Origin of the sequence: Variovorax frigidus (genome assembly GCF_051216515.1) — a bacterium.
In the GTDB taxonomy this organism is placed as follows: Bacteria; Pseudomonadota; Gammaproteobacteria; order Burkholderiales; family Burkholderiaceae_C; genus Variovorax.
In genome coordinates, this window is the sequence record NZ_JBPJZF010000002.1 from 339602 (window position 1) to 395511 (window position 55910).

The 55910-nt window shown below is 67.6% G+C and carries 54 protein-coding genes (2 of these 54 running past the window's edge); 25 read left to right on the top strand and 29 right to left on the bottom strand.

The genetic code is table 11. The annotated features are described in order from the left end of the window. From ACSFBC_RS06860 to ACSFBC_RS06880, 5 genes are all read left to right on the top strand, one after another. Positions 1 to 591 carry the 3' portion of a branched-chain amino acid ABC transporter permease gene (locus ACSFBC_RS06860; RefSeq protein ID WP_435509560.1) on the top strand. The gene continues 288 nt to the left of window position 1, outside the view, so 591 of the gene's 879 nt are visible here — the last part of the coding sequence; its start codon lies beyond the left edge, outside the window; its stop codon occupies positions 589 to 591. A 315-nt stretch (positions 592 to 906) separates the two neighbouring features. Then, the gene (locus ACSFBC_RS06865; RefSeq protein ID WP_435509561.1) at positions 907 to 1944 is read left to right on the top strand and encodes a branched-chain amino acid ABC transporter permease; all 1038 of its coding nucleotides are present in this window, start codon (positions 907 to 909) and stop codon (positions 1942 to 1944) included. Between the two features lie 172 nt (positions 1945 to 2116). Beyond that, positions 2117 to 3304, top strand: coding sequence for an ABC transporter substrate-binding protein (locus tag ACSFBC_RS06870; RefSeq protein WP_435509562.1), 1188 nt, complete (start codon positions 2117 to 2119; stop codon positions 3302 to 3304). A 121-nt stretch (positions 3305 to 3425) separates the two neighbouring features. Beyond that, positions 3426 to 4226: an ABC transporter ATP-binding protein gene (locus tag ACSFBC_RS06875; protein WP_435509563.1), complete on the top strand. Its 801-nt coding sequence runs from the start codon at positions 3426 to 3428 to the stop codon at positions 4224 to 4226. Positions 4227 to 4258: 32 nt separating this feature from the next. Further along, positions 4259 to 6040 (top strand): AMP-dependent synthetase/ligase, encoded by a 1782-nt coding sequence (locus tag ACSFBC_RS06880; protein ID WP_435510043.1) that lies wholly within the window; start codon positions 4259 to 4261, stop codon positions 6038 to 6040. Between the two features lie 40 nt (positions 6041 to 6080). On the opposite strand, the gene ACSFBC_RS06885 is transcribed toward ACSFBC_RS06880, so the two are convergent. The 3 genes from ACSFBC_RS06885 to clpB all read right to left on the bottom strand — a co-directional run bounded on the left by ACSFBC_RS06885 (position 6081) and on the right by clpB (position 9714). After that, the gene (locus ACSFBC_RS06885; protein WP_435509564.1) at positions 6081 to 6686 is read right to left on the bottom strand and encodes a class I SAM-dependent methyltransferase; all 606 of its coding nucleotides are present in this window, start codon (positions 6684 to 6686) and stop codon (positions 6081 to 6083) included. A 68-nt stretch (positions 6687 to 6754) separates the two neighbouring features. Next, the gene (locus tag ACSFBC_RS06890) at positions 6755 to 7084 is read right to left on the bottom strand and encodes a hypothetical protein (RefSeq protein WP_435509565.1); all 330 of its coding nucleotides are present in this window, start codon (positions 7082 to 7084) and stop codon (positions 6755 to 6757) included. Between the two features lie 8 nt (positions 7085 to 7092). Beyond that, on the bottom strand, positions 7093 to 9714 hold the full coding sequence (clpB, locus tag ACSFBC_RS06895) for an ATP-dependent chaperone ClpB (protein ID WP_435509566.1): 2622 nt from the start codon (positions 9712 to 9714) through the stop codon (positions 7093 to 7095). Positions 9715 to 9829: 115 nt separating this feature from the next. Between clpB and ACSFBC_RS06900 the strand changes: the two genes are divergently transcribed. Beyond that, positions 9830 to 10828, top strand: a complete 999-nt coding sequence (locus ACSFBC_RS06900) for a Bug family tripartite tricarboxylate transporter substrate binding protein (RefSeq protein ID WP_435509567.1) — start codon at positions 9830 to 9832, stop codon at positions 10826 to 10828. 194 nt (positions 10829 to 11022) lie between these two features. Here the strand turns inward: ACSFBC_RS06900 and ACSFBC_RS06905 are convergent, their stop codons facing one another. Continuing rightward, positions 11023 to 11499 (bottom strand): molybdenum cofactor biosynthesis protein MoaE, encoded by a 477-nt coding sequence (locus ACSFBC_RS06905; protein ID WP_435509568.1) that lies wholly within the window; start codon positions 11497 to 11499, stop codon positions 11023 to 11025. A 254-nt stretch (positions 11500 to 11753) separates the two neighbouring features. On the opposite strand from ACSFBC_RS06905, the gene dapA reads away from it, so the two are divergent. The 3 genes from dapA to ACSFBC_RS06920 all read left to right on the top strand — a co-directional run bounded on the left by dapA (position 11754) and on the right by ACSFBC_RS06920 (position 14587). Next, positions 11754 to 12641, top strand: a complete 888-nt coding sequence (gene dapA, locus ACSFBC_RS06910; RefSeq protein ID WP_435509569.1) for a 4-hydroxy-tetrahydrodipicolinate synthase — start codon at positions 11754 to 11756, stop codon at positions 12639 to 12641. A 403-nt stretch (positions 12642 to 13044) separates the two neighbouring features. Beyond that, entirely contained in the window at positions 13045 to 14175 is a 1131-nt protein-coding gene (locus tag ACSFBC_RS06915; RefSeq protein ID WP_435509570.1) for a glycosyltransferase family 4 protein, read from the top strand. A gap of 82 nt (positions 14176 to 14257) precedes the next feature. Further along, positions 14258 to 14587, top strand: a complete 330-nt coding sequence (locus ACSFBC_RS06920) for a DUF1090 family protein (protein ID WP_435509571.1) — start codon at positions 14258 to 14260, stop codon at positions 14585 to 14587. A gap of 58 nt (positions 14588 to 14645) precedes the next feature. Here ACSFBC_RS06920 and hisC read toward each other — a convergent pair whose 3' ends face one another. The 8 genes from hisC to rpsP all read right to left on the bottom strand — a co-directional run bounded on the left by hisC (position 14646) and on the right by rpsP (position 23966). After that, positions 14646 to 15725, bottom strand: coding sequence for a histidinol-phosphate transaminase (hisC, locus tag ACSFBC_RS06925; RefSeq protein WP_435509572.1), 1080 nt, complete (start codon positions 15723 to 15725; stop codon positions 14646 to 14648). A 13-nt stretch (positions 15726 to 15738) separates the two neighbouring features. Continuing rightward, the gene (locus tag ACSFBC_RS06930) at positions 15739 to 16740 is read right to left on the bottom strand and encodes a CobD/CbiB family protein (protein WP_435509573.1); all 1002 of its coding nucleotides are present in this window, start codon (positions 16738 to 16740) and stop codon (positions 15739 to 15741) included. Between the two features lie 79 nt (positions 16741 to 16819). Then, entirely contained in the window at positions 16820 to 20773 is a 3954-nt protein-coding gene (gene putA / locus ACSFBC_RS06935) for a trifunctional transcriptional regulator/proline dehydrogenase/L-glutamate gamma-semialdehyde dehydrogenase (RefSeq protein WP_435509574.1), read from the bottom strand. 187 nt (positions 20774 to 20960) lie between these two features. After that, positions 20961 to 21692, bottom strand: a complete 732-nt coding sequence (locus tag ACSFBC_RS06940; RefSeq protein WP_435509575.1) for a CoA pyrophosphatase — start codon at positions 21690 to 21692, stop codon at positions 20961 to 20963. 144 nt (positions 21693 to 21836) lie between these two features. Then, positions 21837 to 22226 carry a 50S ribosomal protein L19 gene (gene rplS, locus ACSFBC_RS06945; protein WP_435509576.1) on the bottom strand — a complete coding sequence of 130 codons (390 nt, stop codon included), beginning with the start codon at positions 22224 to 22226 and terminating at the stop codon, positions 21837 to 21839. 129 nt (positions 22227 to 22355) lie between these two features. Then, on the bottom strand, positions 22356 to 23102 hold the full coding sequence (gene trmD, locus ACSFBC_RS06950) for a tRNA (guanosine(37)-N1)-methyltransferase TrmD (RefSeq protein ID WP_435509577.1): 747 nt from the start codon (positions 23100 to 23102) through the stop codon (positions 22356 to 22358). A 13-nt stretch (positions 23103 to 23115) separates the two neighbouring features. Next, positions 23116 to 23682 (bottom strand): ribosome maturation factor RimM, encoded by a 567-nt coding sequence (gene rimM / locus ACSFBC_RS06955; protein ID WP_435509578.1) that lies wholly within the window; start codon positions 23680 to 23682, stop codon positions 23116 to 23118. Between the two features lie 20 nt (positions 23683 to 23702). After that, the gene (gene rpsP, locus ACSFBC_RS06960) at positions 23703 to 23966 is read right to left on the bottom strand and encodes a 30S ribosomal protein S16 (protein WP_140843145.1); all 264 of its coding nucleotides are present in this window, start codon (positions 23964 to 23966) and stop codon (positions 23703 to 23705) included. Between the two features lie 228 nt (positions 23967 to 24194). Between rpsP and ACSFBC_RS06965 the strand changes: the two genes are divergently transcribed. Together ACSFBC_RS06965 and ACSFBC_RS06970 are read left to right on the top strand one after the other, a co-directional pair. Then, entirely contained in the window at positions 24195 to 24719 is a 525-nt protein-coding gene (locus tag ACSFBC_RS06965; RefSeq protein ID WP_435509579.1) for a GNAT family N-acetyltransferase, read from the top strand. Between the two features lie 11 nt (positions 24720 to 24730). Beyond that, positions 24731 to 25177: a TM2 domain-containing protein gene (locus ACSFBC_RS06970; RefSeq protein WP_435509580.1), complete on the top strand. Its 447-nt coding sequence runs from the start codon at positions 24731 to 24733 to the stop codon at positions 25175 to 25177. Between the two features lie 153 nt (positions 25178 to 25330). Here ACSFBC_RS06970 and ACSFBC_RS06975 read toward each other — a convergent pair whose 3' ends face one another. Continuing rightward, entirely contained in the window at positions 25331 to 26287 is a 957-nt protein-coding gene (locus ACSFBC_RS06975) for a LysR family transcriptional regulator (protein ID WP_435509581.1), read from the bottom strand. 110 nt (positions 26288 to 26397) lie between these two features. Between ACSFBC_RS06975 and ACSFBC_RS06980 the strand changes: the two genes are divergently transcribed. Genes ACSFBC_RS06980 through ACSFBC_RS06990 form a run of 3 tightly spaced genes read left to right on the top strand, consistent with a single transcriptional unit; the run spans position 26398 to position 28766 of the window. After that, a complete protein-coding gene (locus ACSFBC_RS06980) occupies positions 26398 to 27192 on the top strand; it encodes an SDR family NAD(P)-dependent oxidoreductase (protein WP_435509582.1) in 795 nt (264 codons plus the stop codon). A 49-nt stretch (positions 27193 to 27241) separates the two neighbouring features. Continuing rightward, positions 27242 to 28210 (top strand): Bug family tripartite tricarboxylate transporter substrate binding protein, encoded by a 969-nt coding sequence (locus ACSFBC_RS06985; protein WP_435509583.1) that lies wholly within the window; start codon positions 27242 to 27244, stop codon positions 28208 to 28210. Between the two features lie 31 nt (positions 28211 to 28241). Then, entirely contained in the window at positions 28242 to 28766 is a 525-nt protein-coding gene (locus ACSFBC_RS06990) for a carboxymuconolactone decarboxylase family protein (RefSeq protein ID WP_435509584.1), read from the top strand. A gap of 45 nt (positions 28767 to 28811) precedes the next feature. On the opposite strand, the gene ACSFBC_RS06995 is transcribed toward ACSFBC_RS06990, so the two are convergent. The 7 genes from ACSFBC_RS06995 to hda form a co-directional block, all read right to left on the bottom strand. After that, positions 28812 to 29816 (bottom strand): inorganic phosphate transporter, encoded by a 1005-nt coding sequence (locus tag ACSFBC_RS06995; RefSeq protein ID WP_435509585.1) that lies wholly within the window; start codon positions 29814 to 29816, stop codon positions 28812 to 28814. 13 nt (positions 29817 to 29829) lie between these two features. Continuing rightward, positions 29830 to 30474, bottom strand: coding sequence for a DUF47 domain-containing protein (locus tag ACSFBC_RS07000; RefSeq protein ID WP_435509586.1), 645 nt, complete (start codon positions 30472 to 30474; stop codon positions 29830 to 29832). A 105-nt stretch (positions 30475 to 30579) separates the two neighbouring features. Then, entirely contained in the window at positions 30580 to 31743 is a 1164-nt protein-coding gene (locus tag ACSFBC_RS07005) for a polysaccharide deacetylase family protein (protein WP_435509587.1), read from the bottom strand. 41 nt (positions 31744 to 31784) lie between these two features. Continuing rightward, positions 31785 to 32774, bottom strand: coding sequence for a glycosyltransferase family 4 protein (locus ACSFBC_RS07010; RefSeq protein WP_435509588.1), 990 nt, complete (start codon positions 32772 to 32774; stop codon positions 31785 to 31787). 212 nt (positions 32775 to 32986) lie between these two features. Next, complete coding sequence (folK, locus tag ACSFBC_RS07015) at positions 32987 to 33442, bottom strand: 2-amino-4-hydroxy-6-hydroxymethyldihydropteridine diphosphokinase (RefSeq protein ID WP_435509589.1); 456 nt, start codon at positions 33440 to 33442, stop codon at positions 32987 to 32989. Then, positions 33439 to 35055, bottom strand: a complete 1617-nt coding sequence (pcnB, locus tag ACSFBC_RS07020; protein ID WP_435509590.1) for a polynucleotide adenylyltransferase PcnB — start codon at positions 35053 to 35055, stop codon at positions 33439 to 33441. The genes folK and pcnB overlap by 4 nt, the downstream gene beginning before the upstream one ends. Before the next feature lie 40 nt (positions 35056 to 35095). After that, entirely contained in the window at positions 35096 to 35782 is a 687-nt protein-coding gene (gene hda / locus ACSFBC_RS07025; RefSeq protein ID WP_435509591.1) for a DnaA regulatory inactivator Hda, read from the bottom strand. A gap of 170 nt (positions 35783 to 35952) precedes the next feature. Here hda and purM point away from each other — a divergent pair, with 170 nt between their 5' ends. The 4 genes from purM to ACSFBC_RS07045 all read left to right on the top strand — a co-directional run bounded on the left by purM (position 35953) and on the right by ACSFBC_RS07045 (position 39108). Continuing rightward, positions 35953 to 36993: a phosphoribosylformylglycinamidine cyclo-ligase gene (gene purM, locus ACSFBC_RS07030; RefSeq protein ID WP_435509592.1), complete on the top strand. Its 1041-nt coding sequence runs from the start codon at positions 35953 to 35955 to the stop codon at positions 36991 to 36993. A 27-nt stretch (positions 36994 to 37020) separates the two neighbouring features. Beyond that, positions 37021 to 38082, top strand: a complete 1062-nt coding sequence (locus tag ACSFBC_RS07035; RefSeq protein ID WP_435509593.1) for an AI-2E family transporter — start codon at positions 37021 to 37023, stop codon at positions 38080 to 38082. Between the two features lie 169 nt (positions 38083 to 38251). Continuing rightward, the gene (locus tag ACSFBC_RS07040) at positions 38252 to 38677 is read left to right on the top strand and encodes a VOC family protein (protein ID WP_435509594.1); all 426 of its coding nucleotides are present in this window, start codon (positions 38252 to 38254) and stop codon (positions 38675 to 38677) included. A gap of 68 nt (positions 38678 to 38745) precedes the next feature. After that, positions 38746 to 39108 carry a DUF1428 domain-containing protein gene (locus ACSFBC_RS07045; protein WP_435509595.1) on the top strand — a complete coding sequence of 121 codons (363 nt, stop codon included), beginning with the start codon at positions 38746 to 38748 and terminating at the stop codon, positions 39106 to 39108. Here ACSFBC_RS07045 and yccS read toward each other — a convergent pair. Genes yccS through murJ form a run of 4 tightly spaced genes read right to left on the bottom strand, consistent with a single transcriptional unit; the run spans position 39086 to position 44474 of the window. Further along, the gene (yccS, locus tag ACSFBC_RS07050) at positions 39086 to 41488 is read right to left on the bottom strand and encodes a YccS family putative transporter (RefSeq protein WP_435509596.1); all 2403 of its coding nucleotides are present in this window, start codon (positions 41486 to 41488) and stop codon (positions 39086 to 39088) included. The genes ACSFBC_RS07045 and yccS overlap by 23 nt on opposite strands. A 31-nt stretch (positions 41489 to 41519) precedes the next feature. Continuing rightward, the gene (locus ACSFBC_RS07055) at positions 41520 to 41999 is read right to left on the bottom strand and encodes a VOC family protein (RefSeq protein WP_435509597.1); all 480 of its coding nucleotides are present in this window, start codon (positions 41997 to 41999) and stop codon (positions 41520 to 41522) included. Then, positions 41999 to 42850 carry a SirB1 family protein gene (locus ACSFBC_RS07060; RefSeq protein ID WP_435509598.1) on the bottom strand — a complete coding sequence of 284 codons (852 nt, stop codon included), beginning with the start codon at positions 42848 to 42850 and terminating at the stop codon, positions 41999 to 42001. Before ACSFBC_RS07060 ends, ACSFBC_RS07055 begins: the two co-directional genes overlap by 1 nt. 58 nt (positions 42851 to 42908) lie before the next feature. Then, a complete protein-coding gene (gene murJ / locus ACSFBC_RS07065) occupies positions 42909 to 44474 on the bottom strand; it encodes a murein biosynthesis integral membrane protein MurJ (protein WP_435509599.1) in 1566 nt (521 codons plus the stop codon). 380 nt (positions 44475 to 44854) lie between these two features. Between murJ and rpsT the strand changes: the two genes are divergently transcribed. From rpsT to ACSFBC_RS07095, 6 genes are all read left to right on the top strand, one after another. Further along, entirely contained in the window at positions 44855 to 45169 is a 315-nt protein-coding gene (gene rpsT, locus ACSFBC_RS07070) for a 30S ribosomal protein S20 (RefSeq protein WP_183025535.1), read from the top strand. Positions 45170 to 45511: 342 nt separating this feature from the next. Beyond that, entirely contained in the window at positions 45512 to 46285 is a 774-nt protein-coding gene (locus ACSFBC_RS07075) for an SDR family oxidoreductase (RefSeq protein ID WP_435509600.1), read from the top strand. Positions 46286 to 46362: 77 nt separating this feature from the next. Beyond that, complete coding sequence (locus ACSFBC_RS07080; protein ID WP_435509601.1) at positions 46363 to 46815, top strand: hypothetical protein; 453 nt, start codon at positions 46363 to 46365, stop codon at positions 46813 to 46815. An 86-nt stretch (positions 46816 to 46901) separates the two neighbouring features. After that, on the top strand, positions 46902 to 48656 hold the full coding sequence (locus tag ACSFBC_RS07085; protein ID WP_435509602.1) for a monovalent cation:proton antiporter-2 (CPA2) family protein: 1755 nt from the start codon (positions 46902 to 46904) through the stop codon (positions 48654 to 48656). Position 48657: 1 nt separating this feature from the next. After that, complete coding sequence (locus ACSFBC_RS07090; RefSeq protein ID WP_435509603.1) at positions 48658 to 49239, top strand: DUF924 family protein; 582 nt, start codon at positions 48658 to 48660, stop codon at positions 49237 to 49239. Positions 49240 to 49284: 45 nt separating this feature from the next. Then, positions 49285 to 50199 (top strand): LysR family transcriptional regulator, encoded by a 915-nt coding sequence (locus ACSFBC_RS07095; protein WP_435509604.1) that lies wholly within the window; start codon positions 49285 to 49287, stop codon positions 50197 to 50199. Between the two features lie 152 nt (positions 50200 to 50351). Here the strand turns inward: ACSFBC_RS07095 and ACSFBC_RS07100 are convergent, their stop codons facing one another. The 5 genes from ACSFBC_RS07100 to ACSFBC_RS07120 form a co-directional block, all read right to left on the bottom strand. Continuing rightward, positions 50352 to 51794, bottom strand: coding sequence for an amidohydrolase family protein (locus tag ACSFBC_RS07100; RefSeq protein ID WP_435509605.1), 1443 nt, complete (start codon positions 51792 to 51794; stop codon positions 50352 to 50354). A 35-nt stretch (positions 51795 to 51829) separates the two neighbouring features. Next, a complete protein-coding gene (locus ACSFBC_RS07105; RefSeq protein WP_435510044.1) occupies positions 51830 to 52579 on the bottom strand; it encodes a sulfite exporter TauE/SafE family protein in 750 nt (249 codons plus the stop codon). 2 nt (positions 52580 to 52581) lie between these two features. Then, positions 52582 to 53835 carry an MFS transporter gene (locus ACSFBC_RS07110; protein ID WP_435509606.1) on the bottom strand — a complete coding sequence of 418 codons (1254 nt, stop codon included), beginning with the start codon at positions 53833 to 53835 and terminating at the stop codon, positions 52582 to 52584. An 88-nt stretch (positions 53836 to 53923) separates the two neighbouring features. After that, positions 53924 to 54802, bottom strand: coding sequence for a polysaccharide deacetylase family protein (locus ACSFBC_RS07115; RefSeq protein WP_435509607.1), 879 nt, complete (start codon positions 54800 to 54802; stop codon positions 53924 to 53926). Positions 54803 to 54839: 37 nt separating this feature from the next. After that, positions 54840 to 55553 carry a fumarylacetoacetate hydrolase family protein gene (locus ACSFBC_RS07120; RefSeq protein ID WP_435509608.1) on the bottom strand — a complete coding sequence of 238 codons (714 nt, stop codon included), beginning with the start codon at positions 55551 to 55553 and terminating at the stop codon, positions 54840 to 54842. 124 nt (positions 55554 to 55677) lie between these two features. Between ACSFBC_RS07120 and ACSFBC_RS07125 the strand changes: the two genes are divergently transcribed. Next, positions 55678 to 55910: the 5' end (the start) of an AraC family transcriptional regulator gene (locus ACSFBC_RS07125; RefSeq protein ID WP_435509609.1), read on the top strand. 748 nt of this gene lie beyond the right edge of the window; the window shows 233 of its 981 coding nt (coding positions 1–233); its start codon is at positions 55678 to 55680; its stop codon lies beyond the right edge, outside the window.

A 55910-nucleotide genomic window follows, 5' to 3' on the forward strand; every position in this document is an offset into this window, starting at 1 on the left:
GTCTTCATGGTCACGGTGGGGCTGGCCTCGGTGCTGGTCGGCCTGGTCGAGATCATCTGGACCGCGGACCAGCGCCGCCTGCCCGAGTTCCTGCCCAACACGCCGATCATGATCGGCGAGGCCTTCCTCGCGCCCAAGGTGGCCTATGGCGCACTGATCGCGGCAGGGCTCATCGGCGCGGTGCTGCTGGTGTTCCGCTTCTGGCGCGGCGGCGTGGCCCTGCGCGCCACGGCCTCGGACCAGGCGGCCGCCTACTCGATGGGCATCAACGTGCCGCGCGTGTTCTCGCTGGCCTGGGTCGCCTCGGCCATGATCGCCGCGGTCGCCGGCATCATGGTCGGCGCCATCGGCGGCATCTCCTCGTCGATGGGCGTGTTCGGGCTGTCGGTGCTGGTGGTGGTGATCGTCGGCGGGCTCGACAGCGTGCTGGGAGCGTTGATCGGCGGGGTGTTCATCGGGCTGGTGGAGGCGCTGGCGGGGACCTTTCTCGGGGGTGAGTACAAGTTGCTCGCGACCTTCATCGTGCTGGTGTTGGTGTTGATGGTTCGGCCTTATGGTCTCTTCGGCACGCATGAGATCGAGAGGCTTTGAAATGGCTTTTCGGAACGCAATTCAATGCCGGGGACGCGATCGCGCCGACGGCGTACTCTGCTCCGCGAATGTCCCCCGGCCTGCGGCCTCCTCCTTTATTTCGCTGCGCAGAGCACGCCATCGACACGATCGAGATGCGTTCTGTTGGATCGACGGCCGCACACCCCCACCGCATCCACGTGCGCAGGGTACCGGGTGCTCCCCGCAGCGAAATAAAGAAGGAGGGGGCGAAGCCCCGGGGGACGTTTCGCGGAGGGGAGTACCCGCTGGCCTGTGCACGCGCCCTGAACAGAAGCTTGAACGGCGGGTAAGAACATGCGCATAGGCACCCTCAAGGAAAGCTACATCGCCGACGCGGCGCTGTTCGACTCGCGCACGCAGAAGACCTGGCTCGCGATCGGTGCGGCGCTGCTGCTGCTCTTCCCCTTCATCGCCAGCGACTACTGGCTCTACCTCGCCTGCCTGGTCGCGATCAACGTGGCGAGCGCGAGCGGGCTCAACATCCTCACGGGCTACACCGGGCTGGTGAGCCTGGGCCAGGCCGCGTTCATGGGCCTGGGCGCATACACGGTCGCGATCCTCGAGACGCGGCTGGGCACGCACTTCCTGCTGAACCTGCTGGCCGGCGGCACGGTCGCGATGCTGGGCGGCCTGATCGTGGGCATTCCTTCGCTGCGCGTGAAGGGCCTGTACCTGGCGATCGCCACCATCGCGGCCTCCTTCATCACGCATTTCCTGTTCGCCAACCTCAAGCTCACGGGCGGCACCAGTGGCCTGTCGGTGCCGCCGGCGCAATTCTTCGGCATGGCGCTCGACACCTCCTTCCGCCTCTACTGGGTGATCGTGCCAGTGATGCTGCTGATGGTGCTGGGCGCGGCCAACCTGTTCCGCACCCGCGTGGGCCGGGCCTTCATCGCGATCCGCGACCGCGACATCTCGGCCGAGGTGCTGGGCATTCCGCTGCTGCGCTACAAGCTGCTGTCTTTCGGGCTCTCGTCCTTCTACGCGGGCGTGGCGGGCGGGCTCTGGGCCTATTTCTTCCGCGTGGTCACGCCCGAGAGCTTCCCGCTGCTGATGTCGATCTTTTTCCTGGCCGCGATCATCGTCGGCGGCATGGGCTCGATCCTTGGCGGCATCCTGGGCGCGATCTTCATGACCATGGTGCCAGAGCTGCTCAAGCTCATCGTCGACCTGCTGCCGGGCGGCACCGAGATGACGGTGTTCCTTTCGCCGGTGCGCACCGTGGTGTTCGGTCTCTTGATCGTCGGATTTCTGGTGTTCGAGCCGCACGGGCTCGCAGAAGTGTGGCGGCGCACGCGCCGTTTCTTTCATCTATGGCCTTTCCGATCATGAGCTCGCCCCCAGTCTTCGCGCACTTCGTGTCGCTCCGCCAACCCCCGACCGGGGGCGATACCAGTGGCCCGGCGAAGCCGGTTCCACGGTATCCCTGGAAGGGAGCCCGTCTGGATCGCCCTCACGCCTTTCGTTGGTCCGTTGTTCGATGAAATTCCACCAGGAGACAAGCATGCACAAGACACTTCAGCCCTCTCTGCGCCGCCGTGCGCTCGTGCTCGCCGCTTCGGCCGCGCTCGCCGCACCCTTCGCCGCACATGCCCAGTCCACCGAAGACATCGTGATCGGCGGCTCGATCCCCATGACCGGCGTGTTCGCCTTCGCGGGCGTGGGCATCAACGCCGGCATGGCCGATTACGTGAAGATGGTCAACGACGCGGGCGGCATCAAGGGCCGCAAGCTGCGCTACGTGCCCGAAGACACGGGCTACAAGGTCGACGTCTCGGTCGCGGCCTACAAGAAGATCACCAGCCAGAACAAGGTCAACCTCTACTACGGTGACTCGACTGGCTTCGCCAAGACCATCAACCCCGAGCTCGACCGCAGCGGCCAGATCCTGATGGCGGGCGCGTCCTTCGCGACCGAACTCAACGACCCGGTCAAGTTCCCCAACCAGTTCCTGGTCGGGCCCGACTACACCGAGCAGATCGGCATCCTTCTCAAGCACATCGCCAAGGAGAAGCCGGGCGCCAAGGTGGCCTTCGTCTACTCCGACTCCGAGTTCGGCCGCGACCCGATCGAGGCCAGCGAGGCGGCCGCGAAGAAGCTCGGCCTCACGGTGCCCGTCAAGCTCATGACCCCGGCCGGCAGCGTCGACGTGTCGACCGAAGTCATCAAGCTGCGCCGCGCCGCGCCCGACTACACGATCTTCCACGGCTACATCCTCGCGCCCATTCCCGAGTTCGTGCAGCAGGGCAAGCAGATGGGCATGACCAGCAAGTGGATGGGCACCTTCTGGACCATGGACAGCTCCACCGTCATGAAGATGGGCGACGGCGCCGACGGCTTCATGGGCGTGATGCCCTACCGCTACTACTACGACACCTCGGCCAAGGCGCCGATGCTCGACAAGATCCGCGCGCTGCGCCCCGAGTACCAGAGCACGGCCTACACCCAGGGCTTCCTCACGGCGATGCTGTTCACCGAAGCGGCCAAGCGCACGCTCGATGCCGGCAAACCGCTCGACGGCAAGAACCTCAAGGCCGCGCTCAACACCATCAAGGACTTCGACACCGGCGGCCTGATCGGCACGCCCATCACCATCAGCGGCAACTCGATCCCGGTGGGGCGCGTCTACAAGGCGGACATGAAGGCGCAGAAGATGGTGCCCGCGTCCGACTGGATTTCCTTAAGCAAGTAGCCATGGGAAGCAGGTATCCCTTCCTGGAACACCGCAGAACCGGCTTTGCCGGGCTGCAGGTGTTGCCCCCGGTAGGGGGTTGGCGGAGCGACACGAAGTGCGCGAAGACTGGGGGGGAGCCGTGAACGTGTTGAATGTCAACAACATCGAGGTCGTCTACAACAAGGTGGTGCAGGTGCTCCGCGGCCTGTCGCTGGCCGTGCCGCGCGGCGAGATCGTCGCGCTGCTGGGCAGCAACGGCGCGGGCAAGTCGACCACGCTCAAGGCCATCTCGGGACTGCTCGCGCTGGAAGACGGCGAGGTCGAGGCCGGCCGCATCGAATTCAACGGCCGCAGCACGGCCGAGCGCGCACCGCAGCAACTGGTGCGCGACGGCCTGTGCCATGTGATGGAAGGCCGGCGGGTGTTCGAGGACCTGACCATCGAGGAGAACCTGGTCGCTGCCACCTACGCGCTCACCGGCCGCCCCGATGCCAAGCCGGACTTCGACGCGGTCTACAGCTACTTCCCGCGGCTGCACGAGCGCCGCAAGGGCCTGGCCGGTTACCTCTCGGGCGGTGAGCAGCAGATGCTGGCCATCGGCCGCGCGCTGGTCGCGCAGCCCCAGTTGATCCTGCTCGACGAGCCTTCGCTGGGCTTGTCGCCCAAGCTGGTCGAGGACATCTTCACCATCATCGCGCGCATCAACGCCGAGCGCGGCGTGTCGATGCTGCTGGTCGAACAGAACGCCACGGTGGCGCTCGCGGTGGCGCACCGCGGCTACATCATGGAGAACGGCAAGATCGTGATCGACGGCAGCGCCGAGCGCCTTGCTTCCGACCCGGACGTGCGCGAGTTCTATCTCGGCGTGGGCGGCAGCGGCGAGGCACGCAGCTTCCGCGACATCAAACACTACAAGCGCAGGAAAAGGTGGCTTTCGTGAGCGCAACGCTGCCCCACCTGACCCTGCCGCAGATGCTGCGCGAACAGGCGCGCCTGCAGCCCGCGAAGGTCGCGATCCGGCAGAAGGACTTCGGCATCTGGAAGCCGCTGACCTGGCAGGCCTATGCGCAACGCGCCGAACATGTCGGGCTGGGCCTGCGGGCGCTGGGCCTGACTTTGGGCGGCCATGTGGGCGTGCTGTCGGAGAACCGCACCGAGTGGGTGCTCGCGCAGATGGGCGCAGGCATGGTCGGCGGCATCGCGGTCGGCGTCTACCCGACCAGCCCGGCCAGCGAAGTGGCCTACGTGGTCGGCCATGCGGACATCGAGCTGATCGTCTGCGAGGACCAGGAGCAGACCGACAAGGTGATCGAATCGCTGGCCCTGCTGCCGCGGCTGCGCAGGATCGTGGTGATCGAAACCAAGGGCCTGCGCAACCTCGACGCCGCGCACCGCGACAAGGTCACGACCTTCGCCGAACTCGAGCGGCTGGGCGCGGCCTCGGCCGCGCAGGGCGGTCGCGCGATCATCGACACCGCACTCGCTGCGCAGACCTTCGACGACATCGGCCTGATGATCTACACCTCGGGCTCCACCGGCAAGCCCAAGGGCGCGATGCTGTCGTACCGCAACATCCGCGGCGTGGTGCCCGGCATCATCGATCGGCTGGGCCTCGACGGCGACACCACGCACCTGTCGTACCTGCCCCTGTGCCATGTGGCCGAGCAGATGCTCACGGCCTTCGCGCCGCCCTACCTGGGCTCGCAGGTGCACTTCGGTGAATCGATCCGCACCGTGCAGGAAGACCTGCGCGAGGTGGCGCCCAGCATCTTCCTGGGCGTGCCGCGCATCTGGGAGAAGCTGCACGCGTCGATCAGCATCAAGCTGCAGGAATCCGGCCGGCTGCAGCGCGCGCTTTTCTCTCGCGCCTGGGCGCGCTGCGAAACGCTGACGGCCAAGCCGCGCGCGCAGTGGTCGGTGGCCGATCGCCTGGCCCATGCCGCGAGCTACTGGCTGGTGCTGCGGGCGCTGCAGAACTTCATCGGCCTGCGCCGCGTGCGGGTGGCACTGACCGGCGCCGCGCCGATCGCGCCCGACGTGGTGCACTTCTTCCGCACGCTGGGCGTGCCGCTGGTCGAGGTCTACGGGCTGACCGAGTCGAGCGGCATGGTCACGGGCCACCGACTCGACGCGGTGATGCCCGGCACGGTCGGCCCGCCCACGCTGGGCACGGCGCACCGCATCGGCGAGAACGGCGAGTTGCTGCTGAAAGGCGACATGGTGTTCGCCGGCTACTACAAGAACGAGGAGGCCACGGCACAGTCGATCCGCGACGGCTGGCTGCACACCGGCGACGTGGTGCGCGAAGAGGCCGGCGGCCAGTTGCGCATCGTCGACCGGCTCAAGGACATCATGATCACCGCGGGCGGCAAGAACCTCACGCCCTCGGAGATCGAGAACACGATGAAGGGCAGCCCCTACATCAAGGAGTGCGTGATCGTGGCCGAGGGCCGCAAGTTCGTCGGCGCGCTGATCCAGATCGACTACGAGACAGTCGGCAAGTGGGCCGAGGCGCAGCGCATCCCCTTCACCAACTTCCGCTCGCTCACCGAGCACGCCGACGTGCTGCGGCTGATCGGCGACGAGGTGGCACGCGGCAACGGCAAGCTGGCGCAGGTCTCGCAGATCCGGCAGTTCCACCTGCTGGCCAAGGAACTGGACCACGACGACGGGGATGTCACCGCGACCATGAAGGTGCGGCGTTCCTCGATCTACAAGAACTACGCGAGCGAGATCGAGCGGCTCTACAGCTGACCGAATCCGCCAGGAGTGGCCGCCGCGATCTGCGGTGCACTCACTCCGCCGCGCTTTCCAGCGCGAAGAGCGGCACTTCCGCGCTTCGACTGAGCCAGACCCCCCCGCCCATTTCCTTGAACTTCCGCGTCAGCCCGCGTCGGTACATCTCGGCGCGGTGTCGATAAAGAAGCGGATCGGTGAGGTCTTCGTCCACGACGTCGTTCTCGTAGTCCTCGAGCGTCACGGCTTCGACGTAGAGCGCGCCCTGGCTCAGCACCCCGAGGTTGCGCAGGGCACGCTTCAGGTCGGCCGGGGTCAGATAGGCCAGAACGCCCTGGCAGATGACCAGGTCGAAGGGCTGCCGAGCCTGGTAGTCCACGACCGAGCCACGCTCCCATCCGTAACGACCACACAGGTATTCGCTGATCTCGACGCCCTGGTAGGTCGCCTGCGGAAAGTGCTGGGTCGTGATATCGCGCCAAATTCCGATGCCGCAACCGACATCCAGGACGCGGCGCACAGGGACGCGCAGGTACTTCAGGTAGGAACTGACGAAGGCACCCAGCCGTTCGACATGCTGCCGGTCCGCCACCTTGGTCTTCTTGTCGAAGTAGTAGCGCGCGTAGTACGACGCATCGAAGAGGGCGGCATCAGCAGATTCCATGCGCGGATCGTACCTGCACGCGCCGCACGTCCTTGTGATGCCGGAGGGCGAGGGCCTGTTCCCAGACCCTAATTTCCGCGCGTCGCGGGCCGGGCCGACACGTCGGTCACCTCGCCCGCATCGCCCAGCGCGATCGGGCTGCGCGTCGACTCGCCGCGGGCCCGCGCGCCGACCACGTCGGCCGCTGTGGGTTCGGCCGGCGCCTGCGCGGCGCGGAATCGGTCGAAGCCGCTGCGCGGGTTGAAGCGCATGACCCAGGGCGTCACGGGCTTGCCGGTGAGCCGGGCCCAGCCGTAGCGCAGGCCCCAGACCGCGGCCAGCAGCAGCACCGCGACCGCCAGACTGGCCGCGAAGATCAGGCCGAGGCAGAAGAGGATGAAGCGAAGAACAAAATTCATCATCGGCATTAGGCCAGAGCCTCGGCCGATGGTTCCCCACCGTGGCTGAACGAGAACTGCCCGGGCGACTGGATCGGGTCGGTTTCGACCCGGATCGTGTCCTTGGGCCCGAAGCTGCCGTCGAGCAGCAGCTTCGACAGCGGGTTCTCGATGCGCTGCTGGATCGCCCGCTTGAGCGGCCGCGCGCCGAACACCGGGTCGAAGCCGACCTTGGCGATTTCGGCCAGCGCAGCGGCCGACACGTCGAGGAACAGGTCCATCTTCGCGAGCCGCGCCTGCAGCACCTTGAGCTGGATGGCCGCGATCGATTCGATGTTCTTCGCGTCGAGCGCATGGAACACCACCGTCTCGTCGATCCGGTTCAGGAACTCGGGGCGGAAGTAGTTCTTCAGCTCGTCCCAGACCGCGTCCTTGATCTCCTCGCTCGGCCGGCCCACCATCGCCTGGATGATCGGCGAGCCGATGTTGCTGGTCATCACGATCACGGTGTTCTTGAAGTCCACGGTGCGGCCCTGGCCGTCCGTGAGGCGGCCGTCGTCGAGCACCTGCAGCAGCACGTTGAACACGTCCGGATGCGCCTTCTCGACCTCGTCGAGCAGCACCACGCTGTAGGGCTTGCGGCGCACGGCTTCCGTCAGGTAGCCGCCCTCCTCGTAGCCCACGTAGCCCGGCGGCGCGCCGATCAGGCGGGCGACCGAGTGCTTCTCCATGAACTCGCTCATGTCGATGCGGATCAGGTGGTCTTCGCTGTCGAACAGGAAGCCCGCGAGCGCCTTGCAGAGTTCGGTCTTGCCCACGCCCGTGGGGCCGAGGAACAGGAAGGAACCCGTGGGCCGGCCCGGATCGGACAGGCCCGAGCGGGAGCGGCGGATCGCGTTGGCGACCGCACCGATGGCCTCGTCCTGGCCGACCACGCGCTCGTGCAGCTTGTCTTCCATCACGAGCAACTTGTCGCGCTCGCCCTGCATCAGCTTGGCGACCGGGATGCCGGTGGCGCGCGCCACGACTTCGGCGATCTCTTCCGCGCCGACCTGGGTGCGCAGCAGCGTGGGTGCGCTGGACTTGCCCTTGCTGGCCTCGCTCTCCTCGGCTTCGCGCAGGCGCTTCTCCAACGCCGGCAACTGGCCGTACTGCAGCTCGGCGAGCTTGTTGAAATCGCCCTTGCGCTTCCACTCCTCGATCTCGAACTTGAGCTTGTCGATGTCCTCGCGGATCTTCGCGCTGCCCTGGGCCTGCGCCTTCTCCGCCTGCCAGATCTCGTCGTAGTCGGCGATCTCCTTCTGCAGCTTGACGATCTCGTCCTCGATCAGGCCGAAGCGCTTCTGCGAGGCCTCGTCCTTCTCGCGGCGCACGGCTTCGCGCTCGATCTGCAGCTGGATCAGCCGGCGGTCGAGCCGGTCCATGACCTCGGGCTTGGAGTCCATCTCGATCTTGATCTTGGCCGCGGCCTCGTCGATCAGGTCGATGGCCTTGTCGGGCAGGAAGCGGTCGGTGATGTAGCGATCGCTCAATTCGGCCGCCGCCACGATGGCCGGGTCGGTGATCTGCACGCCATGGTGCACCTCGTACTTCTCCTGCAGCCCGCGCAGGATCGCGATGGTGGCCTCGACCGAGGGCTCGCCCACGATGATCTTCTGGAAGCGGCGCTCCAGCGCTGCATCCTTCTCGATGTACTTGCGGTATTCGTCGAGCGTGGTGGCGCCGACGCAATGCAGTTCGCCCCGCGCCAGCGCGGGCTTGAGCATGTTGCCCGCGTCCATCGCGCCTTCGGCCTTGCCGGCACCGACCATGGTGTGCAGCTCGTCGATGAAGACGATGGTCTGGCCTTCGTCCTTCGCGAGTTCGTTGAGCACGGTCTTCAGGCGCTCCTCGAACTCGCCGCGGAACTTGGCGCCGGCCAGCAGCGCGGCCATGTCGAGCGACAGCACGCGCTTGCCCTTGAGCGACTCGGGCACTTCGCCCGCGACGATGCGCTGGGCCAGGCCTTCGACGATGGCGGTCTTGCCCACGCCGGGTTCGCCGATCAGCACGGGGTTGTTCTTGGTGCGCCGCTGCAGCACCTGGATGGCGCGGCGGATCTCCTCGTCGCGGCCGATCACCGGATCGAGCTTGCCGAGACGTGCGCGCTCGGTCAGGTCCATGCAGTACTTCTTGAGCGCTTCGCGCTGGCCTTCGGCATCGGCGCTGTTCACGCCCTGGCCGCCGCGCACCGCATCGATGGCCGATTCCAGGCTCTTGCGCGTCAGGCCGTTGCTGCGCGCGAGCTGGCCGACGTCGGCCTTGCTGTCGGTCAGCGCCAGCAGGAAGAGTTCGCCCGCGATGAACTGGTCGTTGCGCTTGATGGCCTCCTTCTCGGTGGCCTGCAGCAGCTTGTTGAGCTCGGGGCCGACCTGTACCGCATCGTGGCCCTGCACCTGCGGCAGCTTCTTGATCGCAGCCTCTGCCGCCTGCCCCAGCGCGGCCACGTTGACCCCGGCGCGCTCCAGCAGCGCGCGCGGGCCATCGTCCTGGCGCAGCATGGCCGCGAGCAGGTGGACCGGTTCGATATAAGCGTTGTCGTTGCCCAGCGCCAGCGACTGTGCATCGCCGAGCGCTTCCTGAAATTTGGTGGTGAGTTTGTCTTGGCGCATGGTGGTGTTTCCTGCATACAAAATAGGGCTGTTCGCGCGCCATTCAAGAGCGCGGGCGAATTCAGGCACGGCTATTGCTGCCGGAACCTCTCACCACAATGGATTGGAGTCGATCATGGTTTTTTCAACGCAGCGTGTTCAGCCGGCTCGCCGGGCGCTGACGCTCGGCCTTTTCGCAGCGGCGCTGGGCCTGTCGGGTCTGGCCCAGGCCCAAGGCAGCAGCACACCGATCCGCTTGCTGGTGGGCTTCCCGGCCGGCGCCGGCAGCGATGCGATTGCACGCGCTCTGGGCGAAAAGCTCAAGGACGAGCTGGGCGCACCGGTGGTGATCGAGAACCGTGCCGGCGCGGGCGGCCAGATCGCGGCCCAGGCGCTGAAGGCCGCGCCGGCCGACGGCCACACGCTGTTCCTCACGCACGACCACAGCATCTCCATCCTGCCGCAGGTGGTCAAGAGCCCCGGCTTCAACCCCGCGACCGACTTCGTGCCGGTGGCCGGCTTCGCCACCTTCGCCAACGTGCTGGCGGTTTCGGGCGGCACGCCGGCCAGGAACATGGACGAGTACGTGAAGTGGGTGCGCACCCAGAAGGACGGCAAGGAGACCATCGGCGTGCCCGCGCCGGGCTCGATCCCTGAGTTCCTGGTCAAGCTGATCTCCGACAAGTACAAGCTCGACCTGCAGGCCGCACCCTACCGCGGCAGCGCGCCACTGACGGCCGACATGCTGGGCAACCAGATCACGGCCGGCATCGCCTCGGTGCCCGACTTCATCGAGAACCACAAGGCCGGCAAGGTGCGCATCGTGGCCGTGATCGGCGCCAAGCGCCAGCCGCTGCTGCCCCAGGTGCCGACCTTCACCGAACTGGGCTTCGCGAACCTCGACGACTACCCGTACTACGGCATCTTCGCGCCCGTGGGCACGCCGCAGCCGGTGGTCGACCGCTTCGGCGCGGCCCTGCAGAAGGTGCTGGCGATGCCGGACGTGAAGCAGAAGCTCACGGCCATGGGCTTGAACGTGGCCTATGAGCCGCAGGGGCAGTTCGCGGGACGCGTGCGGACGTACACGCAGACCTGGGAACGCATCATCCAGGCCAGCGGCTTCAAGCCCCAGTGAAGTCTTGCACCCTCTCCCTCCGGGAGAGGGGAAAAAACAGGGTCGAGTGCCGAGGCGAGGTCTTGCCCCCTCTCCCTCCGGGAGAGGGTTGGGGTGAGGGCTCGCAGCCTTTGCACAGGCCGGTCGTGGAACGACGGCCGCCGCCCTCACCCTGCCCTCTCCCGGAGGGAGAGGAGAAAACCACCCCGGAAGAGTCAAGCGTTGAAGGCCTGGATGCCCCAGCGCGCCAGCGCCTCGTCGTCCGCCACACGCGCATCGACCCAGCGTGCCCCCTCGGGCGTCTGTTCCTTCTTCCAGAACGGCGCCTGCGTCTTGAGGTAGTCCATCAGGAATTCGCAGGCCTGGAAGCTCTGGCCGCGATGCGCCGAGACCACCGCCACCATCATGATCTGGTCCAGCGGCTGCAGCAGTCCCACGCGGTGCACGATGCGCGCGCCGAGGATGTCGAAGCGGCGCTGCGCCTCGTCGATCATGGCCTCGATGGCCTTTTCGGTCATGCCGGGGTAGTGCTCGAGTTCCATCGATGCGACCGCACTGCCGTCGTTGCGGTCGCGAACCGTGCCGATGAAACTGCAGACGGCTCCGACACGGGGATCTTCGGCACGCAGCGCCGCGATCTCCTCTGCCAAGTCGAAGTCATGGATCTGGATCGCAACGCGTGCACGGGTCATTGGCGAATTGTGGCATCACGGTAGACTCCGCTCCATGTCCTGCCGCGCCGCGCACCCCCTCCAGCCTTCGTCCGAAGGCCAGGCGTGCGCACGCGGCAACGGCAAAGCCAAAAAACCACAGCTCGTCTGACCGGAGCTGCGGTTCCGTCGTCGGATGAGCGACGGGACCGGCAAGGCTCAGGCTGCAGCCCATGGCACGCGCACATCCGACGATGGTTTTCCCATCGGTCGCTTCCTGCACCAAGGAGCATCGCGTGCCCTCTTCTTCTGCCCTCCCCTTCGACTTCTCGGGTCTCTGGGTTCCCCTGATCACGCCGTTCCGTCACGACGGCTCGGTCGACCATCCCTCGCTCACCGCGCTCGTGCGGCGGCTCGCGCCCACGGGCATCGCCGGCTTCGTGGTCTGCGGCTCGACCGGCGAGGCCGCCGCGCTCGACGAGGCCGAGCAACTGGCCGTGCTGGCCACCGTGGCCGCGGCGGCGCCCGCGCTGCCGCGGGTGATGGGCCTCTCCGGCTACCACCTGGGCCAGACGCTGGACTGGGTGCGCCGGCTCTCCGAACACGACCTGTGCGGGCTGCTCGTGCCCGCGCCCAGCTACATCCGTCCCTCGCAGCAGGGCCTGGTCACCTGGTTCACCGCGATCGCAGATGCGAGCCGCCTGCCGCTGATCGTCTACGACATCCCCTACCGCACCGGCGCGTCGCTCTCACTGGACACCCTGCGCCTGCTTGCGACCCATCCACGCATCCGGGCGCTCAAGGACTGCGGCGGCGACATGGTCAAGACCCGCACCCTGATCGCCGATGGCGCGCTGCAGGTGCTGGCCGGCGAGGATGCGCAGATCTTCTCGACGGTGGCCGAGGGCGGTGCCGGCGCGATTGCCGCGAGCACGCACCTCGAGACCGCGCGGTTCGTGGAGGTGCTGCGGCTGATCGGCGAAGGCCGGCTGGCCGAGGCCCGGCCGGTCTGGCAGGCGCTGCAGCCGCTGATCGCGCTGCTCTTCGCCGAGCCCAACCCGGCGCCGCTCAAGGCATGGCTGAGGGACGCGGGCATGATCGGCGACGCGCACCTTCGCGCGCCGATGACGGCTGTCAGCGACGCGCTGCGCGAGCGCTTGCGCACGGCAGCGCTGCAGGCTTGACCCCACCTTCACCCGGCAGGATGCAGAGACGCCGCTGAAGTGGCTTGATGCCGGCCGGCGGCTCTGCTGCCGGGGGTGCGTCTGGAACAGGTCGACCTGCCAGAAACTGGGCGTTTGCGACTTCGGACATTGCACATCCGACCCGTACACTCGTGCCCCTGGTGCATCACTGCCGAGCGCCTGCTCGACAAGGTCTACATTGCTGACTGCTTACATTGCCGTGGCCACCCCACCCAGCGCCACGTTCGTCCCCCAGCCCGGTCCTGTACGGAAGCCTGGTGATCGCGAGCCACGGCCGGCAGTGCCTGGCCGAGACGCCAGACGCCCTGCGCCGCAGCCGCCATGGCATGGACCGCGAGCCGTCTGCAAGCCGAGTCGGACGGGCTACTAAAGAATATTGACAATGAAGGTCTTACTCTATTCCCACGCCTTCCACCCGTCGGTGGGCGGCGTCGAGACCGTGTCGATGGCGCTGGCGCAGGGTTTCATCGCCACCGGCGGTATCGAGTGTCGGGTCGTCACGCAGAGCAAGGCCGGCAGCGAGGCGCCTGCTGCCTATGGCTTCGAGGTCTTCCGCCACCCCGATCATGCGCAACAGCGCGAACTCGTGCGCTGGGCCGACGTGGTGCTCTTCAATGGGGCCAGCCTCGCACTGCAACCCTGGGTGCTGCTGGCGCGCAAGCCCTTCGTCTGGGTCCACGTGGGCTACCAGGCGGCGTGCATCGACGGATTGGGCTGGGTCGACAACGCCAGCGCGCCCATCACGCCGCTCGCGTCGGTGCGCTTCCACGCACGCCGCAGCGGCTGGGGCACGGCGTTGCGCGAGGGGGCCAAGCTGGGGCTGCGGCGCGCTGTCGCCCGGTTCGCGGTCGACCGCCATGTGGCGATCACAAAGTGGATGCAGCACGCCCTGCCGCTGCCGCGCCAGCTGCAGATCTACAACCCCTTCCCCATCGCGCAGTTCGCCGGTGCGGACACGCCGAACCCCGCGTTCGACTTCTTCTATATGGGCCGGCTGGTCCAGGAAAAGGGCGTGGATGTGCTGGTGCGGGCCTTTGCCGAAATGCTGCGCCACCACGGGCCCGGGCCGCGGCTGTTGCTGATCGGTGACGGCGCGGCACGGCCCGTCATCGAACGCATGGTGGCCGAGTTCGGCCTCGCGGAAGCGGTGGTGTTTGCCGGCCGCCAGTCCGGCGCCGCGCTGGTGGAGGCTGTCGGCCGTGGCGGCATCGGCATCATTCCCTCGGCATGGTACGAGCCGATGGGCGGCGTGGCGATCGAACTCATGGCCGCGGGCAAATGCCTGATCGTGTCGGCGCAAGGCGGCCTGGCCGAATGCGTGGGCGATGCGGGCTTGTGCTTTCCCAACGGCGATCACGCGGCGCTGGCCGAGCGCATGCAGCAACTGCTGAACGACCCGGTGCGCCGGGCCGCACTGTCGTCGGCCGCGCGCACGCGCGCGCAGGAGTTTCTTCCGGGGCGTTTCGTGGCGCAGTACGTCGCGATGCTGCGGGATGTGGTCGCGCGGCGATGACGGCCAGCGCGGGTTGGCCTTGCCCTTGATGTGCAGGACAGAATGAACTTGGAAGTGCGTGGTGTGTCGTACAAGGACAGCTATGCACCGCCTCCCCTACCTTCTTGTCATTTCGATCCTGCTCGCGACTTCGGCCTTGGCTCAGCCATCGGGCCCGGTCAATGAAACCGGATGCAGAGACGAAGAGCTCACGCTCATCCAGGAGATGGAGGTCGCTCAGGCCAGAGGCCGCATGCTGCAACGACGGCAACTCGCCGACCAACTGGCAGCGGTCCAGGTGCGCTGCGGAACGCTGCCTCCGGTGCAAAGCCGCGAAGCCGGCATCGCGCGGCTGCAGCAGGAAATCGCGGCGCTGCGAAAAGAGCTCGATCGCGCGGAGACGGAACTGCGCAAGTTGAGACAAGGGCTTTGAGGGAGTGCTCCTGACGTGACAGCTTCGCCCCGCGCCGGTGGCCCCGAGAATCGGGAAACTAGCCCAGGATCGCGGCCAGCGCATCCACCAATTGGCCGCACTGCGCGCGCGTGCCGATGCTGATGCGCAGGTAGCTGTCGATGCGCGGCTGGCGGAAATGGCGCACCAGCACCGCGCGTTCGCGCAAGGCGGCGGCCAGCGCGGCAGCATCGTGCGCCGGATGCCGCGCGAACACGAAGTTGGCCTGCGAGGGCAGCACCTCGAAGCCGAAGTCTTCGAGCTGCAGCACCAGCCCTTCGCGCGTGTCGATGACGGCGTCACGCGTTTGCTTGAACCAGGCTTCATCCTGCATCGCGGCGATCGCGCCGGCTTGCGCAAGGCGGTCGAGCGGGTAGGAATTGAAGCTGTTCTTCACGCGGGTCAGCGCATCGATCAGCGACGCCTGGCCGCAGGCGAAGCCCACGCGCAGGCCGGCCAGCGAACGTGACTTGGACAGCGTCTGCACCACCAGCAGGTTCGGATGGCGATCGATCAGCGCCAGCGCGCTCTCGCCGCCGAAATCGACATAGGCTTCGTCGACCAGCACCACGCGCGACGGGCAGGCTGCGAGCAGCCGCTCGATGTCGGCCAGCGGCAGGCCGGTGCCCGTGGGCGCATTCGGGTTGGCGATCACCAGACCGGCGCAACCCTGGGCCGCGCGCGCCGCGAGCGCATCGACGTCGATACGCAAGGCTTCGTCGACCGGCTGCAGCACGCAGTCGATGCCGTAGAGCTGCGCATAGACGCGGTAGAAGCTGTAGGTGACGTCCGGGAACAGCAGCGGCTCGGCCTGTTGGAAGAAGGCGAAGAAGGCATGCGCCAGCACCTCGTCGGAACCGTTGCCGACGAACACCTGCGCAAGCTGCAAGCCGTGGCGGGTGGCGATGGCTTCGCGCAGATCCTGCGACTCGGGGTCCGGATAGCGCTCGAGACCATGGGCCGCCGCGGCCTGGATCGCGTCGAGCACGGCGGGCGATGGCGGGTACGGGTTCTCGTTGGTGTTGAGCTTGACCAGCCCGTCGATGCGCGGCTGCTCGCCGGGCACATAGGGCTGGAGCGCGCCGATGCGTGGACTCCAGAATGAAGGGATGTCGGTCATGCAGGCGCGGGCTTCAACCCAGCAGGCGCGCGAGCGTGAGCAGCGCCAGCAGCACCATCCACATCACGACCGAGCGCCACACCAGGCCCACCACGCTGCGCAGGTGCGCGAGATCGGGCTCGCGGCCGCCGGTGCTGCCATCGTCGTGCTCGGGATCGGACCCGTGCGTGTCGCCCGCCTGCGCGTGGGTGAGTGCATCGCCGGCGTCCAGCGGCCGCAGCGTGCCGCCGCCGAGCCGGACATTCACCGCCCCCGAGGTGGCGGCCAGGATCACGCCGTCGTTGGGGTCGGGGAACCGCTTGGCGTCGTTGCGCCAGCAATCGATCGCATCCTCGAAACTGCCGACCACGGCGAAGCCGAGCGCGGTGATGCGTGCGGGCAGCCAGTCGGTCAGGCTCCAGGCACGGCGTGCGGCCTGCTGCACCGAGACGCTCGAGGGCTGCACCGCGGCGCCGTCCTTGTGGGTCCAGTAGCGCGCGACGAATTCACTCATGCGATAGAACACCGCGCCGGCGGGGCCGAGGCCGAGCGCCGCGAGCACCGAGAACCAGGCCAGCACGCCGAACACGTGGCGGTGCGCGGCGATGACCGAATGCTCGATCACGTGGCGCACGATCTCGCTGCGCGGCAGGTCGGCCGCATCGGCATGCTGCCAGTGCGCGAGCAGCGAACGCGCGAGCGGCTGGTCGCCGTCTTCGAGCGCGTCGCGGATGCCGGTGAAGTGATGGCTGAACTGGCGAAAACCCAGCGTGATGTAGAGCATCGCGACACTCCACAGCACCGCGAAGGGCAGGCCCAGCGTGAGCACCAGCAGCCAGTGCACGCCCAGCGTGAGCAGTGTGGGCACGAACACCGCCAGACCCCAGGCCACCCAACCGTGGTGCGACTTGCCGGCATCGAAATTGCGGCTGGTCCAGCGCGTCCAGGCCAGCACCGCGGCATACACCGGGTTGTGGACGGTGAGCGGCCGCACCTGTTCGATCAACAAGGCGCACAGGATGGCAAAGAAGCTCATCGGCCGATGATAGCGAGTCGCTTTCGCGCATCGCCCTGGTTGACGGGAATCGCTGCCCGGTCGGTCGCACGTTGCAGGTTCAACCCACGCTCATGAGACTGGCGTTGCCGCCGGCCGCAGCGGTGTTGACGCTCAAACTGCGCTCGATCAGCAGGCGCTCGAGCACGATCTCGGTCTTGCCGGGCGCCAGGCCCTGCAGGTTGACGATCGGACCCGCGCGCTGCGCCAGTTGCTTGCTCACGCCGCGCAGCTGGTCGGCGTCGCCGTGGTAGATCACCGCGCTGAAGTCGCCTTCACGCGTCCAGTCGCCGATCCAGCCGATCGCGTCGCGCACCGAGGCCGGCAGGCGTGCGGCCAGCGCACGTGCCGCCGCGGTGTCGGGGCAGGCCGGGCGCGCACCGACGGCCAGCACGGCCGCGAGTTGGCACAGCAGGTCGGCATCGGACGCGGCCAGGCACAGCACCGCTTCGCGCGCCGACAGCCGGTAGGTGTTGCGTTCGCCGGTCGGGCCGTCGAGAAGCAACTCGGTGCCGGCCAGCGACTGCGCCGCGTATTGCGCGCAGAGCCTGGCGAGTTCCGGCTGGACCGGGTCGCTCCACTGCGCCAGCGCCGCCAGCAGCGGGCTGTGCGCCGCATCGACCGCATGGCCTTCGACCGCGGTGCCCACGGCCGGCCGCAGGCTCGCGAACACGGCCTGTGCGGGTGCGCTCGACAGCAGCCGGTAGAGGTAGAGCGGGCCGCCCGCCTTGGGGCCGGTGCCCGACAGACCTTCGCCGCCGAAGGGCTGCACGCCCACCACCGCGCCCACCATGTTGCGGTTGACGTAGAGATTGCCGACCTTGGCGCGCGCCACGATCTTGTGGATGGTCTCGTCGATGCGCGAGTGCACGCCCAGCGTGAGGCCGTAGCCGCTCGCGTTGACCTGTTCGAGCAGCGCATCGAGTTCGCTGCGCGCATAGCGCAGCACATGCAGCACCGGGCCGAAGACCTCGCGCTCGAGCTCGTCGATGCGCTCGATCTCGATCAGCGTGGGTGTGACGAAGGTGCCGCGTGCCGCGTCGTCGCCGTGGACGCGGGCGGCCTGGAACACCGGCCGGCCCTTGGCACGCATCGCCTCGATGTGCTGCAGCAGCGACTGCTGCGCCTCGCGGTCGATCACCGGGCCGATGTCGACGTCGAGGTGCTCGGGGTTGCCCAGCGTGCATTCACTCATCGCGCCTTGCAGCATCTCGAGGGTGCGTTCGGCGATGTCCTCCTGCACGCACAGGATGCGCAGGGCGGAACAACGCTGGCCGGCGCTGTCGAAGGCCGAGGCGACCACGTCGGTCACGACCTGCTCGACCAGCGCGGACGAGTCCACGATCATCGCGTTCTGGCCGCCGGTCTCGGCGATCAGCGGGATCGGATGGCCCAGCGCGTCGAGGCGCCCGGCGATCACGCGCTGCAGGATGCGTGCGACCTGCGTCGAGCCGGTGAACAGCACCGCCTGCACGCGCGCATCGGCCACCAGCGCGGCACCGACGACTTCACCGGTGCCCGGCAGCAGTTGCAGCACGCCAGGCGGCAGGCCGGCCGCGTGCAGGATCTGCACCGCCTGCGCCGCGATCAGCGGGGTCTGTTCGGCGGGCTTGGCCAGCACCGTGTTGCCGGCGGCCAGCGCCGCGGCGATCTGGCCGATGAAGATGGCCAGCGGGAAATTCCAGGGGCTGATGCAGACCACCGGGCCCAAGGGGCGGTGGGTCTTGTTGCTGAAACCGGTGCGCACCTGGGCCGCGTAATAGCGCAGGAAGTCGACCGCCTCGCGCACTTCGGCGATGGCGTTGGGCAATGTCTTGCCGGACTCGCGCACCAGCAGGCCCAGCAGCGGCTGCATGCGGCCTTCGAGCGTCTCGGCGCTGCGTTCGAGCATGTCGGCGCGCTCGACGGCGGGCGTGGCCTGCCATATCTGGAAGGCGCCCTGCGCGGACTGCAGCGCGCGTTCCACGTCGTCGGCCGTGGCCTCCTGCACCTGGCCCACCACGTCGTCGTGGCGCGCCGGGTTGCGCACCGGCTGGCGCACGCCCGGGGCCACGGGCTGCGCGAGCATCGGCTGCGCCAGCCAATCGCAGTTGGCCGTGTGCAGCAGCGCGCTCGAGAGCGAGGCCAGCCGCTGCTCGTTCGACAGGTCGAGGCCCGCTGCGTTGGCACGGCCGGGGTACAGGTCGCGCGGCAGCGGAATGCGCGGGTGCGGCAGGCCGGTCCGGCCTTCCGCGAGGCCCTGCGCCTCGACCGCCTTCACCGGATCGGCGACCAGCGATTCGATCGACAGGCTCTTGTCGGCGATGCGGTTGACGAAGGAGGTGTTGGCACCGTTCTCCAGCAGCCGGCGCACCAGGTAGGCCAGCAGCGTCTGGTGGCTGCCCACGGGCGCATAGATGCGGCAGGGGCGGCCGAGCCGGCCCTCGTCGAGCGGGCCCACGACCTGGTCGTACAACGGCTCGCCCATGCCGTGCAGGCACTGGAACTCGTACTGGCCCTCGTAGTAGTTCTGGCCCGCGAGGTGGTAGATGGCGGCCAGCGTGTGCGCGTTGTGGGTGGCGAACTGCGGGTACACCGCTTCGGGCGCCGCCAGCAGCTGGCGCGCGCAGGCCAGGTAGGACACGTCGGTGTGCACCTTGCGGGTGTAGACCGGGTAGTCCTCGAGGCCGTCGATCTGGGCGCGCTTGATCTCGCTGTCCCAATAGGCGCCCTTCACCAGCCGGATCATCAACCGGTGGCGGCTGCGGCGTGCGAGGTCGATCAGGTAGGCGATCACGCCCGCGCAGCGCTTCTGGTAGGCCTGGATCACGAAGCCGATGCCGTTCCAGCCGGCCAGGCCGGGCGCGTGGCACAGGCGCTCGAGCAGGTCGAGCGAGAGCTCGAGCCGGTCGGCCTCCTCGGCGTCGATGTTGAGGCCGATGTCGTACTTGCGCGCCAGCAGCGTCAGCGTGAGCAGGCGCGGGTACAACTCGTCCATCACGCGCGGATACTGCGCGCGGCTGTAGCGCGGATGCAGCGCCGACAGCTTGATCGAGATGCCCGGGCCGCGGTAGATGCCCGCGCCCGAGGCCGCCATGCCGATGGCGTGGATGGCCTGCTCGTACGAGGCCATGTAGCGCAGCGCATCGGCGTCGGTGAGCGCGGCCTCGCCCAGCATGTCGTAGGAGTAGCGGAAACCGCGGGCCTCGAGCTTGCCCGCGTTGGCCAGGGCCTTGCCGATGGTCTCGCCGGTGACGAACTGCTCGCCCATCAGGCGCATCGCCATGTCCACGCCCTTGCGCACCACGGGCTCGCCGCCGCGCGTGAGCACGCGGCCCAGCGAGTGGCTCAGGCCCGATTCGTTGTGGGTGGACACCAGCTTGCCGGTGAACATCAGCCCCCATGTCGCGGCGTTGACGAACAGCGAGGTGCTCTTGCCCAGGTGCGGCTGCCAGTTGCCGTTGCTGATCTTGTCGCGGATGAGCGCGTCGCGCGTGCCCTTGTCGGGGATGCGCAGCAGCGCCTCGGCCAGGCACATCAGCGCCACGCCCTCCTGCGAGGACAGCGAGAACTCCTGCAGCAGGTTCTGCACCACGCCCGCGCGGCCTCCGGCCTGGTGGCCGCGCAGCTTCTCGGACAGCTGGCAGGCCAGGCGGTGCGTCGCGGCGGCCATGTCGTCGGGCAAGCGCGCCTGCGGCAGCAGCATCGCGACCTGCTCGGCCTCGGGGCGGCGATAGGCCGCGGTGATGGCCGCGCGCAGCACGCTCTGCGGCAGCACGTTCTCCGCGAAATCGAGGAAGGGCTGGTGCGCGGCTTCGGGCTCGGCCGCGAGGGACGGGTGTTCCGCGCCGTGGAGCGCGGACGGCGCGCCGCCGAACACCTCGTCGAGCGGCAGACCACGCTCCAGCCGTTCGAGGTGCGAATAGATGGACTGCTTGATCAGCCAATGGGGGGTGCGGTCGACCTTGAGCGCGGCCTTCTTGAGGCGCTCACGAACGCTGTCGTCCAGCTTCACGCCGAGTGTGGTCAGGGACATGGAATGGCTTCGTCGAGATGGGGTTGCGACGAATGTAGGGCAAATACCCAGAGAGGTGCAACCCGATTTACGCGAAGGTGCAACCCGCACGCCCGCAGCCACATGCAAAGAAAACGCGCGCCGAATCCGGCGCGCGTTCTGCCGATGGATGCAGGCGGGCCTTCCGAGGCTCGCCTGCGCTCGCTCGTCAGGCCACGAGGAAGCGGTAGAGGTTGCGCAGCATGCCCGCCGTCGCGCCCCAGACGAAACGCTCCTGTGCACCGTCCTGATAGGGCATCGAGAACCATTGGCGTGCGTTCAGGCCCTCGCCCACCATTTCATGGCGCCGATGGTTGGCCGGGTTCATCAGGTGCGACAGCGGCACCTCGAAGGCATCGGCGACTTCCGACGGACTCAGCGTGAGCCGAAAACCCGGCTGCACCAGCGCGATGACCGGGGTGACGATGAAGGAGGTGACGGTGGTGTAGGTCGGCAGGCTGCCCAGGACCTCGATGTAGTCGGCCGACAGCCCCACCTCTTCCCAGGCCTCGCGCAGCGCGGCGGCCGCGATGTTGGCATCTTCCGGATCGACCCGACCGCCCGGAAATGCCACCTGGCCCGAGTGCGTGGTCATCTGCGACGCACGCTCGGTCAGCAGCACCATGGGCTCGTCGCGCATCACGATCGGCACCAGCACGGCCGCCTGCGCGGGCGTCCGGTTGCCCATGCGCGGCTCGCGGCGCAGTTCAGGCGCCCAGACCGGCGGGCGCGCGAAACGCGCGCGCAGCGCCAGCGCCGTGAGCTGGTCCGCCGCCACCGCCGGCAGGTCGCCGTCGACACGGATCACCGGCACGTCGCGGGGCTCGAACGAGGCCAGCGACACGGCGTTGATCGGTTCGATGGGAGCGAGGGCTTCCAGGGCGGCAGAGCGAGAGGTCAAAAGGTTCTCCGGGACGGAACGAAAGAGAAGATGGCAGCGCCGGTGCGGCACGCCATTGAACATAGGCCAAGTGCCACACGCAAGCAGCGCGCCAATGCAAAAAGCCGCCAGTAACGGCGGCTTTTTTCACGACAAGGCGACTGCTTACTGTGCAGCTGCTGCGGCCGGCGTGTTGCGCTTGCCCGGCAGCTTTTCCTTGATGCGTGCCGAACGACCGCTGCGCTCGCGCAGGTAGTACAGCTTCGCACGACGGACGTCGCCGCGGCGCTTGACTTCGATGCCGGCGATCAGCGGGCTGTAGGTCTGGAACGTACGTTCCACGCCTTCGCCGCTGGAGATCTTGCGCACCGTGAAGCCGCTGTTGAGGCCACGGTTGCGCTTGGCGATCACGACGCCTTCGTAGGCCTGCACGCGCTTGCGGCTGCCTTCGACGACGTTGACGCTGACGATGACCGTGTCACCGGGCATGAAGGAGGGAATGATCTTGCCGAGGCGGGCAATTTCTTCCTGCTCGAGGGTTTCGATGAGGTTCATGATTTCCTGATAGTCGATCGTGTGGGCTGCACAAAAGGCGCTTTTGGCTTTCAGGGGCTCACGTGGAAGAACCAAGGAGAACCGGAACAGACCGAAGCGCGGCCAGACAGAGGATCGGGGAACCGCGGATTATAGCTTTTTTTGCAGCGCTGCCAAATCGGCCTTGGTCAGGCGACCCGCATCGCGCGCCGCCTCGACCAGTTCGGGCCGCCGCGCCGCCGAGATGGCCAGTCGCTGGTCGCGTCGCCAGCGCTCGATCTGCACGTGGTGGCCCGACATCAGCGGGGCCGGCACGGCCTGGCCGTTCCAGTGCTCGGGCCGCGTGTAGTGCGGGCAGTCGAGCAGGCCGTCGAGCGCGGGATTGAAGCTGTCCTGCACATGGCTGGCCTGGTCGCCCAGCACGCCCGGCTGCAGCCGCGTGACCGCATCGAGCAGCGCCATCGCGGCGATCTCGCCACCCGAGAGCACGAAGTCGCCCAGGCTGATCTGGTGCGTGACGCGGGCGTCGATGAAGCGTTGGTCGATGCCTTCGTAGCGACCGCACACCAGCACCGCGCCCTCGCCCGCCGCCCAGGCTTCGACCGCCGCATGGCGCAGCGTCTCACCGATGGGCGAGAACAGCACCACCGGCGCGGGCGCCCCGCGCGCGGCCAGCGCTGCGTCGAGGCAGGCCGACAGCGGCTCAGCCATCATCACCATGCCCGGACCGCCGCCGAAGGGGCGGTCGTCGACACGGCGGTAGTTGCCCTCGGCAAAGTCGCGCGGGTTCCAGAACACGACCTCGACCTGCTTGGATTCGTAGGCGCGCCGCGTCACGCCGCTGGTGAGCAGCGGCGCAAACAGTTCAGGGAACAGCGTGAGGATGTCGAAGCGCATGGCGACGACGCACTCAGTAGTCGGGCTGCCAGTCGACCGTGATCAGACGACCCGCCAGGTCGACCTTGTCGACGAAGGCGGAGACGAAAGGCACCATGCGCTCGACGGGCTTGCCGTCTTGCTCGAACTCGAGCACCAGCGTGGTCTGCGATCCGCCCGAGAGCAGCTCGCGCACCGTGCCCAGCACCACGCCTTCGCGGTTGACCACGTTCAGGCCGATCAGATCGACCCAGTAGTACTCGTCGTCACCCGCCGAGGGGAAGCTCGAACGCGGGACGAACACGCGCGCGCCGCGCAGCGCCTCGGCCGCATTGCGGTCGGGCACGTCGGGCGAAGTCGCGACGATGCAGTCGGAATGTTCCTTCGCCTCGCGGATCGCGAGCCGGAAGGCGCCGGTGCGCGCAGGCGCATTCACCGGACCGGAAGGCTGGATGAACCAGCGCTTCGAAGAGAAGAGCGCCTCGGGTTGGGCGCTGTGGGGCAGGACCTTGAACCAGCCCTTGATGCCCCAGGCATCGGCGATGCGTCCGACCTCGATCGCATCCGCCGGCAGTTCGGCGGCTTCGAGTGTGGGCAGCATCGCCTTGACCGGCTGGCAGCTTAGGCTGCAGCCTTGGGAGCAGCTGCAGCAGCTTGCTTGATCAGGCGGTCGACCGTCGGCGACGCTTGGGCGCCAACGCTCTTCCAGTACGTCAGGCGGTCCTGAGCGATACGGATGCTTTCCTCGTTTTCCTTCGCGGTCGGGTTGTAGAAACCCAGACGCTCGATGAAACGGCCATCGCGGCGAACGCGCTTGTCCGACACGACGATGTTGAAGAACGGACGGCCCTTGGAGCCGCCGCGGGAGAGTCGAATGACGACCATGATTTATCCTTCGGGTGGTGCAGCAAACCCGAAAGGGTCGCCCACAGAGTTCTTCCAGCGTCGAGACACGCGACATGGCCACCCGGCCAGCGACACGCTGAAAAGCCCACGATTATAGCGCGTAGGCTTTTTTTGCCGACTGTTATCTGTGTCGATGGGCTCAGTCAGGTGCTTTTGCGTATGCTTTCGCCCTTCCCAGTACCGTCTGCGCAACGCCTGCGCCTCCCCATGACCCTGATCCTCCGCCCCAGCCGCGACGAAGACGTCGCCGCCATCGCCGCCATCTACGCGCACCACGTGCTCACCGGCACCGGCACCTTCGAGACCGAAGCCCCGAGCGAGGCCGACATGGCCGCGCGCCGCGCCGACGTGCTCGCCAAGGGCCTGCCCTACCTGGTGGCCGAGCGCGACGGCGAGGTGCTCGGCTTCGCGTACTGCACCTGGTTCAAGCCGCGCCCCGCCTACCGCTTCTCGGCCGAGGACTCGATCTACCTGGCCGAGGCCGCGCGCGGCCAGCGCGTGGGCTCCCAATTGCTGACCGCGCTGTCGCAGGCCGCCGAAGCCGTCGGCGTGCGCAAGCTGATCGCGGTGATCGGTGACTCGGCCAATGCCGGATCGGTCGGCGTGCACCGCGCGCAGGGCTTCACCCATGTGGGCGTGCTCAAGGACTGCGGCTGGAAGTTCGGCCGCTGGCTCGACGTGGTGCTGATGGAAAAATCGCTCGGCGTGGGCAGCAGCACCGCGCCCGAATGAAGAAAGACCGAATGAAGAACAAGACCCTGGCCGCCTGGCTCGCCTTCCTGGGCGGGCCGTTCGGCCTGCACCGCTTCTACCTGCACGGACTGGGCGACACCCTGGGCTGGCTGCTGCCGATCCCGACCGCGCTGGGCCTCTACGGCATCGAGCGGGCGCGCATGTTGGGCCTGGACGATGGCCTGAGCTGGGCACTGGTGCCGCTGCTGGGCTTCACCATTGCCGGCTGCGCGCTGACGGCCATCGTCTACGGCCTGACGACGCCGGAGAAATGGAACGCACGCTTCAACGCTTCCGCACCGGCCGATGCCGCGCCCGGTCGCACGGGCTGGATCACCATCGGTGCGGTGGTGATCTCGCTGCTGATCGGCAGCACCGTGCTGATGGCCAGCATCGCGTTCAGCTTCCAGCGCTACTTCGAGCATCAGGTCGAGGAAGGTCGGAAGATCTCGCAGTAGTCAGGCTCGCCCCCAGGCTCCGCGCACCTTGGCCCGTCCTGAGCTTGTCGAAGGGTGTCGCTTCGCCTTCCCCCTTCCGGGGGCCACACCAGCGGCCCGGCAAAGCCGGTTCCGCGGTGTCTCTGGCGAAGCCCCGGAAGCCCCGAGCGCGTATCACGCCGACTTGGGGCGCGTGCGGCGCGTTGACGGCGGCAGCACCCACTCGGACTGCCGCTGGATCAGCGCCCCCGCCACTGTGCGCACTTCCTGCATGGCCTGCTGCGCGATCGCCGTCGACGTGCCGGCACGCCGCGTGACGATGCCGACGGAGCGCACCGGCCCCTCGACGATCTCGCTGACCCGCAGGCCGCGCAAGGTGAGCAGCGGCGTCGTGCCCAGATAGGGCAGCACCGCGATGCCCAGTCCCTGCTTGACGAAGCCCGCGATGGTGCCGACCTGGTCGAACTGCATCTTCGGGCGAAACTCGATGCCGCGCTGCAAATAGGCCGCGCTCATGTAGCGCATGGCGGTGCTGGAATCGGTCATGCTGATCAACGGCAGGTCGACCATGTCATCGAGCCGCATGCGCTCGGCCACCCGGGCATGCCACCGCGCCGAGGACAGCAGCACGAAGCGATCGCGCAGGATCTCCTCGTAGTGCACGTCGGGATGCGACGGCGCGACGGAAGCGATCGAGAAGTCGACCTGGCCGTCGATCAGGCGTTGGATCGACGCGCCGTTGGAGCAGTCGTGGATGGTGATCTGCGGGTCGACATAGCAGACCTCGAGCGCGCTGCAAGCGGCGGGCAACAGCACGTTGGCCAGCGAAGGCAGCGACGCGATGGCCAGTTGCTTCGACGCACGCTCGGCACTCGTGCGCAGACGCTCCAGACCCGCATCGAACTCCCCGATCACGCCGCGCGCCAGCGCCGCCAGCCGCTCACCGCTCTCGGTCAGCTTGACGCTGCGCGTGCTGCGCTCGAACAGGCGCAGGCCCAGTTCCTCCTCGAGATCCCGGATGGCCTTGCTCAACGAGGGCTGTGTGACGAAGAACTGCTCGGCGGTGCGGCTGAAGTTCAGCGAGGCCGTGAGCGCCAGGAACATGCGCAATTGCCGTGGGGAGACATTCATTCCTCCAGTCTATCAATCCATAGCTCGAAAGAATTTCACAGATCAATGCAGGCTCCCTAGGATGGGCCGGCGCAGGGCAATGCCGCCCTGCGGACCGACAAGGAGACGACGTGCTGGATCTGAAGAACAAGGTGGCCCTGGTCATGGGCTGCGGGGCCGTGGCCGAGGGCTGGGGCAATGGACGCGCTACCGCGGTGCTGTTCGCGCGCCAGGGCGCACAGGTATTCGGCACCGACCTCAAGCTGGAGGCCGCACAGGCCACGCTCGACATCATCGAATCCGAAGGCCACGAAGGCGTGGTGCGGCAATGCGATGCCACACGCTCGGACCAGGTCGCGCAAGCGGTGGCCGAATGCATCGAGCGCTTCGGCCGCATCGACATCCTGGTCAACAACGTGGGCGTGTCGCAGCCGGGCGGGCCGGTCGACATGGACGAAGAAGTGTGGGACGCGCAGATCCAGGTCAACCTCAAGGGCGCGTTCCTCGCGTGCAAGCATGTGATCCCGCACATGCAGCGCCAGGGCGGCGGCTCGATCGTCAGCATCTCCTCGGTGGCCGGCCTGCGCTACGTGGGCAAGCCGCAGGTCGGCTACGCGGCGGCCAAGGCGGCGCTGATGCACTTCACGCGCACCAGCGCCGTGATCCACGCGCCCGAACAGATCCGCATGAACTGCGTGGTGCCCGGCCTGATGCACACACCGTTGTTCGAAGGCCTGGCCGCCAAGTACGCCAAAGGCGACACCGAAGGCTTCACCGCGCACCGCAACAACCAGGTGCCGATGAAGCACATGGGCACGGGCTGGGACACAGCCCACGCCACGCTGTTCCTCGCCGCGGACGAGAGCCGCTACATCACCGGCACCGAGATCGTCGTGGACGGCGGCCTCGTGGCTGCCACGCGCTGAGCGACTCGGCACCCGCCCCACCCACAACAAGATTCACGAGAGACAACCCATGATTCACCGCAGACTGCTCATCGCCGGCGCCATGGCAGCCGCCCTCGCCGCGCCGCTCACGGGCTGGGCGCAAGCGCCGTACCCGAACCAGCCGATCCGCCTGATCGTGCCCTTCGCGCCGGGCGGCGCGGTCGACCAGACCGCACGCACGATCAGCAACGCGCTGGGCGAGCGGCTCGGACAGCCGATCGTGGTGGAGAACAAGCCGGGCGCCAGCGGCACGCTGGGCGCCGGGGAGCTCTACCGCGCCAAGCCCGACGGCTACACGCTGATGCTCGCGCTCGACTCGCAGGCGGTGAACCACCACATTGTCAAGAACCTGCCCTTCGACACCTTCAAGGACTTCGATTACCTCAGCCTGTTGGTGACCACGCCGCAGATCCTGGTCACGCGCAACGACCTGCCCCCCAAGACCATCGAGGAGTTCGTGAGCTACGTGAAGGCCCACCCCGGCATCGCGTATGGATCGGCGGGTACCGCGTCGGCCGGGCACGTCAACAGCGCCCAGCTCTCGATCATCAAGCAGTTGCAGACCACGCACATCCCCTACAAGGGCGCTGCGCCGCTGCTGACCGACCTGCTGGGCGGGCATATCGACTTCGCCTTCGCCGGCCTGTCGGTGATGCTGCCGCACGTCAAGGCAGGCAAGGTCAAGGCCATCGCGGTCAGCTCGTCGGGCCGCTCCAGGCAGCTGCCCGACGTGCCGGCGATGAACGAGTCGGTCCCGGGCTTCGAGTTTCCGACCTGGATCGGCCTGGTCGGCCCCAAGGGCCTGCCTGCACCGGTGCGCGAGAAGCTCCTCAAGGCGGTGCACGACGTGATGCACGACCCGCAGGTGGAACGCCGCTTCGCCGATAACGCCTTCGACATCGTGAACAGCAGCCCCGAAGTCTTCGCCACGCGCGTGCGCAAGGACTCGGACATCATGGCCGACCTGGTCAAGCGCAAGATCGTCTCGGGCGACTGACGCCCTCACCCCTCTTCACCGAAAGACCCGCATGGCACGCCTTCCCTACGCCGACACCGACAGCGAGGCCACGCGCCCGCTGGCCCAGCGCATCGTCGCCGAGCGCGGCAGCATCCTTCACCTGTACCAGATGCTGCTGCACAGCCCGCCCGTGGCCCAGGGCTGGCTGGGCTACCTGACCGCGATCCGGCAGCAGTCGACGCTGTCGGGCGCGATCCGCGAGATGGTCATCATCCGCGTGGCGCAGATCAACCGCGCGCCCTACGAGGCCGACCAGCACATCCCGATCGCCCGGCAGGAAGGCGTCTCGGCGGAGAAACTGGATGCCCTGGAGAACTGGGCCGACAGCCCGCTGTTCGACGCCACCGAGCGCGCGGTGCTGGCGTACACCGACGCCATGACTCGCAACGTGCAGGTCGACGAAGCGATTTTTGCCAGCGTGTCCAAGGTCTACGAGCCGCAGCAGTTGGTGGAACTGACCGCGACAGTGGCCGCGTACAACATGGTCTCGCGTTTCCTCGAGGCGCTGCAGATTCATTCGACCGACCATCGGTGAAAAGTGCAGGCCCCGGCATGCGGGCCTGCACTTCTCGCCTTCAGATCAGAAGATCTGCAAACTGACCCAGTAGGCAATCGCCGCCACGAAAGCCGCTGCCGGAATCGTGAAGATCCAGGCCCAGACGATGTTGCCCGCCACGCCCCAGCGCACCGCGCTCGCGCGCTGCACCGAGCCCACGCCGACGATGGCGCCGGTGATGGTGTGGGTGGTCGACACCGGGATGCCCAGGCCGGTGGCCAGGAACAGCGTCAGCGCGCCGCCGGTCTCGGCACAGAAGCCGCCCACGGGCTTGAGCTTGGTGATCTTCTGGCCCATGGTCTTCACGATGCGCCAGCCGCCGAACATGGTGCCCAGCGCGATCGCCGCGTAGCAGCTGATGATGGTCCAGGTGGGTGGCGCGTCGACGGCCGAATGGCCGGTGGCGATCAGCAGCATCCAGATGATGCCGATGGTCTTCTGCGCGTCATTGCCGCCGTGGCCCAGGCTGTAGGCACCGGCAGACACAAGCTGCAGCCGCCGGAACCACCGGTCCACGCGCGAGGGCGTGGCGCGTCGGCAGACCCAGGCCACCGCCACCATCATGAGCGAGCCGAGCAGGAAGCCCAGCAGCGGCGACACGAAGATGAAGGCCACGGTCTTCCAGATGCCGCCGGCCACCAGCGCGCTGGCGCCGGACTTGGCCATCACCGCCCCCACGATGCCGCCGATCAGCGCATGCGACGAGCTGCTCGGGATGCCGTAGTACCAGGTCACGAGGTTCCAGGTGATCGCGCCGATGAGCGCGCCGAACACCACGTGCACGTCGACGATGCCCGGCTGCACGATGCCCTTGCCCACCGTGGCCGCCACGCTCAGGTGGAAGACGAAGATCGCGATCAAATTGAAGAAGGCCGCGAAAGCCACCGCCTGTCCGGGTTTGAGCACCCCTGTCGAGACCACGGTGGCGATCGAGTTCGCCGCGTCGTGGAAGCCGTTCATGAAGTCGAACGCGATCGCCAGCAGCACCAGCAGCACCACGACCCACAGGCCTACCTGTACGGTTGCCATGAGCCCCCGCGCTTCAGGAGTTCTCGAGGACGATGCCCTCGATCACGTTGGCGACGTCCTCGCACTTGTCGGTGATGGTCTCGAGCAGCTCGTAGATGGCCTTGAGCTTGATGACCTCGCGCACGTCGGGCTCTTCACGGAAGAGCTTGCTCATGGCGCTGCGCATCACGCGGTCGGCGTCCGATTCGAGGCGGTCGATTTCCTCGCAGGTCTTGAGCACGGCCTCGGCCACGGCCGGGTCGGCGATCTTGCCGAGGAACTTGACGGCGTCCTTGAGGCGGTCGCAGCACTTCACGCTCAGCGCGGTGAGGCGGACGATCTCTTCGGTCATGTGGCGCACGTCGTAGAGCGCCATGGTCTCGGCCGAGTCCTGGATCAGGTCGGCCACGTCGTCCATCGTGTTGATGAGCTTGTGGATCTGCTCGCGGTCGATGGGCGTGATGAAGGTCTTGTGGATCAGCCGGTTGACGTCGTGCGTGACACGGTCGGCCGCGCGCTCGGCGTTGTCCACGTCGCGGTTGTACTGCTCGCGCAGATGCACGTCGTTGTAGTTGGTGACCAGGTTCTCGAATGCACGCGCGGCCTCCACGATGCGGTCGGCGTGCTGGTTGAACATCTCAAAAAAATTGCCCTCTCGGGGCAGCAGCTTGCCGAACATGACGTTGGCTCCTTAAACAGTACGGATGTCACTGTGATGACGTTTTTGTGACACCCGGGAGTGTAAGGGCCGCGCCGTGGCGGCTGTTGCGTGCGCACCGCAGGCTCAGGACTGGAGCACTTTCGACTTGACGAACAGCGCCGCCTTCTTGAGGTTCTGCAGCCTGCGTGCAAGACTCACCGGCGGAGTGTGCGCACCGGTGCCCGGCACGTAGGCCATGCGCCAGGCCTGCCGCATGAAAGGCGCGTTCGCCCGCAGCAGGCCGCCGCGCTTGTGCTCTGCCGCCAGGTAGTTGCCGTTGTGGGAGCGCAGCATCAGCTCCGCTGCGCTCACCGGAATGCTGTCGAACAGCGCATAGACATCCGCCTCATCGCTGAGCCGCACCGTCTCGTCGGCATCGGGATCGACGCGCAGGTACCGGCCCTGGGCCGTGCGCAGCGCGACCTTGCCGCGGCCCCGATGCTCCAGCACGAACTGGCTGCCATCCGCGCCCGCCCTGCCGCCCGACCAGCTCAGGGTGGCCGAGGCCGCATCCTGGTACTGAAGGAACCGACCGTTCTGCCCTTTGAGCCCGAAGGTATCGGCGGCCGGCGAAGTCAATTGCGGATCGTCGATTTCGTCGAGGCCGACGAAGCGGTAGCCCAGCGCCTGCAGCTGCGGGATGAGTTGCCGCGTCAACTCCAGCGTGCGGCTCTTGGCCGCGACGGTGTCCATGTCGGCCGTGCCGTCGTGCATGACGACCACGCCCCGGCCCTTCTGCGCGATGTCCGCCAGATACGCCTGCGTGGTTTCCTCCACCGATTTGCCCAGGCGCCAGTAGTGGCAGTCGATGCCTGCGATGTCCCAGTAGATCGGGCCCACGTGCCGGAACGAACTGCGGATGTCGACGTTGAGTTCCTTCGCGACCTCGGGCGACCATTTGCCGTAGGTCGCCCTGAAATAGACCGGCCCGCCGTCGTTGTATTTCTGGATGACGGTGTTGGTGCGGATGACCTGGTCGCGCACGTCGCCGTTCACCGAGACGTAGTACGGCAGATCGGGATGCTCGTAGGTGTGGTTGCCGATCAGATGGCCGTCGGCATGCAGCTGGTCGAGGATGTCAGGATGCGCCACCGCGAACTTTCCCACCACGAAGAAGGTCGCGCGGACGCCCCGCTCCTTCAGAAAGCGCCCGATCTCGGCGCTCGCGGGCCCCGGGCCGTCGTCGTAGGTCAGGCACAGCGTCTTATCCGGCAGACGGATGTCCTCGATGCTCTTCAGCGAAAACATGGTGTCGTGTCCCGGGTGAACCGCAAGGCAAGCAAGGGCGCTCAGGCGAACAGGTTCAGGTACTTCTGCGCCACGTTCCGGGTGGAACGATCACGCAGATACGCCACCTTGGCGTTCGACATCGGGTCGCTGTCGCGTTCGTCGAGGGCGCGCTGCAGGAGCTTCGTGAGCGCCTCGACATCGCCCATCGGAAAGACCTCGCCGAATCCATCGACTGCTTCCGCGAGCCCGCCCGCATCGGCTACCACCATCTTGCAACCACACGCCAGGCCCTCGAGCGCGACGATGCCGAAACCTTCCGGGCCTGTCGACGGCACGATCATCACGCGATGGCGGTTCATGGTCCGGGCCAGTTCCTCGTCCCGCATGAAGCCCAGGAATCCGACGCAATCGCCCAGGCCCAGGCGCTCGACCTTGGCATTCAGCGCCTCGTACTCGTAGCCGTGCCCGACGATGTTCAGCCGGAAGGGCCTGTGCAGTCGGCTGCAGGCCTCGATCAGCAGCTCGCACCCCTTCTGCGACACAAGGCGGCCCACGAAGAGAAAGTCGATGCTCCGGGGCTCCTCGGGGTAGAGGCGGAACACCTCGTCCTTGTAGCAGTTGTAGACGACGGTCGAATCGACGGCCAGCGCGCGCGCCACGCTGTGGCTGACCGCGATATTGGTCCCCGCGGCCTTGATCGCGATGTTCTTCAACCGGGTCTTGGGACCGTGGGAGTTGATCAGGTGGAAATCGTTGTGCGAGACCACCCACTTCTTGAAGGGGTTGAACAGAAACAGCCAGACCCCCTTGAGGGTGATGTTCGGCATGTAGACCACGTCGCTCCAGAAGAACAGCTTCAGCTGTGCCCATTTGCTGGAGGCGTGCACGACCTCGATGCCCTGCAGCGGGGCATTCTTCTTCTGGACCTGCTCGGTGACCACCTTGACCTGGTGGCCGGACTTCAAGAATTCCTGGGCCAGCGACAGCGTCAGGTTTTCGATGCCTCCGATCGCCGGGTGAAACACCGAGCTGTAAATCAAGATCTTCATTCGACAGTAATTTCCTGGTTGCCTGGCACCCCCGTACGCAACTGCTCGACAACTGTTTTAGGAATACTTGAATCAGGCGCCGAGTCCTGACTGATGATCGCGCGGTCTCTGTGCTTACTCATCTTAACGCCACCTGATCAATTTACGAACTTTTGAACTAAGAGAGCGGTGCCAGCCACTGTGCAGCTGTGCACATACGACGACAAAACGGCTCAGAGCCGCTGAATCGCCTGGTCCGCCACCCGCGCGAGTGCGGCTGCGCCGACCTGTTCGGGCGCCACCTCGGCCAGCGGCAGCAGCACGAAGGCGCGCTCCTGCAGCCGGGGATGCGGCAATGTCAGGGTCGTGCTCTGCATGACGGTGTCGCCATGGCGCAGCAGGTCGAGGTCGAGGGTGCGCGGGGCGTTGCGGTAGGAGCGCTCGCGCCCGGCACGCCGTTCCAGTTGCTGGAGTTCGGCCAGCAAGGCCTCGGGCGCCAGGGCGGTGTCGAGCGCCACGACCGCATTGATGAAGTCCGGCCCCATCGCGTCGACCGGGGCGCTGCGGTAGAGCGAGGAGCAGGCGGTCACGCGGGTCTGCGTCAGGCCCGCGAGATCGGCCATCGCCTGGCGCACCGTGGCCTGCGCGTCGCCCAGATTGGCGCCGACGGCGACGAAGGCCAGGGTCATGCGTCGGCGGTGCCGGAGCCGCCGTCGCCTGCACCGGCCGGACGCGGCTTGCGGCGGCGGCGGCGCTTGCGCGGCGCTTCGCCATCGGGCGGCACGGCCGACTGTGCGTCGGATTCGGAGTCGGAGTCGGCCTCATCGGACGCGTCGGTGTCCGGCGCCTGCTGGCGACCCGGCGCATCCGATGCGGCCGGCGCGCGCGCGCGCACGCGGGTGCGCACGGGCGTCTTGGCTTCCTCGCGCACCTGGTCGAGCAGGTCCTGGCGGCGCAGGTCGTCGGCGGTGCTGAATTCCTGCCACCACTCGGCGATGGCCTCGCCGACCTCGCCCACGTCGGCGCGCAGCCGCATGAAGTCGAAGGCCGCGCGGAAGCGCGCCTGCTCGACCAGGCTGTAGGGCGTGGAGCCCACGCGCTTGTCGAAGCGCGGCTGCATCATCCAGATCTCGCGCATGTCGCCGCCGAGCTTGCCGCGGCCCGACACGTCGCCGATGCGGGTGTTGAACACGTCGTCGATCGCGTCCTGCAGCGCCGGGAAGGCCGGCTGGCCGCGCTGGCCATGGCGGCCCTCGAGGCGCTGGGCCCAGCCGTCGCGCACGTCGGCCCACAGCACGCAGGCCAGCAGGAAGCTCGGCGCCACCGGCTTGCCTTCGCCCACGCGGCGGTCGGTGTCCGCCAAAGCCGCCTTGACGAAGGGCTGGTCGGCGCGCTCCACCACCACGTCGAGCAGCGGATAGATGCCGGTGGCCAGGCCCAGCTTGCGCAACTGTGCGATGGTGGCGATGGCATGCCCGGTCTGCAGCAGCTTGAGCATCTCGTCGAACAGGCGGCTCTGCGGCACATCGGCCAGCAGCTTGCTCGAGGCGATCAGCGGCGCGGCCGTCTTGGGCTCGATCTCGAAACCCAGCGCGGCCAGCTTGGCCGAGAAGCGGATTGCGCGAATGATGCGCACCGGGTCTTCGCGGTAGCGCGTGATCGGGTCACCGATCATGCGCAGCACGAGCTTCTTGGCGTCCTTGATGCCGTTGTGATAGTCGACCACGATCTGGCTGGCCGGGTCGTAGTACATGGCGTTCACGCTGAAGTCGCGGCGCGCCGCGTCTTCTTCCTGCGGGCCCCAGACGTTGTCGCGCAGCACGCGGCCGCTCGAGTCGACCGCGTGGGTCATGCCCGCGAGTTCGCCCTTGCTGGTGCGCTCGTTGCCCTTGACCTGCTCGGCCGCCGCGTTGTCCATGTAGGCGCGGAAGGTCGAGACCTCGATCACTTCGTGTTCGCGGCCGCGGCCGTACACCACGTGCACGATGCGGAAGCGCCGGCCGATGATGAAGGCGCGGCGGAACAGGCTCTTGACCTGTTCGGGCGTGGCGTTGGTGGCCACGTCGAAGTCCTTGGGCCGCAGGCCCAGCAGCAGGTCGCGCACCGCGCCGCCCACCACATAGGCCTCGTAGCCCGCCTGCTGCAACGTGGTGACCACGTTCTTGGCGCGCTCGTCGACCAGCGCCGGGTCGATGCCGTGCACGCTGGCCGGCACTTCCTGCCGCTTGCCGAAGCGCGACTTGGCGCTGGCGCCCGCGCCGGCGGACTTGCCCAGCAGTTTGTCGATGAATGTCTTGATCATTGGGAGAAGGTCCGGGCGCGGGATGGCGCCCCAGTTGGCTTTATTCGTTTTCGAGCATCGATCGGATCAACGGGATCGTCACCGCGCGCTGCGTCTGCAGCGCATAGCCGTCGAGATGATCGAGCAGCTCCATCAGGCTGCCCAGATCGCGGCTGAAGCGATGCAGCATGTAATCCAGCACCTCGTCGCTCAGCTGCACGCCGCGCGCATCGGCCGCCTGGCGCAACACGGACCGGCGTTCGGCCTCGTCGAGCAGCTGCAAGTGGAACACGTGCCCCCAGCCCAGCCGGGTGCGCAGATCTTCGCGCAACGCCAGGTCGGCCGGCGGCAGTGCGCCGGCCGCCACCACGCCGCATTGCAGGGACTGGGCGTTGACGAACCAGTTGAAGGCCGCATGCTGCTGGACCGCCGTGTAGAGGTGCACGTCGTCGAGCATCACCGCGCCCCAGCGCTCGTCGAATTCGGGCGGATGCAGCGTGGCCGCATTCATCCAGCCGACCAGCGCGCCCTGCTCGCGCAAGGCGCTGTGCACCGATTCGAGCAGGTGCGTCTTGCCGCTGCCGCTTTCGCCCCAGAGGTAGGTCGGTACCGGGGAATGCAGCGTCGGCACGTGCGCCTCGCCGAGCCAGACACGCAGGTGACGCACGGCCGCCTCGTTCGGTCCGGCGAAGAAGCCGGACAGACTGGGGACGGTCGAAAGACCGATGTCGAGCACGAGCTGCTTCATGCCTGGAGCGAAGCGGGCGACAGCCGTGGCAAGGTGGGCACAAAAGAGGGGTTCATGGCGAAGGGCGCGGCGGCCCTTAAAATCGTCATGAATTCTATCGGCCCGGCTGTTCCGGTCCCCGATGCCCCGCCTCCCCCTTCCCCGCCCCGTCTGTCAAGCCTCGCCTGCCCATGAACTCCACCTCGCACACCCCGCTCAGCTACAAGGACGCCGGCGTCGACATCGACGCGGGCGATGCCCTGGTCGACCGCATCAAGCCGCTGGCCAAGAAGACGATGCGCGAAGGCGTGCTGGCCGGCATCGGCGGCTTCGGCGCGCTGTTCGAGGTGCCCAAGCGCTACAAGGAACCCGTGCTGGTCAGCGGCACCGACGGCGTGGGCACCAAGCTCAAGCTGGCCTTCGAATGGCAGATGCACGACACGGTCGGCATCGACCTCGTCGCCATGAGCGTCAACGACGTGCTGGTGCAGGGCGCCGAACCGCTGTTCTTCCTCGACTACTTCGCCTGCGGCAAGCTCGACGTGGACACCGCCGCGGCCGTGGTCGGCGGCATCGCCCGCGGCTGCGAGCTTTCGGGCTGTGCGCTGATCGGCGGCGAAACCGCCGAAATGCCCGGCATGTACCCGGCCGGCGAATACGACCTGGCGGGCTTCGCGGTCGGCGCGGTCGAGAAGTCGAAGATCCTCACCGGACAGGACGTGAAGCCCGGCGACGTGGTGCTGGGCCTGATCTCCAGCGGCGTGCATTCCAACGGTTTCAGCCTGGTGCGCAAGGTCATCGAGCGCGCGGGCGCCGACCTGCCCGCCACACTCGACGGCAAGCCCTTCCGCGAAGCCATCATGGAACCCACGCATCTGTACGTGAAGCCCGTGCTCGAGGCGCTGACCAAGCACCCGATCAAGGCGCTGGCCCACATCACCGGCGGCGGACTGCTGGAGAACATCCCGCGCGTGCTGCCCGAAGGCACGGCCGCGCACCTGAAGAAGGGCAGCTGGCCGCAGACCGAACTGTTCGCCTGGCTGCAGAAGGTGGCCGGCATCGACGACATCGAGATGAACCGCACCTTCAACAACGGCATCGGCATGGTGGTGGTGATCGATGCGGCCGAAGCCGCCGCCTGCGCCGCCACGCTGCGCGCCGCGGGCGAGACGGTGCACGAGATCGGCACCATCGCCGAACGCGGTACCGGCGCAGCCGTCGTCGTCGCCTGACCCGCCCCGACTGACGCCGCCCGCCACGTGATCGAAGCCTCCGCCGCCGTCCGATCCCGTCCCGTGCTGATTGCCAGCTATGTGCTGATCGCCGCGGCCCTGTTGCTGATCATGTGGCAGGGCCTGCTGCCCGGCCTGCTGTGCGTCTGCATCGGCTTTCTCGCCACGCGCTGGTTCGCGCGCGTGATCGAGGCCGGCCTGCGGCGCAGCCGGCGCATCAAGACACCGCCTCCGGCCGGCGCGTTGACCTCGCCGACCGCGCGCACCATCGCCGCCACGCTGGTGATGCTGGCGCCCATGGCGCTGATGGCGCTGGCTTTCTCCGAGGCGCGCGACTTCGTGCTCAACGCCTCGGAGCAGTACCGCGAGCTGCTCGACTACATCGCGCGTACCGTGCTCGAGCTGCGGCTCAAGCTGCCGCCCGAGATGGCGGTCTACCTGCCCGAAGGCGCGGCCGAGATCCAGCGCGTGATCGCCGGTTACCTGCGCGCCCAGGCCGGCGCACTGGCGCTCACGGGGCGCGCCTGGCTGGGCGGCCTGCTGTTCGCTTACGTGGGCCTGATCGTGGGTTCGCTCGCGGCCGTCGCGCATGCGACCACGACGCGGCGCGCGCTGGCCGAACAACTGCATCGGCGCATCACGCTGTTCGGCGAGACCTTCGGCCAGATCGTCGCGGCCCAGTTCTGGATCGCGGCCTTCAACACATTCCTGACGGGCGTCTTCCTGCTGTTCCTGCTGCCGCTGTGGGACCTGCGCCTGCCCTACACGCCCGCGCTGATCACGCTGACCTTCGTCGCCGGCCTGGTGCCGATCGTGGGCAACCTGCTGTGCAACGTGGTGATCACCGTGGTCGGGCTCTCGGTGTCGCCGGTCACGGCGCTGGCCTGCCTGGGCTTTCTGATCCTGATCCACAAGGCCGAGTACGTCATCAACGCCAAGGTGGTGGGCAGCCGCACGCAGATGGCCGTGTGGGAGCTGCTGGCCGTGATGTTCGTGGCCGAGGCGGTGTTCGGGCCCGCGGGCCTGGTGGCGGCGCCGCTGTTCTACGCCTACCTCAAGAAAGAGCTGCAGGCCGCGCAGCTGGTCTGAGCCCGCGGCCCGCGCGCCGGGCCGCTCTGTTTCCTTTCCTCGTTTCTCGCGCCGTTCCCGCGCCGACATACGGGTCTTGTCTGGACGCCGTCCCCGCGTCTTGCTACGCTTTGTGGACGGCGTACACAAATAAGCCGCGGTCTTTACCCCATCCTCGCAAGGAGCTTCCATGTCTTCCTTCAATGCCTATCTTTTCTTCGACGGCACCGCGGCCCAGGCCATGCCCTTCTACAAGAGCGTGCTCGGCGGCAAGCTCGAGGTCATGACCTATGCGCAAATGCCCGGCGCCGAGGTCGACAAGCTCTCGGCCACCTCGGCGGCGCGCGTGATGCATGCCTGTCTGAGCTTCGACCACGGCGCGCTGATGGCCTCCGACGACATGGAAGGCAAGCCCTATGACCCGATGAAGGGCTTCTCGCTCACGCTCAACTACGACGAGGTGCCCGAGGCCGAGCGCGTGTTCAACGCGTTGGCCGAGGGAGGCACCGTCACCATGCCGTTCGCGAAGACCTTCTGGGCCGAGCGCTTCGGCATGTGCACGGACCGCTTCGGCACGCCGTGGATGGTCAACGCCGGCATGTCGAAGTCCGCGTGACACCGCCGATCCATTTGCTGCTGCGCTGGCGTCTTGCCCCTCACACCCACCCTGCCAGGAGATCTCCGATGGCCCGCTATGTCGATGGTTTCGTCGTCCCCGTCCCCAAGGACAAGCTGCCTGCCTATCGCCGCTTGGCGCAGAAGGCCGGCAAGATCTGGCGCGAGCACGGCGCGCTGGAATACATCGAATGCGTGGCCGACGACGTGAAGCCGGGCAAGCAGACCTCCTTCCCGCAGAGCGTCAAGCTGCTGGAGGACGAGGTGGTGGTGTTCTCGTGGATCGCCTATGCCTCGCGCAAGCAGCGCGATGCGATCAACGCCAAGGTGATGGCCGATCCGCGCCTGAAATCGATGATGGACCCGAAGGCGATGCCCTTCGACGCCCAGCGCATGTTCTTCGGCGGCTTCAAGACGCTGGTCGAACTGTGATGTCCTGAATTGATCGACTCAGGTCCGTCTTGGCACGGACGGAGGGGATGCCGCGCGCCCTCGGATGTGACGCCGGGCGTCGAAGTCGACGGGCACGCGGCCCACTGAGCACACGAGCGGCAGGCTCAGCGCGTGCCGCTGCCGCCTTCGGACGCCACGGGCACCGGGCCGGCCGCCGGTGCCGCGGCCGCGCGCAGCCATTCTCGGTGTGCGCGCCCAGCGCATCGATCTGCAAGCCGATCAGGCCGAGCTGCGTGCGCACCAGCGCGACGGTCTCGTCGGCATCGGGTGGCGCCGCCAGCGCGAGCGCCTCGCGCACCGGCTGGCCGGTCGCACCGCCGCCGCTGTCCGGAAAGCCGCGCTCGAAGGCCTGTGCCAGCCTGTCGAGCGCCGCCGCGCCGCCCTCGATGCTCTGCTGCAAGGCCGCCGCCGAATGCGCCTGCGCCAGCGAGATGCGGTGCGCGCCGAGTGCCGACACATAGCTCAGCAGCGTGTGCGAACGGATCAGGAAGCGCAGTGCCACGCCCGCATGCGGGCGCACCACGCCGGGCTCGCGGAACATGTCGCTCACCGCGGTGGACAACGCCGCATCGGCGTTGTGCGCGTTGCGCCGCGCGAGCCGGTAGGCCAGGTCGTCGCGCGCGCCCGAACGGTACTGCGCGCCGATCTGTCGCAGGTAGGCCGCATGCGCCTGCATCGCGGCCGCGGCCAGCGCATTGATGCGGCGCGCGGCCCAATGCGGCAGCACCAGCACCATGGCCAGGCCCGCGAGCACGCTGCCGATGGCGGTGTCGATCAGCCGCGGCCACAGCAGCAGGCCGCTGTCGCCGACCTGGTTGAAGAACATCAGCACCAGCAGCGTGATCGCGGCGGTCGCGAGCAGGTAGCGGCGGGCGCGCGCGGCGAAGAAGAACACGCCGGCGCCCACCGCCACCAGCGACTGCAGCCAGGGCAACGGGAACAGCGTGAGCACCGCCCAGCCCAGCACCACGCCCAGGGCCGTGCCCGCCACGCGCTGGCCCATGCGCGCCATGGTCTCGCCGTAGGTCTGCTGGCAGACGAACAGCGTGGTCAGCAGGATCCAGTAGCCCTGCGCCGGGTGGATCCACTGCATCAAGCCGTAGCCGGCCACCAGCGCCACCGCGAGCCGCACCGCATGCCGGAACAAGGGCGTACGCGGCGTGAGTTGGCGTCGCACGCGTTCGACCGCATCGCGGCCGCTGCGCGGCGAGCGGTCGTAGAGGTCCATGTCGGTGCGCCCGGCCTGGGCCGTGGGCTGGCTCGCGCCCGCGAGCTGGCCGTCGAGCTGCGCCAGATTGCGGGCCAGCGCCTCGACCGAGGCCAGCAGCGCGCGCCGCTGCGGCGTGCAGTCCCGCGCGCGTTCGTGCGCGATGGCGCTGCGCAGGTCGGACAGCGCCTGCACGGTCGCGCCGCCGACGACGAAGGGCTCGCGCCGCGCGATCGACAGCGCCAGGCGCTGGCAGGCCTCGCCCTGGAGCGCCAGCACGCGCTGACAGCGGTAGAGCACGTCGCTGTGGAAGAAAGCGTCGGCCAGCGCGTTGTAGTCGTCGTGCGACGAGCTGGCGCGCTCGTGCACGTCCTGCGCGATCAGGTAGAGCCCGCGGTAGCGCGTGATGCGGCCGGTCGGCGTGCGGGTGCCGACGCGCCGGAAGATGCTTTCCTTGGCCGCGTTGAGTTCGGCCACCACGCGGCTGTTGAGCTGGGCCAGCGACAAGCGCTTGCTCTCGATGTCGACACCGCGCAAGGGCTCGAACAGCGAGGCCTTGAAGCGCACATAGCCGCCCAGCGCGTCGAACAGCCGCACCAGCAGCGCCTGCACCGGCTCGGCCGGGAACAGCGCGGCCCAGCCCACCGACCAGGCGCCGTACCAGGCCGCCCCGGCGAGCAGCAGCGCCACTTCGTGCCAGCGTGGCTCGGAGGCGGCCGCGTGGTCTAGGCTCAGCGTGGTGTACATCGCGAGGATCAGCGTGGCGTGGCCGATGGCCTTGAAGCGCGCTTCGATCGCACCCAGCATGGTCAGTGCGAAGGCCGAACAGGCCAGGCCGATGATGAACAGCCAGGGCCGACCGAACAGCGCTTCGATCGTGAAGGCCATGGCGGCGAAGCAGACCAGCGTGAGCGCCTGCGCGCGCCAGCGCCCCTGCCAGCTGTCGTCGGTCTCGGCCAGCGCGCTCGCGATGGTGCCCAGCGCCAGTGGAATCAGCACATGGGGCTGGCCCGACAGCACGCAGAAGAGCATCAGGCTGCCCAGCGCCAGCAGCACCCGCAGCGGCTGGCCGCTGGCGGCGAACAGCCATCGGCGGGGCGACAGGGCGAGCGCGTGGTCGGTCATGGGGTCGTGCTGCAGGATGCGTGCCACGGCGTGGCGCCGCGCACCGGCGAGGGCGGGTTCAGAGGTAGCCGCAGAAGCGCAACACGTGGCCGTCGGGCTCGCGGATCGCGAACTCGCGCAGGCCCCAGGGCTGCGAGGCGGGCGGCTCGATGATGTCGACGCCGCGCTGGAGGTAGGCCGCATGCAGCCCGTCGAGGTCGTGACCGACGTGGATCACGATCTCGCCGCGCCAGGGCCGCACCTCGCGCGTGTTGCATTGCCACAGGCGGATGTAGACGGGGTCGCCGAAAGTGCGGTCGCCTGGCGAAGCGCCGGGCCGCCCCAAGCTTTGCCGCTCCCCTTGGGGGACGGCGTCGACGCAGTCGGCGCCAAGGGGCACATGTTTGACGCGTGCGTAGCTCGGCGGCTCGCCCGCGATGAAATCGAGTTCAAAGCCGAGGATTTCGCTGAAGTAACGCGCCGCGCGCGCCGCGTCGGCCACCGGCAGTACCGGCTGCACCCCATGGAACTGGTGCCGGGTGCCGAGGTCGGTGGCCATCAGCTTTTCGCGCGGCGCAGCGCCGCCGCCTGCTCGGCCACCGCATCGATGTCGAGCGCGTCGTCGGCATGTCGAAGGTAGGTTTCGAGGTCGCGCACCGCCAGCGCCGTATGGCCCTGCGCTGCGTGGGCCAGGCCGCGGTCGCGGTGCTCGGCCCAGGCGTCGGGCAGCAGCGCCACGAGGCGGTCCTGCACCGCGATCACGCGTTGCCAGTCTTCCTGCGCGCGGTGCACTTCCTTCAGATTGCGCAGCATGCGCGCAATGATCTCGCGCGGCTCAGCGGGCTGCAGGTACAGGCCCAGCGGGATGTCGAAGTCGCCGACCAGGCCGTTGCTGCGCTTGTAGGGCTCGAGGCGCTCGCTGAGCTCTTCCCGCGACAGCGACTTGCCGTTGAAGGGGTCGATCACCACCTGCCCCTTGGGCAGCGTGACCTTGATCATGAAATGGCCCGGGAAGGCCACGCCGCGTGCCTGCAGGTCCAGGCCCTGGGCCAGCTCCATCCACAGCACGGCCAGCGAGATCGGGATGCCGCGCCGCGTGCGCAGCACCGCGTTGAGGTAGCTGTTGTCCGGGTCGTAGTAGTCGTTGACGTTGCCGCCGAAGCTCAGGTCGTGGAAGAAGAACTGGTTGAGCGCGCGCAGCCGGGCCAGCGGCGCCGCATCGGCCGGCAGGCGGCGCTTGAGGCGGGCCAGCAGCTGGTCGATGTCGCCCAGCACCTGCTGCACGTCGAGTTCGGGGTATTCGTCCTGGGCCAGCGCGGCCGCGGCTTCGAGCAACGGGAAATGGTCGTCGCTCTTGACGAGCGAATCGAAGTATTCGAGGGCGGTCGGGGCCGTGAAGCTGAACGTCATGTGGCTTTGTAGAGGAGCGCGCGGGGAGCGTCAAGGCGACAACGCCCCGCTTCGCGGGCTATCGCTTGATGAAACTGCGCAGCCTGATGCCCAGCAGGGCCAGCACCGAGAAATAGAGCAGGGCCGCGGCCGCGATCAGCGCCGCCAGCAGCCCGATGCGCTGCAGCCGTGCGGCCCGCAGCGCGACCCAGTCGAAATGGTGCGCGCCCCAGTACAGCAGCACGCCCAGGAATGCCGAGGCCACCAGCACCTGGAGCGCGAACCGAAGCCACCCAGGCTCCGGCCGGTAGCTGCCGCGCCGCATCAGGCCCGCCAGCAGCCACAGTGCATTGATCACGGCGCCGATGGCGATCGTGAGCGTGAGCGCGGCATGCTGCAGGATCGGCACCAGCACCAGGTTGAGCAGTTGGGTCAGCACCAGCACGGCCACGGCGATCCGCATCGGCGAACGCATGTCGTGCTTGGCGTAATAGCCGGGCGCCAGCACCTTGATCGCGACGATGCCGACCAGACCCGCGCCGTAGCCCGCCAGCGCCAGGGCGATGCGCGGCACGTCGGCGTCCTTGAGGGCGCCGTAGTGGAAGAGCACCGCCACCAGCGGCCCGGAGAACACCAGCAGCGCGACCGCGCAGGGCACCGACAGCAGCACGACCAGGCGCAGGCCCCAGTCGAGCAGCGAGGAATAGCGGGCGTCGTCCTTGGCCGCGCGGGCCCCGGCCAGCTGCGGCATCAGCACCACGCCCAGCGCCACGCCGAGCATGGCGGTCGGGAACTCCATCAGCCGGTCGGCGTAGCTGACCCAGGTCACGCTGCCGGGCGCGAGGTGCGAGGCGATCTGCGTGTTGATGAGCAGCGAGATCTGCGCCACGCTCACGCCGATCAGCGCCGGCAGCATGAGCTTGACGATCTTGCGCGTGGTCGGATCGGCCCAGGCCGCACGCACCGCGCGCCAGCTGACGCCGACCCGCGGCAGCATGCCGATGCGCCGCAGGGCCGGCAGCTGGATGCCCAGCTGCAGCATGCCGCCGACCATCACGCCGATGCACTGCGCATAGATCGGCTCGATCCCCCAGCGCCGGAACAGCGGCGCGCCGATCAGGATCGACAGGATCAGCGCCACGTTGAGCAGCACCGGCGACGCCGCCGGCACCGCGAACTTGCGCCAGGTGTTGAGCACCCCCCCGGCCAGCGCCACCAGCGACATGAAGCCGATGTAGGGGAACATCCAGCGCGTCATGAAGATGGCCGCCTCGTAGCCCTGCGCCGTCTGCTGCAGCCCGCTGGCCATGCCCCAGACCATCAGCGGCGCGCCCACCACTCCGGCGATGCACAGCAGCACCAGCGTCCAGGTCAGCAGCGTCGCCACATGGTCGACCAGCGCCCGCGCGCCCGCGTCGCCGTGTTCGGTGCGCGTGGCCGCCAGCACCGGCACGAAGGCCTGGCTGAACGCGCCCTCCCCCAGCACCCGGCGAAACAGATTGGGAATGCGGAACGCGACATTGAAGGCATCGGTCAGCGCACTCACGCCGAACACCGAAGCCATCAAGAGATCGCGAACCAGCCCCGCGACCCGCGAAGCGAGGGTCAGGAGCGAAACGGTGGAGGCGGATTTGAGCAGGGACACGGCGCGGAAGTGTAGGCTCCCCCTGGCTGTGCCACGGTCTACCAGCCCAGAAACACGGCCGAACCGAGCGCCGGAGCATCCGGTAAGCGCCCCCGTCGATACGGCAACGGCCGCTCCAGCGAGGTCCAGGGACACCGCGGCACCGGCTTTGCCGGGCCGCTGGTGTCGCCCCCGGAGGGGGAAGGCGAAGCGACACGAAGTGCGCAAAGCCCTCGGGGGAGAGCCCAGTAACACCGCGGAACCGGCTTTGCCGGGCCGCTGGTGTCGCCCTCGGAAGGGGGAGGGAGGCTACACGAAGTGAGCAAGCCTGGGGGAGAGCTAATGCTCGAGCTATAATCTTTGGCTTTGCTGCATCATCCCCAGACACAAGGAACCTAAAAATGGCATCCGCAAAACCCAAAAAGAAGAACCCGCGCCTGGCGTCGGGCCGCAAGCGCGTCCGCCAGGACGTCAAGCTCAACGCTGCGAACACCTCGCTGCGCTCCAAATACCGTACCGCGGTCAAGAACGTCGAGAAGGCCGTGCTGGCCGGCGACAAGACCAAGGCCACCGAACTCTTCGCGAAGGCCCAGAGCATCGTCGACACCGTCGCCGACAAGGGCATCTTCCACAAGAACAAGGCTGCTCGCGACAAGAGCCGCCTGTCGGCCAAGGTCAAGGCACTCGCCCTGGCCGCACCGGCAACCGCCGCCTGACCCTGTCAGGCCAAGCCCGGACTGGTTTCCAGTCCGCCGTTTGACAGGGGTGCGCTGCAGCAAAGTGCAAAAAGTGAAAAACCGCCTTCGGGCGGTTTTTTCATTTTCACCATGACGTCAGCATCAAAATCGGCTGGCGTTCGTTGAGGCTCGCCACATCGAGTTTCCCTGAGAACAACCCGCTTCCACTTCCCCGACATTGAACTGCTCCGTGCCGTGGGCCTGCCATGCGCACCGTTTTCATTGGGTGCAATTTTTGGACAGTCTATCCAGTCAATGATGGCTTATCTCTCGAGCGGTGCTGCCTAGACTTCCATCTTCGCCACACCCAAGGAGATCCGCATGGCTGACCATTCCATCCAAGGCAAGACCGTACTTATCGCCGGCGGCGCCAAGAACCTCGGCGGGCTGATCGCTCTCGACCTCGCCAAGCAGGGCGCCAAGGCCGTGGTCGTCCACTACAACAGCGCGGGCAGCAAGGCCGATGCCGATGCAACCGTCGCCGCGGTCAAGGCGGCAGGCGCGCAGGCCGTTGCGATCCAGGCCGACCTGACGACGGCCGGTGCCGTCGAGAAGCTGTTCGCCGATGCCATCGCCGCCGTCGGCAAGCCCGACATCGCCATCAACACCGTCGGCAAGGTGCTCAAGAAGCCCATGGCCGAGATCAGCGAGGCCGAGTACGACGAAATGACGGCAGTCAACGCCAAGACCGCCTTCTTCTTCCTCAAGGAAGCCGGCAAGAACTTGAACGACAACGGCAAGATCTGCACCGTGGTCACCTCGCTGCTGGGCGCGTTCACGCCCTTCTATGCCGCCTATGCCGGCACCAAGGCGCCGGTCGAGCACTACACCCGCGCGGCGTCCAAAGAGTTCGGCGCTCGCGGCATTTCGGTGACGGCGGTCGGCCCCGGCCCGATGGACACGCCATTCTTCTACCCGGCCGAAGGCGCCGATGCGGTGGCGTACCACAAGACGGCTGCAGCGCTCTCGCCATTCAGCAGGACGGGTCTGACCGACATTCACGACGTGGTGCCGTTCATTCGCCATCTGGTGAGCGATGGCTGGTGGATCACGGGCCAGACGATTCTCATCAACGGTGGATACACCACCAAGTAGACCGCCCCGAGCTTTTTCACGGCGCTGTCCCGCGGGCAGCTGCAGTGGGTGATCGACCATTCGCGCGAAGGGTCGTCGTGCCCGGTGCCGAGATCGGCGAAACCCGCCTGGCGGCCACGGCAAAGAGCCGCGTCATGCCGATTCAGCAGACGGATCTGGACGAGATGATCCCGCGCGGGTTCGCTTTGACTCCCACCTGGAATCTGGAATGGCTTTTTATCGTTCGCCGCGCAAACAATGAGAACTACGGGAGATTCGACATGCATGTGCTGATGGTCATGGCTGGAGGCCTGGTCCTCCTGGGCGTTTTCGTGTTGTTCGGCTGGCTCTGGGGCGCGAATGCGGCGGGCATGGCGCTGGCGGCCAAGGCCTTCGTACCGGCCTGGCTGTTGGTGGCGGGTATCAACATGTGGGTGGGCGTCGCGCACGCAGGCTACAGCGTGCGGGAAGAATTTCCGATTCTGTTGCTGGTTTTCGCCGTGCCCGCCGTTGCGGCCGGTATCGCGGTCTGGCAGCTCTCGCGCCACTAGGATGACACCCCCACGCTCATCGCTTCGCGTATCGCTGCCCCGCAAGGGGGCGCGTCAGTGCCTACGGGCAGTCGGGCGCCACTGACATGTCGGTCGAAGGCAGTGCCGGTGACCTGGTCAAGGTCGTGACCTTGCTGGCCGCGGCGGTCGTGGCCGTGCCCCTGTTCAAGCGACTGGGCCTGGGTTCGGTTCTGGGCTACCTCGCAGCGGGCCTGGCGATCGGCCCCTTCGGCCTGGGGCTGTTCAGCGACCCCCAGACCATCCTGCACACCGCCGAACTCGGGGTGGTGATGTTCCTTTTCGTCATCGGATTGGAAATGCGCCCCTCCCACCTGTGGCGCATGCGGCGCGACATCTTCGGCCTGGGCAGCCTCCAGGTGGTGGTCTGCGGCCTGCTGCTCACTGGAGTGGGCGTGGCCTTCGGTTTTTCGCTGGCCGTGTCCTTCGTCAGTGGCATGGGCTTCGTGCTGACCTCCACCGCCATCGTCATGCAACTGCTGGGTGAGCGCGGTGACATCGCAGCTGCGCGCGGCCAGAAGATCGTGGCCGTCCTGCTGTTCGAAGACCTGCTGATCGTGCCGCTGCTGGCGCTGGTAGCCTTCATTGCGCCGGTTGATCCTTCCGCACCGGCGGCAGGGTCGCGCTGGGCCGGCATCGCCATCGCGGCCGGCGCATTGGCGGCGCTGGTCGCGGCGGGCACCTGGCTGCTCAACCCGCTGTTCCGCATCCTGGCCAACGCCAAGGCGCGCGAGGTGATGACCGCCGCCGCCCTGCTCGTGGTGCTGGGGGCTGCACTGCTGATGCAGTGGGGCGGCCTGTCCATGGCGATGGGCGCCTTCCTGGCCGGTGTGCTGCTGTCCGAGTCGACGTTTCGCCATCAACTCGAAGCCGATATCGAGCCGTTCCGAGGTTTGTTGTTGGGCCTGTTCTTCCTGGGTGTTGGCATGTCGCTGGACCTGGCCGTGGTCGCGCGCAACTGGCCGATCATCGTGGCCGGCGTGCTGGCCATGATGGTCGTCAAAGGGCTGTGCATCTACGGCGTGGCGCGGCTGGCGAAGAGCACGCACACCGACGCGCTGGACCGGGCCGTGTTGATGGCCCAGGGCGGCGAGTTCGCCTTCGTCCTCTTCGCCGCAGCGCTGGCCAACCGCGTGATCGATCCGACAGTCAACGCCAACATGACGGCGATCGTGGTGCTTTCCATGGCGTTGACGCCGCTGGTCGTGATCGCACACCAACGCTGGGGCCCCAAGCCGAAGGTGTCCCTTGAGGGAGCGCAGGCACCGCAAGCACTGGCCGGCAGCGTGCTCATCATCGGCTTCGGACGCTTCGGACAGGTCGCGAGCCAGCACGTGCTGGCCATGGGCGCCGATATCTCCATCATCGACCACGAACCCCAGGTGGCACGCGACGCCAAGGACTTCGGCTTCAAGGTGTACTACGGGGATGGCACGCGCGCCGACGTGCTGCATGCCGCCGGCGCGCACCACGCCCGCGCCATCCTGGTGTGCGTCGACGATCGGCAGGCCGCCACACGGATCGTGGAACACGCCAAGGTTGCGTTCCCCCATGCCCGCGTGCTGGCGCGCGCGCACGACCGCGAGCATGCCATCGAGCTGATCAAGGCCGATGTGGACTACCAGATCCGTGTCACCTTCGAATCGGCCATGGCCTTTGGATGCGAAGCCGCAATGGCCCTCGGGGCGACGCCCGAAGCGTCGCAGGACGTTGCGGCGGATGTGCGCCGCAAGGACGCCGAGCGCCTGGCAATGGAGGTGTCCGGCGGCATCTATGCCGGCAGGTCCCTGATTCGAGGCAATGCCGAACCGAAGGACGGATGACATGCATGCAACTTCGCTCCATCGCCGCGGCGCGCCTTCAGGGTCCGACGGACAAGCCGCCAAGGTCGTGCGGTTCTGGCGGGAAGCCGGTGCCGATCAATGGTTTGGCAAGGACCCGGCCTTCGACCGGCGCTTTCGCGAAAGTTTTCTCGATCTGCACCTGGCGGCGGCCCGGCGCGAGCACGATGGGTGGGTCGGCGAGCCGCAAGGCGCGCTGGCGCTGATGATCCTGCTCGACCAGTTTCCCCGGAATGCCTTTCGCGGCACCGGTCACATGTACGCAACCGACCCGCTGGCGCGCCACTTCGCGCGCATGGTGAATGAGGGCGCTCACATGGAGGCCGTCGACCCGGAACTGCGCCTGTTCTTCTGCCTGCCGTTCGCGCACTCGGAGCACATTGAAGACCAGGACCTGTCGGTGGAACTCAATACGCGGCTGGGGCCAGCCGAGCGCTCGCACGCGGAAGGGCACCGCGACATCATCCGGCGCTTCGGTCGTTTTCCGCACCGCAACACACTGCTGTTGCGCGAGACCACGTCGGAAGAGCAAACCTTCCTGGACCAGGGCGGATTTGCGGGGTGAGCACCCTCCGTCCGATCGGGCACAGCCGGCGAGGTTAAATGCGCCATGGACAAGCTCGATCAATACCGCGTCTTCGTGCAGGTGGCCGAGATGGGCAGCTTCATCAGGGCAGCCCATGCACTGGCGTTACCGCGCGCCACAGTCTCTGCTGCCGTTCAGCAACTGGAGGAAAAGATCGGTGCCCGACTGCTGAACCGCACCACGCGCCAGGTTCACCTGACGCCGGATGGCACGCAGTTGCTCGAGCGCGTGCGCCCGCTGCTGGCCGATGCCGAAGATGTCGAGCAGTTGTTCCAGACCAGTCAGCGTCAAGTCGCGGGCCAACTCAGGATCGACGTGCCCAGCCGCATTGCGCGACGGCTCATTGCACCGGCGCTACCGGGCCTGCTGCGCCGCTACCCGCGGCTGCAGCTGGTGCTCGGCTCCACCGACCGTGCCATCGACCTCCTGCAGGAAGGCGTGGATTGCGCGGTGCGCATCGGAACCCTGCAAGACAGCAGTTTGGTGGTTCGTCCGTTGGGGCATATTGCGCTGATCAATTGCGGAAGTCCGGCCTACTTGCGTGAATATGGCGTACCGGAAAAACCGGAGGATCTGATGAGAGGGCATTGGGCGGTCGGCTATGCATCACCGACCAGTGGGCGGGAACTGCCCTGGGAACACCTGGGTGCCTCGGGCCAAGCACAGGATCTGGTGCTGCCCAGCCGGGTGCTCGTGAACAATGCCGAAAGCTACATCGCCGCATGCCGCGCCGGCACCGGGCTGATTCAAATCCCTCGCTTCGACGTGCAGCATCTGCTGGACCGGGGCGAACTGGTCGAGGTCATGCCGACGCATCGTGCAGCTTCGATGCCGGTTGCGCTCCTGTATCCCCATCGGCGCCAGCGCTCGCGGCGTCTTGTCGCATTCATCGAATGGTTTTCTGGATTGATGGACCCCCATCTTGAGCGCAGGTCATGAGGACCCGACTGCAGTTCGATTGCCGATGACGTCGCAAAGGCGAATCCCTGTGCGATCGGATGGTCTCGCCCCTTGATCCAGGTCTCCGCAATCTCGACGTCATACGCGTGGGAGAAAGCGGCAGAAACATTGCCGCCTCCCGACAAGCATGCTCAGAAGACCAGCTTGTCCCCCGCCGCGGCCCGGATCCGGGTGGCCGAGGCCTGGGCACGCTGTCGAATCTGCGCCAGGTTGTAGGCCGTGAGCCGACCGCCCCGCTTCAGGATGCGGCCGTCGACCAGCACCGTGTCGACGTTGCTGCTCGTGCCGCCCTGCACGATCGCGGTCTCGACATTGCCGACCGGCCACATGTTCAGGTCCCGGGTCCGCACCAGGATGATGTCGGCGCGCTTGCCCTCGGTGATCGAGCCGGTGACCTCGGCCAGGCCCATCGCGCGGGCGCCGTTGATCGTCGCCATCTCGATCACCTCCTGCACGCCCACGGCCTTGGCCTTCTCGCTCGGTGTGCCGGTCCACGGCACGCCGAGGTTCCAGGTGAAACGCATCATCTCGAACATGTCCGGCGGCGCGATCGAGGTGGCGTCGCTCGACAACGAGATCGTCAGGCCCGCCTCGCGCATCGCCAACAGCGCGGCCCGCGCGTCGCCGGTACTGCTCAGGCGCAGCTCGGAATGCGTGGCGAAGGTCAGCGGCGTCTTCGTGCGTGCCATGGCGGCCAGATCGGCCGGCGTGGCGGGCACGTAGTGGGCGATCATGAAATCCGGCCCCAGGTAGCCGCGCCGCTCGTAGTCGACCGCGTCGACGTTGTTGGGCGCCTCCTGCGGCGCATGGATCGCCACCGGCAGCCCGCTCGCCTTGACGAACTTCATCTCTTCGTGGAACACCGCGTCGGTGCTCTGCTGCGGCCCGCGCAGGTTGAGCCCCAGGTGCACCAGGCCGTCCAAGGGCGAGCGCTCGCCGAACCACTCGCGCCGCACGCGCGGCAGGTCTTGGTAGCGGTTGACCTCGTCGGCAGGCATCTGGTCGACATGGCCGTAGGCGTAGCGTGCGCGCAGCAGCGCGTGCTGGTGCGCTCGCAGTTCGGCGTCGGCATGGGCCGGCGAGCGCGTGTTGTGCGACCAGTTGTGCACGGTGGTGGTGCCGCCGTTGGCCAGCTCGGCGCAGCCCAGCAGCACGCTGTTGTAGAAGTCGTCGGCCGAATACAGCACCGAGGTCGCGCTCTTGGCCGGGTAGTAGGAGAAGCCGCCCTCACGCGCGGTGAAGCTGCGGCCGATGGCGCTCCACAGGTGATAGTGGGAATTGACGAAGCCCGGCATCACGATCATGTCGCGTGCATCGATGACCTCGGCGCCCGGCGCGCGCAGGCCGCGCCCGATCTTCTCGATCACGCCGTCGCGCACCCACACGTCGGCACGTGGCAGCACGCCGGTGGCGCGGTCGACCGTGATGACCGCGCCGTTGCGGATCAGGTAGCTGCCGCGGCGCGCGGCGGGCGCGGTGCGCGCCGAGGCCGCGCCGAGGAAGGCGGGCGCCGCGGTGGCAGCCGCCATCACGGTGCCGACGAAACGGGTGAAATCTCTTCTGGTGGTTGTCATGGGAGCCCCGGTGAGGAAGGAAAAGCGAGGCCCGCTCAGCGGGCGTTGTAGAGAAAGGCTGCGGTCATCGCCAGCCCGGTGAGCACGACGAAACCGCGCACCACGTCGGGCTCGAGCCGCCGCGCGAGCGTGCCGCCCGCATAGCCGCCGAGCGTGGCGAACAGCGCCATCCACAGCGCGTGCGACCAGACGACCGCGCCGCTGGCCGCATAGAGCCCGACCGCGATCAGCGTGAGGATGGCGGAGACGAAGTTCTTGATGCCGTTCATGCGGCCCATGTCGGTGTGACCGAGCGCACCGAGCACCGCGAGCAGCAGGATGCCCAGGCCGCCGTTGAAGTAGCCGCCATAGACCGCGACCGCCACGATGCCCAGGTCGGCGAGCCAGCGGCCCCGTGGTTTCGCGTCGGCGGACCGGCGGCGCACCAGCCCCGGCCCGATCGCGAACAGCAGCGTCGCGGCCAGCAGCAGCCAGGGCACGATACGCGCGAAGGCCTGGTTCGAGGTCGACAGCAGCAGCGCCGCACCGGCCGCGCCGCCCAGCACCGACAGCACGCCCAGCCGAGGCAGCGAAGGCGACATCGGGCCCGACAGCTCGCGCCGCATGGCCCAGGCGCCGGCCAGGTAGCCCGGCAGCAGCGCGGCGGTGCCGGTGGCGTTGGCCGACACCAGCGGCACGCCGACCATCGCCAGCGCCGGCAGCGTGAGGAAGCTGCCGCCGCCCGCCACCGCGTTGAGTCCGCCCGCCAGGGCCGCGGCGCCGCCGAGCAGCGCCCAATCCAGCAGCATCACGATGCAGAGCGCGCCGGCAGCGCCATGCGGTCGGTGCGCAGCAGCAGCGTGAGCACGATCCCGACACCGGCCAGCGCCGTGATCTGTACCAGCCCGGCCGCGCTCCAGCCGAAGCGCGCGGCGATGCCGCCGATGAGGAAGCCCGCGAACGCGCCGGCCCCGTAGAGCGTGGTCACGAACACGCCCGTGGCGCGGTTGGTGAGCGCGGCCCGCACGGCCTTGATGTGGTAGCCGGCCAGGTTCACGTACAGCACGCCGCTCACGACGAAGCCCCAGGCGAAGGACAGCACCGACTGCATGCCGATGCCGATCGGCCCGGAGAACATCAGGAAGCCCAGCAGGCCGGTTCCGCCGAAGCTCAGCGACAGCACGAGCTTGGGATGGAAGCGGTCGCCGAGCCAGCCGCCGAAGATCGAGGCGAACACGCCGAAGCCGAAGATGCTCATCACGCGGCCGGTGTCGGCCGGCGTGTAGTGCAGGTGCTCGCGCAGGAAGGTCGGGTACATGCCCAGGTAGCCGTAGATGCAAAGCCCGCCGATCGCGCTCATGCCGGTCAGCAGCACCGTGTTGCGGTTCCACATCGTCGTGGCGCCGCGTTCGTCGATGCGCGCGCCCGCGGCCGCCACCTTCTCGGTCATGCGCCGGCTCACGGTGAGCGCGATCAGCGCCATGGCCGCGAAGCCCGCGAGGCCGAAGACCAGCAGCGGCAGCCGCCAGTCGCGCTCGGCGCCGATCAGGTGGCCGCCCAGCAGCGGCCCGACGATGGCGCCGATGCCGAAGGAGAAGTTGATCGCGCCCACGGCCGTCGCGCGATAGCGCGCGAAGTAGCTCGCCGCGATCGCAATCACCACGGTCAGCTGCATCGCCTCGCCGATGCCGGTGGCGGCGCGGTAGAGGAACATGTCGACGAAGCCGTGCGAGTAGGCGGTCAGCAGCGTGCCTGCCGAGAAGATCGCAATGCCGATCTGCAGCACCGTCTTGCGCGAGAGCCGCGCCAGCAGGTAGCCGGTGGGCACGCCGGCCACGGCCATGCCCAAGGTGAAGATGGTCGACAGCAGGCCGGTGTCGGCCAGGCCGAAGCCGAATTCCTTGCGGACGTCGGCCGCGATCAGCGGGAAGATCTGCCGGTCCATCGCGTTGAGCGCGTACGAGGCGAGCAGCACCAGGAACATGCCGATCTCCAGCGCGGTGATGGGCGCCTCGCGGCGCGCATCGCCGACGGAGGGAATGGCCGAGGTTGAGGATTGCACGTGTCGTCTCCTTCTCGCCGAGCGAGAAATCTGTTGTTGTTCGTTCTTGCGTGTGTGAAATCGCCGGCAGCGCTGCGCCGGCGAGGTTTCAGGTCGCGGCGCGTGCGGCGCCGTACCAGTCGAGGATCTGCTCGCCGGTCATGAAGGCCACGTCCTCACGCGCCTGGATGTGCGCCAGCGCCTCGCGGAAGTAACGCAGGCGGTGCGGCGCGCCCATGATGTAGGGGTGCACCACCAGCGCCATCACGCGGGCCGAATCCTTGGCATCGGCATACAGCTGCTCGAACTGGTCGATGGCGCGGTCGCGGTACTCGCTGGCCTTGTGGTGCTGGATCAGCATCATCGCCACGTCGTTGCACTCCTGCGTGTAGGGCACATTGACGATCGAACCGCCGTTGCGCGTCTTGAGCTGCACCGGCTGGTCGTCGAGCACCCAGTCGCAGACGTACTCATAGCCCTGCTCGGCCAGGATGTCGGGCGTGTGCCAGGTCTCGGTCAGGCCCGGGCCCAGCCAGCCGCGCGGGCGCTTGCCGGTGTAGGCACGGATGGCCTCGGTGGTCTTGGCGATGTCCTCGACCTCGTCGGGCACCTTCTGCATGTTGCGCTGGCCGAAGCCGTGGCCGATGAACTCCCACTGGCGTTCCTTGGCCGCGCGCGCGATCGGCTCGTAGGCCGCGATGGCCGAGCCGTTGATGGCCAGCGTGGCGGCGATGCCGAGCTGGTCGATCACCTCCAGCATGCGCCAGAAGCCCACGCGGTTGCCGTACTCGTGCCAGGCCCAGTTCGGGATGTCGGGCATCGGCGAGCCGCCGGCCGGCGGCGTCAGCACGGTGCGGGGCATGGTCTCGTCGATGTTCCATTCCTCGACGTTGACGATGACCCAGACCGCCAGGCGCTTGCCGCCGGGCAGCGTGAGCGCGGGGCGGTCGGAAATCGCCGAGTACGAGATGCGTTCGAGTGGTTTCATGGTTGCTTGCTCCTGCTTTCAATGCGGTGACGGGGGCTCAGACGATCTCGACCTGCAGGGGCGCGAGGCCCTCGATGCGGCCGACGAGCTTGTCGCCGCGCTGCACCGGGCCCACGCCTTCGGGCGTGCCGGTGTAGATCAGGTCGCCGGGGAACAGCCGGTACTGCCTGGACAGCTCGCTGACGATCTCGTGCACGTTCCAGATCATCTTCTCGAGCACCGAATCCTGCCGTGCCGCGCCGTTGACCGTGAGGTTCAGCGTGCCCGAGCGGATGTGGCCGACCTGCGCCACCGGATGGATCGGGCCGCAGGGCGCCGAGTGGTCAAAGGACTTGCCCTGCTCCCAGGGCAGACCGCGCTTGTTGCATTCGCGCTGGCGGTCGCGCCGCGTCATGTCCAGGCCTGCGGCATAGCCGAACACGTGGTCGAGCGAATCCTCGGGCGACACGTCCTGCGCTTCGCTGCCGATGGCCACCACGAGCTCGAACTCGAACTGGAAGTCGTCCGTCAGCACCGGGTAGGGCACCCGGCCGTCGGTCACGACCGAGTCGGCGGGCTTCTGGAAGAAGAAGGGCGGATCGCGCTCGTCGCCCTCCTTCATCTCGCGGATGTGGGCCAGGTAGTTGCGGCCCACGCAGTAGACGCGGCGCACCGGAAAGCGCTGGTCGCTGCCCACGATGGCGATGGAGATGGGCTGGACCTGCAGGGCATCGGTGGTCGGTGCAGGGAGCGTTGTGGTTTCGTCGGACATCAGGTTTGTCTCTCTGGAAGGTTGGAGGAAGCGTTGCTAGAGTCTAGGAACGAGGCCCCCCGGCCTCAACGCACAGGCTTGCGCAAAGCTGTGCAATCCTTGCGATCTTGCGACCGGCTCCTCCATGCAATCAGCGCCCTCTTCCCTCATCGAACTCACGCCGCCCCGTGCGGGCGCGGCACGTGCCGCGATCAGCAACTACACGATGGCGGCACGGGCGCAGCGTGCCTACTTCGGCATCCACGACCAGAGCAACTGCCTGCCGAACCCGGTGCCTCACCGGCACGAGTACTTCCAGATCTACGTCAACACCCGCGGCGAGACCACGCACTACATCGGCGGCAGCCAGCGCCCCAT

What these genes read in the sequence shown, in the direction of transcription:
- putA (WP_435509574.1), bottom strand. Translation starts at nt 20,773, where the DNA reads ATGTCCCTGACCACACTCGGCGTGAAGCTGGACGACAGCGTTCGTGAG.
- ACSFBC_RS06995 (WP_435509585.1), bottom strand. Translation starts at nt 29,816, where the DNA reads ATGGCAACCGTACAGGTAGGCCTGTGGGTCGTGGTGCTGCTGGTGCTG.
- rpsP (WP_140843145.1), bottom strand. Translation starts at nt 23,966, where the DNA reads ATGGTCGTCATTCGACTCTCCCGCGGCGGCTCCAAGGGCCGTCCGTTC.
- ACSFBC_RS07060 (WP_435509598.1), bottom strand. Translation starts at nt 42,850, where the DNA reads ATGACGTTCAGCTTCACGGCCCCGACCGCCCTCGAATACTTCGATTCG.
- ACSFBC_RS06920 (WP_435509571.1), top strand. Translation starts at nt 14,258, where the DNA reads ATGCACCGCCTCCCCTACCTTCTTGTCATTTCGATCCTGCTCGCGACT.
- rpsT (WP_183025535.1), top strand. Translation starts at nt 44,855, where the DNA reads ATGGCATCCGCAAAACCCAAAAAGAAGAACCCGCGCCTGGCGTCGGGC.
- purM (WP_435509592.1), top strand. Translation starts at nt 35,953, where the DNA reads ATGAACTCCACCTCGCACACCCCGCTCAGCTACAAGGACGCCGGCGTC.
- ACSFBC_RS06880 (WP_435510043.1), top strand. Translation starts at nt 4,259, where the DNA reads ATGCTGCGCGAACAGGCGCGCCTGCAGCCCGCGAAGGTCGCGATCCGG.
- ACSFBC_RS06985 (WP_435509583.1), top strand. Translation starts at nt 27,242, where the DNA reads ATGATTCACCGCAGACTGCTCATCGCCGGCGCCATGGCAGCCGCCCTC.
- ACSFBC_RS07100 (WP_435509605.1), bottom strand. Translation starts at nt 51,794, where the DNA reads ATGACAACCACCAGAAGAGATTTCACCCGTTTCGTCGGCACCGTGATG.
- ACSFBC_RS07040 (WP_435509594.1), top strand. Translation starts at nt 38,252, where the DNA reads ATGTCTTCCTTCAATGCCTATCTTTTCTTCGACGGCACCGCGGCCCAG.
- ACSFBC_RS07090 (WP_435509603.1), top strand. Translation starts at nt 48,658, where the DNA reads ATGCATGCAACTTCGCTCCATCGCCGCGGCGCGCCTTCAGGGTCCGAC.
- ACSFBC_RS07010 (WP_435509588.1), bottom strand. Translation starts at nt 32,774, where the DNA reads ATGAAGATCTTGATTTACAGCTCGGTGTTTCACCCGGCGATCGGAGGC.
- ACSFBC_RS07055 (WP_435509597.1), bottom strand. Translation starts at nt 41,999, where the DNA reads ATGGCCACCGACCTCGGCACCCGGCACCAGTTCCATGGGGTGCAGCCG.
- ACSFBC_RS06905 (WP_435509568.1), bottom strand. Translation starts at nt 11,499, where the DNA reads ATGACCCGTGCACGCGTTGCGATCCAGATCCATGACTTCGACTTGGCA.
- hda (WP_435509591.1), bottom strand. Translation starts at nt 35,782, where the DNA reads ATGAAGCAGCTCGTGCTCGACATCGGTCTTTCGACCGTCCCCAGTCTG.
- ACSFBC_RS07005 (WP_435509587.1), bottom strand. Translation starts at nt 31,743, where the DNA reads ATGTTTTCGCTGAAGAGCATCGAGGACATCCGTCTGCCGGATAAGACG.
- ACSFBC_RS07000 (WP_435509586.1), bottom strand. Translation starts at nt 30,474, where the DNA reads ATGTTCGGCAAGCTGCTGCCCCGAGAGGGCAATTTTTTTGAGATGTTC.
- ACSFBC_RS06900 (WP_435509567.1), top strand. Translation starts at nt 9,830, where the DNA reads ATGGTTTTTTCAACGCAGCGTGTTCAGCCGGCTCGCCGGGCGCTGACG.
- trmD (WP_435509577.1), bottom strand. Translation starts at nt 23,102, where the DNA reads ATGCGCTTCGACATCCTCACGCTGTTCCCTGAACTGTTTGCGCCGCTG.
- ACSFBC_RS07075 (WP_435509600.1), top strand. Translation starts at nt 45,512, where the DNA reads ATGGCTGACCATTCCATCCAAGGCAAGACCGTACTTATCGCCGGCGGC.
- ACSFBC_RS06975 (WP_435509581.1), bottom strand. Translation starts at nt 26,287, where the DNA reads ATGAATGTCTCCCCACGGCAATTGCGCATGTTCCTGGCGCTCACGGCC.
- ACSFBC_RS07115 (WP_435509607.1), bottom strand. Translation starts at nt 54,802, where the DNA reads ATGAAACCACTCGAACGCATCTCGTACTCGGCGATTTCCGACCGCCCC.
- rplS (WP_435509576.1), bottom strand. Translation starts at nt 22,226, where the DNA reads ATGAACCTCATCGAAACCCTCGAGCAGGAAGAAATTGCCCGCCTCGGC.
- ACSFBC_RS07045 (WP_435509595.1), top strand. Translation starts at nt 38,746, where the DNA reads ATGGCCCGCTATGTCGATGGTTTCGTCGTCCCCGTCCCCAAGGACAAG.
- ACSFBC_RS07085 (WP_435509602.1), top strand. Translation starts at nt 46,902, where the DNA reads ATGTCGGTCGAAGGCAGTGCCGGTGACCTGGTCAAGGTCGTGACCTTG.
- ACSFBC_RS06890 (WP_435509565.1), bottom strand. Translation starts at nt 7,084, where the DNA reads ATGAATTTTGTTCTTCGCTTCATCCTCTTCTGCCTCGGCCTGATCTTC.
- ACSFBC_RS07095 (WP_435509604.1), top strand. Translation starts at nt 49,285, where the DNA reads ATGGACAAGCTCGATCAATACCGCGTCTTCGTGCAGGTGGCCGAGATG.
- ACSFBC_RS06970 (WP_435509580.1), top strand. Translation starts at nt 24,731, where the DNA reads ATGAAGAACAAGACCCTGGCCGCCTGGCTCGCCTTCCTGGGCGGGCCG.
- pcnB (WP_435509590.1), bottom strand. Translation starts at nt 35,055, where the DNA reads ATGATCAAGACATTCATCGACAAACTGCTGGGCAAGTCCGCCGGCGCG.
- folK (WP_435509589.1), bottom strand. Translation starts at nt 33,442, where the DNA reads ATGACCCTGGCCTTCGTCGCCGTCGGCGCCAATCTGGGCGACGCGCAG.
- ACSFBC_RS06930 (WP_435509573.1), bottom strand. Translation starts at nt 16,740, where the DNA reads ATGAGCTTCTTTGCCATCCTGTGCGCCTTGTTGATCGAACAGGTGCGG.
- ACSFBC_RS06915 (WP_435509570.1), top strand. Translation starts at nt 13,045, where the DNA reads ATGAAGGTCTTACTCTATTCCCACGCCTTCCACCCGTCGGTGGGCGGC.
- ACSFBC_RS06865 (WP_435509561.1), top strand. Translation starts at nt 907, where the DNA reads ATGCGCATAGGCACCCTCAAGGAAAGCTACATCGCCGACGCGGCGCTG.
- clpB (WP_435509566.1), bottom strand. Translation starts at nt 9,714, where the DNA reads ATGCGCCAAGACAAACTCACCACCAAATTTCAGGAAGCGCTCGGCGAT.
- hisC (WP_435509572.1), bottom strand. Translation starts at nt 15,725, where the DNA reads ATGACCGACATCCCTTCATTCTGGAGTCCACGCATCGGCGCGCTCCAG.
- ACSFBC_RS06885 (WP_435509564.1), bottom strand. Translation starts at nt 6,686, where the DNA reads ATGGAATCTGCTGATGCCGCCCTCTTCGATGCGTCGTACTACGCGCGC.
- ACSFBC_RS06870 (WP_435509562.1), top strand. Translation starts at nt 2,117, where the DNA reads ATGCACAAGACACTTCAGCCCTCTCTGCGCCGCCGTGCGCTCGTGCTC.
- rimM (WP_435509578.1), bottom strand. Translation starts at nt 23,682, where the DNA reads ATGCTGCCCACACTCGAAGCCGCCGAACTGCCGGCGGATGCGATCGAG.
- ACSFBC_RS07120 (WP_435509608.1), bottom strand. Translation starts at nt 55,553, where the DNA reads ATGTCCGACGAAACCACAACGCTCCCTGCACCGACCACCGATGCCCTG.
- ACSFBC_RS06965 (WP_435509579.1), top strand. Translation starts at nt 24,195, where the DNA reads ATGACCCTGATCCTCCGCCCCAGCCGCGACGAAGACGTCGCCGCCATC.
- ACSFBC_RS06990 (WP_435509584.1), top strand. Translation starts at nt 28,242, where the DNA reads ATGGCACGCCTTCCCTACGCCGACACCGACAGCGAGGCCACGCGCCCG.